This is a genomic window from Streptomyces sp. NPDC055955 (assembly GCF_042270245.1).
Taxonomy (GTDB): Bacteria; Actinomycetota; Actinomycetes; order Streptomycetales; family Streptomycetaceae; genus Streptomyces.
In genome coordinates, this window is the sequence record NZ_JBHJYS010000001.1 from 345736 (window position 1) to 402033 (window position 56298).

Annotated in this window: 52 protein-coding genes (2 of these 52 cut by a window edge); 28 read left to right on the forward strand and 24 right to left on the reverse strand. The window is 72.6% G+C overall.

Going from position 1 to position 56298, the window contains the following annotated elements; translation table 11 throughout:
- Together ACFC96_RS01380 and fdhD are read left to right on the forward strand one after the other, a co-directional pair.
- Window positions 1-196: the final stretch of a 2Fe-2S iron-sulfur cluster-binding protein gene (locus ACFC96_RS01380; protein ID WP_376251547.1), read on the forward strand. 665 nt of this gene lie to the left of the window's left edge; 196 of the gene's 861 nt are visible here — the last part of the coding sequence; its start codon lies off the left edge, out of view; its stop codon occupies window positions 194-196.
- A 7-nt stretch (window positions 197-203) separates the two neighbouring features.
- Entirely contained in the window at window positions 204-1082 is an 879-nt protein-coding gene (gene fdhD, locus ACFC96_RS01385; protein WP_376609496.1) for a formate dehydrogenase accessory sulfurtransferase FdhD, read from the forward strand.
- A 99-nt stretch (window positions 1083-1181) separates the two neighbouring features.
- Here the strand turns inward: fdhD and ACFC96_RS01390 are convergent, their stop codons facing one another.
- Window positions 1182-1628: a MarR family winged helix-turn-helix transcriptional regulator gene (locus tag ACFC96_RS01390; RefSeq protein ID WP_376251545.1), complete on the reverse strand. Its 447-nt coding sequence runs from the start codon at window positions 1626-1628 to the stop codon at window positions 1182-1184.
- Between the two features lie 94 nt (window positions 1629-1722).
- On the opposite strand from ACFC96_RS01390, the gene ACFC96_RS01395 reads away from it, so the two are divergent.
- The 3 genes from ACFC96_RS01395 to ACFC96_RS01405 all read left to right on the forward strand — a co-directional run bounded on the left by ACFC96_RS01395 (window position 1723) and on the right by ACFC96_RS01405 (window position 5947).
- Window positions 1723-2646, forward strand: a complete 924-nt coding sequence (locus ACFC96_RS01395; RefSeq protein ID WP_376609498.1) for a zinc-binding alcohol dehydrogenase family protein — start codon at window positions 1723-1725, stop codon at window positions 2644-2646.
- A gap of 135 nt (window positions 2647-2781) precedes the next feature.
- Window positions 2782-4683 carry an exo-alpha-sialidase gene (locus ACFC96_RS01400; protein WP_376609500.1) on the forward strand — a complete coding sequence of 634 codons (1902 nt, stop codon included), beginning with the start codon at window positions 2782-2784 and terminating at the stop codon, window positions 4681-4683.
- A gap of 10 nt (window positions 4684-4693) precedes the next feature.
- Window positions 4694-5947 (forward strand): hypothetical protein, encoded by a 1254-nt coding sequence (locus tag ACFC96_RS01405; protein WP_376609502.1) that lies wholly within the window; start codon window positions 4694-4696, stop codon window positions 5945-5947.
- Here the strand turns inward: ACFC96_RS01405 and ACFC96_RS01410 are convergent.
- Entirely contained in the window at window positions 5880-6923 is a 1044-nt protein-coding gene (locus ACFC96_RS01410; RefSeq protein WP_376251539.1) for a bile acid:sodium symporter family protein, read from the reverse strand. The genes ACFC96_RS01405 and ACFC96_RS01410 overlap by 68 nt on opposite strands.
- Before the next feature lie 132 nt (window positions 6924-7055).
- Between ACFC96_RS01410 and ACFC96_RS01415 the strand changes: the two genes are divergently transcribed.
- The 7 genes from ACFC96_RS01415 to ACFC96_RS01445 all read left to right on the forward strand — a co-directional run bounded on the left by ACFC96_RS01415 (window position 7056) and on the right by ACFC96_RS01445 (window position 16446).
- Window positions 7056-7928 (forward strand): LysR substrate-binding domain-containing protein, encoded by an 873-nt coding sequence (locus tag ACFC96_RS01415; RefSeq protein ID WP_376251537.1) that lies wholly within the window; start codon window positions 7056-7058, stop codon window positions 7926-7928.
- An 8-nt stretch (window positions 7929-7936) separates the two neighbouring features.
- Complete coding sequence (locus tag ACFC96_RS01420; protein ID WP_376609504.1) at window positions 7937-8545, forward strand: hypothetical protein; 609 nt, start codon at window positions 7937-7939, stop codon at window positions 8543-8545.
- Between the two features lie 203 nt (window positions 8546-8748).
- A complete protein-coding gene (locus tag ACFC96_RS01425) occupies window positions 8749-10575 on the forward strand; it encodes an AMP-dependent synthetase/ligase (RefSeq protein ID WP_376251534.1) in 1827 nt (608 codons plus the stop codon).
- Between the two features lie 155 nt (window positions 10576-10730).
- Complete coding sequence (locus ACFC96_RS01430; RefSeq protein WP_340459648.1) at window positions 10731-11987, forward strand: ABC transporter substrate-binding protein; 1257 nt, start codon at window positions 10731-10733, stop codon at window positions 11985-11987.
- 12 nt (window positions 11988-11999) lie between these two features.
- On the forward strand, window positions 12000-14723 hold the full coding sequence (locus ACFC96_RS01435) for an ATP-binding cassette domain-containing protein (protein WP_376609506.1): 2724 nt from the start codon (window positions 12000-12002) through the stop codon (window positions 14721-14723).
- The gene (locus tag ACFC96_RS01440) at window positions 14720-15505 is read left to right on the forward strand and encodes an ABC transporter ATP-binding protein (RefSeq protein WP_376609508.1); all 786 of its coding nucleotides are present in this window, start codon (window positions 14720-14722) and stop codon (window positions 15503-15505) included. The genes ACFC96_RS01435 and ACFC96_RS01440 overlap by 4 nt, the downstream gene beginning before the upstream one ends.
- Window positions 15506-15573: 68 nt before the next feature.
- Window positions 15574-16446 carry an aldo/keto reductase gene (locus ACFC96_RS01445; RefSeq protein WP_376609509.1) on the forward strand — a complete coding sequence of 291 codons (873 nt, stop codon included), beginning with the start codon at window positions 15574-15576 and terminating at the stop codon, window positions 16444-16446.
- 80 nt (window positions 16447-16526) lie between these two features.
- Here the strand turns inward: ACFC96_RS01445 and ACFC96_RS01450 are convergent, their stop codons facing one another.
- Window positions 16527-17495 (reverse strand): helix-turn-helix transcriptional regulator, encoded by a 969-nt coding sequence (locus ACFC96_RS01450; RefSeq protein WP_376609511.1) that lies wholly within the window; start codon window positions 17493-17495, stop codon window positions 16527-16529.
- Window positions 17496-17534: 39 nt separating this feature from the next.
- Between ACFC96_RS01450 and ACFC96_RS01455 the strand changes: the two genes are divergently transcribed.
- Together ACFC96_RS01455 and ACFC96_RS01460 are read left to right on the forward strand one after the other, a co-directional pair.
- A complete protein-coding gene (locus ACFC96_RS01455; RefSeq protein ID WP_376609513.1) occupies window positions 17535-18011 on the forward strand; it encodes a hypothetical protein in 477 nt (158 codons plus the stop codon).
- The gene (locus ACFC96_RS01460) at window positions 18011-18475 is read left to right on the forward strand and encodes a hypothetical protein (RefSeq protein ID WP_340460540.1); all 465 of its coding nucleotides are present in this window, start codon (window positions 18011-18013) and stop codon (window positions 18473-18475) included. Before ACFC96_RS01455 ends, ACFC96_RS01460 begins: the two co-directional genes overlap by 1 nt.
- A gap of 35 nt (window positions 18476-18510) precedes the next feature.
- Here ACFC96_RS01460 and ACFC96_RS01465 read toward each other — a convergent pair whose 3' ends face one another.
- Window positions 18511-19224, reverse strand: coding sequence for a class I SAM-dependent methyltransferase (locus ACFC96_RS01465; RefSeq protein WP_376609515.1), 714 nt, complete (start codon window positions 19222-19224; stop codon window positions 18511-18513).
- A gap of 6 nt (window positions 19225-19230) precedes the next feature.
- Window positions 19231-19536: a 4a-hydroxytetrahydrobiopterin dehydratase gene (locus ACFC96_RS01470; RefSeq protein ID WP_340460537.1), complete on the reverse strand. Its 306-nt coding sequence runs from the start codon at window positions 19534-19536 to the stop codon at window positions 19231-19233.
- A gap of 84 nt (window positions 19537-19620) precedes the next feature.
- Between ACFC96_RS01470 and ACFC96_RS01475 the strand changes: the two genes are divergently transcribed.
- A complete protein-coding gene (locus ACFC96_RS01475) occupies window positions 19621-20433 on the forward strand; it encodes a helix-turn-helix domain-containing protein (RefSeq protein ID WP_376609517.1) in 813 nt (270 codons plus the stop codon).
- A 160-nt stretch (window positions 20434-20593) separates the two neighbouring features.
- Entirely contained in the window at window positions 20594-21454 is an 861-nt protein-coding gene (locus ACFC96_RS01480) for a helix-turn-helix domain-containing protein (RefSeq protein ID WP_376609519.1), read from the forward strand.
- Window positions 21455-21564: 110 nt separating this feature from the next.
- Here the strand turns inward: ACFC96_RS01480 and ACFC96_RS01485 are convergent, their stop codons facing one another.
- The 4 genes from ACFC96_RS01485 to ACFC96_RS01500 form a co-directional block, all read right to left on the reverse strand.
- On the reverse strand, window positions 21565-21990 hold the full coding sequence (locus tag ACFC96_RS01485; RefSeq protein ID WP_376251516.1) for an OsmC family peroxiredoxin: 426 nt from the start codon (window positions 21988-21990) through the stop codon (window positions 21565-21567).
- A 93-nt stretch (window positions 21991-22083) separates the two neighbouring features.
- On the reverse strand, window positions 22084-23469 hold the full coding sequence (locus ACFC96_RS01490) for an amino acid permease (protein ID WP_376609521.1): 1386 nt from the start codon (window positions 23467-23469) through the stop codon (window positions 22084-22086).
- Window positions 23470-23554: 85 nt separating this feature from the next.
- Window positions 23555-25675, reverse strand: a complete 2121-nt coding sequence (locus ACFC96_RS01495) for a phage holin family protein (RefSeq protein WP_376609523.1) — start codon at window positions 25673-25675, stop codon at window positions 23555-23557.
- Window positions 25676-25832: 157 nt separating this feature from the next.
- Window positions 25833-26264: a hypothetical protein gene (locus ACFC96_RS01500; RefSeq protein WP_376251511.1), complete on the reverse strand. Its 432-nt coding sequence runs from the start codon at window positions 26262-26264 to the stop codon at window positions 25833-25835.
- 82 nt (window positions 26265-26346) lie between these two features.
- On the opposite strand from ACFC96_RS01500, the gene ACFC96_RS01505 reads away from it, so the two are divergent.
- A complete protein-coding gene (locus tag ACFC96_RS01505) occupies window positions 26347-27120 on the forward strand; it encodes an MBL fold metallo-hydrolase (RefSeq protein WP_376609525.1) in 774 nt (257 codons plus the stop codon).
- Window positions 27117-27779: a DedA family protein gene (locus ACFC96_RS01510; protein WP_376609527.1), complete on the forward strand. Its 663-nt coding sequence runs from the start codon at window positions 27117-27119 to the stop codon at window positions 27777-27779. The genes ACFC96_RS01505 and ACFC96_RS01510 overlap by 4 nt, the downstream gene beginning before the upstream one ends.
- Here ACFC96_RS01510 and ACFC96_RS01515 read toward each other — a convergent pair.
- The 3 genes from ACFC96_RS01515 to ACFC96_RS01525 all read right to left on the reverse strand — a co-directional run bounded on the left by ACFC96_RS01515 (window position 27759) and on the right by ACFC96_RS01525 (window position 31890).
- The gene (locus tag ACFC96_RS01515; RefSeq protein ID WP_376609529.1) at window positions 27759-28784 is read right to left on the reverse strand and encodes an MBL fold metallo-hydrolase; all 1026 of its coding nucleotides are present in this window, start codon (window positions 28782-28784) and stop codon (window positions 27759-27761) included. The two genes, ACFC96_RS01510 and ACFC96_RS01515, sit on opposite strands and share 21 nt — an antisense overlap.
- Window positions 28781-30040 (reverse strand): aminotransferase class I/II-fold pyridoxal phosphate-dependent enzyme, encoded by a 1260-nt coding sequence (locus tag ACFC96_RS01520; protein ID WP_340459856.1) that lies wholly within the window; start codon window positions 30038-30040, stop codon window positions 28781-28783. Before ACFC96_RS01520 ends, ACFC96_RS01515 begins: the two co-directional genes overlap by 4 nt.
- Window positions 30041-30258: 218 nt before the next feature.
- A complete protein-coding gene (locus ACFC96_RS01525) occupies window positions 30259-31890 on the reverse strand; it encodes an ABC-F family ATP-binding cassette domain-containing protein (protein ID WP_376609530.1) in 1632 nt (543 codons plus the stop codon).
- A 116-nt stretch (window positions 31891-32006) separates the two neighbouring features.
- Here ACFC96_RS01525 and ACFC96_RS01530 point away from each other — a divergent pair, with 116 nt between their 5' ends.
- The 6 genes from ACFC96_RS01530 to ACFC96_RS01555 all read left to right on the forward strand — a co-directional run bounded on the left by ACFC96_RS01530 (window position 32007) and on the right by ACFC96_RS01555 (window position 38397).
- Entirely contained in the window at window positions 32007-33488 is a 1482-nt protein-coding gene (locus ACFC96_RS01530; protein ID WP_376609532.1) for a bifunctional phosphatase PAP2/diacylglycerol kinase family protein, read from the forward strand.
- Between the two features lie 107 nt (window positions 33489-33595).
- A complete protein-coding gene (locus ACFC96_RS01535; protein ID WP_376251502.1) occupies window positions 33596-34435 on the forward strand; it encodes a class I SAM-dependent methyltransferase in 840 nt (279 codons plus the stop codon).
- A gap of 136 nt (window positions 34436-34571) precedes the next feature.
- Window positions 34572-34931: a VOC family protein gene (locus ACFC96_RS01540; RefSeq protein ID WP_227298209.1), complete on the forward strand. Its 360-nt coding sequence runs from the start codon at window positions 34572-34574 to the stop codon at window positions 34929-34931.
- 63 nt (window positions 34932-34994) lie between these two features.
- Complete coding sequence (locus tag ACFC96_RS01545; RefSeq protein ID WP_376609534.1) at window positions 34995-35777, forward strand: GntR family transcriptional regulator; 783 nt, start codon at window positions 34995-34997, stop codon at window positions 35775-35777.
- Between the two features lie 140 nt (window positions 35778-35917).
- A complete protein-coding gene (locus ACFC96_RS01550) occupies window positions 35918-37216 on the forward strand; it encodes an amidohydrolase family protein (protein ID WP_376609536.1) in 1299 nt (432 codons plus the stop codon).
- Window positions 37213-38397, forward strand: a complete 1185-nt coding sequence (locus ACFC96_RS01555) for an amidohydrolase (protein WP_376609538.1) — start codon at window positions 37213-37215, stop codon at window positions 38395-38397. Before ACFC96_RS01550 ends, ACFC96_RS01555 begins: the two co-directional genes overlap by 4 nt.
- 23 nt (window positions 38398-38420) lie before the next feature.
- On the opposite strand, the gene ACFC96_RS01560 is transcribed toward ACFC96_RS01555, so the two are convergent.
- Window positions 38421-40415, reverse strand: coding sequence for a DUF5107 domain-containing protein (locus ACFC96_RS01560; RefSeq protein ID WP_376609540.1), 1995 nt, complete (start codon window positions 40413-40415; stop codon window positions 38421-38423).
- Between the two features lie 146 nt (window positions 40416-40561).
- Between ACFC96_RS01560 and ACFC96_RS01565 the strand changes: the two genes are divergently transcribed.
- Window positions 40562-40915, forward strand: a complete 354-nt coding sequence (locus tag ACFC96_RS01565) for a DUF6204 family protein (RefSeq protein ID WP_376609542.1) — start codon at window positions 40562-40564, stop codon at window positions 40913-40915.
- Here ACFC96_RS01565 and ACFC96_RS01570 read toward each other — a convergent pair.
- The 8 genes from ACFC96_RS01570 to tatA all read right to left on the reverse strand — a co-directional run bounded on the left by ACFC96_RS01570 (window position 40884) and on the right by tatA (window position 49302).
- Window positions 40884-41438 carry a GNAT family N-acetyltransferase gene (locus ACFC96_RS01570; protein ID WP_376609544.1) on the reverse strand — a complete coding sequence of 185 codons (555 nt, stop codon included), beginning with the start codon at window positions 41436-41438 and terminating at the stop codon, window positions 40884-40886. The two genes, ACFC96_RS01565 and ACFC96_RS01570, sit on opposite strands and share 32 nt — an antisense overlap.
- A gap of 44 nt (window positions 41439-41482) precedes the next feature.
- Window positions 41483-41722, reverse strand: a complete 240-nt coding sequence (locus ACFC96_RS01575) for a DUF1049 domain-containing protein (protein WP_376609546.1) — start codon at window positions 41720-41722, stop codon at window positions 41483-41485.
- A gap of 144 nt (window positions 41723-41866) precedes the next feature.
- Window positions 41867-43609, reverse strand: a complete 1743-nt coding sequence (locus ACFC96_RS01580; RefSeq protein WP_376609902.1) for a CocE/NonD family hydrolase — start codon at window positions 43607-43609, stop codon at window positions 41867-41869.
- A gap of 201 nt (window positions 43610-43810) precedes the next feature.
- Window positions 43811-44749 (reverse strand): LD-carboxypeptidase, encoded by a 939-nt coding sequence (locus tag ACFC96_RS01585; RefSeq protein WP_376609548.1) that lies wholly within the window; start codon window positions 44747-44749, stop codon window positions 43811-43813.
- Window positions 44746-46752, reverse strand: a complete 2007-nt coding sequence (locus ACFC96_RS01590; RefSeq protein WP_376609904.1) for a prolyl oligopeptidase family serine peptidase — start codon at window positions 46750-46752, stop codon at window positions 44746-44748. Before ACFC96_RS01590 ends, ACFC96_RS01585 begins: the two co-directional genes overlap by 4 nt.
- 87 nt (window positions 46753-46839) lie before the next feature.
- A complete protein-coding gene (locus ACFC96_RS01595) occupies window positions 46840-48174 on the reverse strand; it encodes a M20/M25/M40 family metallo-hydrolase (protein WP_376251486.1) in 1335 nt (444 codons plus the stop codon).
- Window positions 48167-49000 carry a M55 family metallopeptidase gene (locus ACFC96_RS01600; protein WP_376251484.1) on the reverse strand — a complete coding sequence of 278 codons (834 nt, stop codon included), beginning with the start codon at window positions 48998-49000 and terminating at the stop codon, window positions 48167-48169. The genes ACFC96_RS01595 and ACFC96_RS01600 overlap by 8 nt, the downstream gene beginning before the upstream one ends.
- A gap of 113 nt (window positions 49001-49113) precedes the next feature.
- Window positions 49114-49302 (reverse strand): Sec-independent protein translocase subunit TatA, encoded by a 189-nt coding sequence (gene tatA / locus ACFC96_RS01605; protein ID WP_340460626.1) that lies wholly within the window; start codon window positions 49300-49302, stop codon window positions 49114-49116.
- A gap of 114 nt (window positions 49303-49416) precedes the next feature.
- Between tatA and ACFC96_RS01610 the strand changes: the two genes are divergently transcribed.
- From ACFC96_RS01610 to ACFC96_RS01620, 3 genes are all read left to right on the forward strand, one after another.
- On the forward strand, window positions 49417-50946 hold the full coding sequence (locus ACFC96_RS01610) for an LCP family protein (RefSeq protein WP_376609550.1): 1530 nt from the start codon (window positions 49417-49419) through the stop codon (window positions 50944-50946).
- Window positions 50947-51078: 132 nt separating this feature from the next.
- The gene (locus ACFC96_RS01615; RefSeq protein WP_376251480.1) at window positions 51079-51345 is read left to right on the forward strand and encodes a GlsB/YeaQ/YmgE family stress response membrane protein; all 267 of its coding nucleotides are present in this window, start codon (window positions 51079-51081) and stop codon (window positions 51343-51345) included.
- A gap of 54 nt (window positions 51346-51399) precedes the next feature.
- Window positions 51400-51801: a hypothetical protein gene (locus ACFC96_RS01620; protein ID WP_376609552.1), complete on the forward strand. Its 402-nt coding sequence runs from the start codon at window positions 51400-51402 to the stop codon at window positions 51799-51801.
- Here ACFC96_RS01620 and ACFC96_RS01625 read toward each other — a convergent pair.
- The 3 genes from ACFC96_RS01625 to ACFC96_RS01635 all read right to left on the reverse strand — a co-directional run.
- A complete protein-coding gene (locus ACFC96_RS01625; RefSeq protein WP_376609553.1) occupies window positions 51769-52491 on the reverse strand; it encodes a class I SAM-dependent methyltransferase in 723 nt (240 codons plus the stop codon). The genes ACFC96_RS01620 and ACFC96_RS01625 overlap by 33 nt on opposite strands.
- Window positions 52492-52619: 128 nt before the next feature.
- Window positions 52620-55061, reverse strand: a complete 2442-nt coding sequence (locus ACFC96_RS01630) for a SpoIIE family protein phosphatase (RefSeq protein ID WP_376609906.1) — start codon at window positions 55059-55061, stop codon at window positions 52620-52622.
- Between the two features lie 154 nt (window positions 55062-55215).
- On the reverse strand, window positions 55216-56298 hold the final stretch of the coding sequence (locus ACFC96_RS01635) for an MFS transporter (protein ID WP_376609555.1). Its footprint extends 1329 nt past the window's final position; 1083 of the gene's 2412 nt are visible here — the last part of the coding sequence; its start codon lies off the right edge, out of view; the stop codon is at window positions 55216-55218.

The following is a 56298-nucleotide window of genomic DNA, read 5'->3' on the forward strand; positions in this document are numbered from 1 at the left end:
GGGGACCTGGAACGAGGCGGAGCAGACGCGGACGACGACGGTGTGCGCGTACTGCGGAGTGGGCTGCAACCTCACTCTCCATGTGCAGGACAATGAGATCGTCAAGGTCACCTCGCCGCACGACAACCCGGTGACCCACGGCAACCTCTGCATCAAGGGCCGCTTCGGCTATCAGCACGTACAGAACCGGGACTGATCGACACATGGGACGCGTCACGGAACGACGCAAGGTGCTCCGCATCCGGGACGAGCAGGTCTCGAGCAGGCCCGACACGCTCGTCGCCGAGGAGCCGCTGGAGATCCGGCTGAACGGCAAGCCCCTCGCCATCACGATGCGCACCCCGGGCGACGACTTCGCGCTCGCGGCGGGGTTCCTGGTCAGCGAGGGCGTCCTCGGCGCGACGGAGGAACTGCAGAGCATCGTGTACTGCGCGGGGGCCACGCTGGGGGTCCCCCCAGGCCCTTCAGGCGCTGGGGAAGGGTCGAATACGTACAACGTCGTGGACGTGCGCACCGCTCCCGGTGTGGTGCTCCCCGACATCACGCTCGAACGCAACGTGTACACGACGTCGTCGTGCGGCCTGTGCGGGAAGGCGAGCCTGGACGCCGTCCGTACGACGACGCGGTTCGCCATCGACGACACTCCCCCGGTCCGGATCGGGCCCTCGCTCCTGGCGAGCCTCCCCCACCGGCTGCGCGAGGCCCAGCGGGTCTTCGACCGGACCGGGGGTCTGCACGCCGCGGCGCTGTTCTCGGAGGCCGGGCAACTGCTCGACATCCGCGAGGACGTGGGCCGGCACAACGCGGTGGACAAGCTCGTCGGGCGCGCCCTCCAGAGCGGCGCGCTTCCCCTGTCCCGCGCGATCCTGCTCGTCTCGGGCCGCGCTTCCTTCGAGCTCGCGCAGAAGGCGGTGATGGCGGGCATCCCGGTCCTCGCGGCCGTGTCCGCGCCGTCGTCGCTCGCGGTCGACCTGGCCGTCGAGACCGGCCTCACGCTGGTCGGCTTCCTGCGGGGGCCCAACATGAACGTGTACGCGGGAGAACACCGCATCGCCCTGCGGGCCGCGGCCGCCCAGGGCTGACCGGATTCCCCGCGGCACGGCGACGGGGCCCGGATCCGGCGGGGAGCGCCCCCTGCGCCGGCCGGGCCCCACGCGCCGACGCCCCGGCACCCCTCTTTCCTACCTCCCCGGCTCGCCGGACACCCGCTCCAGCATGTCCAGGAACGCGGCACGCTCCTTCGCCGAAAGCGGCGCCAGGAGCGCGGCGTTGGCGTCCTCGGCGGCCGCGGCGCACCGCCGTAGCGTCGCGGTGCCCCGGTCCGTGACCGTGACGGCGTTCTTCCGGCGGTCCTTCGGGTCGGGGGCGCGGACGACGAGTCCCGCGTCCTGGAGGTCGTTCAGGACGCCGACCATGTCCTTGGGGTCGAGCGAGACGCTGCGCACCAGGTCGGCCTGGGCCACGGGTTGCAGGTCCGTCACGGCGCACAGGACCACGTGGTGCCACATCTTCAGGCCCTCGCGGGCGAGCGCGTCGGCGACGAGGCCGCGCCCGCGCTCCGCGGCGCGGCCGAGGCGCCAGCTGGGGAGGGTGCGGATGGCGCCCAGGGCGGGCCGGTTCTCGGACATGGGGGCAGCTTAGCCAATAACCGTTGGACTTCCCAATGAATCTGCGTATCGTTGGCGCCCCCAACGACTCCACGCCCGGGAAGGCGGTGTGCCGATGCGGCGCATCCGGTACGAACACAGCGGCGGCCCCGACGTCCTGTTCCTGGAAGACACACCCGTCCCCGAGCCGGGTCCCGGTGAACTCCTCGTCCACACCGAGGCGATCGGTGTCACGCTGCCCGTCGTCCGCAAGGTCCGAGAGCCGCGGGAACCCATCGCGCTGGGCGGCGAGGTCGCCGGTGAAGTGGCGGCCGTGGGCCCCGGCGTGACGGAGTACGCCCCCGGCGACCGCGTCACCGGCCTCGTCTTCGGGCACGGATACGCCGACTACGCGCTCCTGCACGTCGCCATGGCGTCACCGGTGCCGGACGGCGCGCGCGCCACCGACGCGGTGGCCCTGGTCCGCAGCGGGCTCGTGGCGTACGGAGCGTTGCAGGCCGCACGCCCCGAGCCGGGCGAGGCGGCGCTCGTCACGGCGGCGGCGAGCGGTGTCGGCCATCTGGCCCTGCAGCTCGCGGCGTCGAGCGGGGCCTGCCGGGTCACGGGCGCGGTGTCGGGTCCCGGCAAGGCGGAGTTCGTACGCGGACTCGGCGCGGACGACGTGGTGATCTACGACGACGAGACCTGGGGCGATCCGGTCGACTACGTCCTGGACGCGGTGGGCGGCGAGCTGCTGACACCGGGCCTGAAGGCGCTGGCCCCGCACGGGCGCCTCGTCGCGTACAGCTCGGGCGGCGGCACCGTCGAGGCGTACGACCTGCTCGTGGGCGCCAAGTCCGTCATCGGTTTCCAGATGGCGCTCATCGCTCGGGGGAAGCCCGAGACCTACGAACGGTGGCGCAAAGAGCTGTGGCGGCTGTTCTTCGAGGGGGCTCTGCGGCCCGTGGTGCACGCGGAGTTCGCCCTGGAGGACGCGGCACGGGCCCACGAGGCCATCGAGGGGCGCGTCAATCTCGGCAAGGTCGTCCTGATCCCCTGATGCACGGTTCTTGTGGCGTGCCGAGCGTCCCAAGTAGCGTCTGTGACCCGGACATTGGACGTGGGATGTCTGGATGTCCAGACGCATGAGCCGTGACATCAGTCTTGACACGAGCCGTTGAAGGGTGGCCGCACCATGCCGTCAAGCCTCCGCGTACGTCTGAGATCCCTGGGCACATCCGTCGTCACGCTGCTCGCGGTGGCCGCGGGAGCCGCCCTGCCCGCGCAGGCCGCCCAACCGGCCGGCGCGGCGCCGGCGGCCCGGACGGCCGCGACGCAGCCGTCGTTCGAGCAACAGGTCCTCTTCAAGGCTTCCCAGGATCCCGGGTACGCCTGCTACCGCATTCCCGCCGTCGTGAAGACGAAGCAGGGGACGCTGCTCGCCTTCGCCGAGGGGCGGACGAACGACTGTTCCGACGCGGGCGACATAGACATCGTGGTCAAGCGGTCCGAGGACGGCGGCCGCACCTGGAGCCCGCTCCAGGTCGTCAACGAGGGCGCCGGTGACACCCACGGCAACCCCGCACCCGTGGTCGACCTCAGGACGGGCCGCATCCTGCTCGCGGAGACGTACAACACCGGCCGCACGGACGGCAAGAACTGCGACGTTCCGTGCGACCGCACTCCGCACCTCCAGTACAGCGACGACGACGGCCGCACCTGGTCGGCACCGCGCGACCTGAGCGACGAGATCCTGCCGAAGGACTGGAACTCCTGGTACGCGACGGGACCCGTGCACGGCATCCAGCTCACCCAGGGGCGCCACCGCGGCCGGCTCGTCTTCACCGTCAACGCCGAGACCTGGAACGGCAGCCGCGTCACCGCGAACCACGCCGCGCTCATGGTCAGCGACGACGGCGGCAGGCACTGGCGGGTCGGCGCGAAGGACTCCTGGCCGATCGCGGACGACGGCACCTTCCGGCAGAAGCCGTCCGAGATGACCGTCGCCGAACTGCCCGGCGGCACCCTGTACGTGTCGGGGCGCGAGCAGGACGGCACCGACCTCGGTCACCGCACGCACACCTGGAGCGGGGACGGCGGCGACTCGTTCACGCGGCGCTTCACGGCGATCCCCGACCTCTACACCCCGCAGGTGCAGGGTTCGGTCCTGCGCACCGGCAACCGGCTCCTGCTGGCCTGCCCCGGCGATCCCGACCGGCGCCGGACCATGACCGTCCGCTCCTCGTACGACGGCGGGCGCACCTGGGACAGCTTCGACCGCTCGACCGTGGTGACGACCGACTGGTCCGGCTACTCGGACCTCGTGCAGGCGACCCGTGACCGGGTGGGCCTCATGTACGAGGGCGGCGCGGTCGACGCCCGCGACGAGATCCGCTTCGCGCGCTTCACCGAGGACTGGCCGGCGCCGCGCCGCGGCGCCGACCCGACGACGCAGGACCGGGCCCACGACGCGCGGGACGCGGCCGTGCTCGGCGGCGCCTCCCCGACCGCCGGCCGCTTCGGCGGGGCGCTCTCCTTCGACGGCAGGGACGACGCCGTAAGGCTCCCTTACAGCGACCGGCTGCCGCTCGGCACGAAGGACTTCACCGCGTCGCTGTGGTTCCGCTACTCCGCCACGACCGGTGAGCAGCCCCTGCTGTGGATGGGCGGCATCGGCACCACGCAGCCGCAGGTGTGGCTGCGCGCCGAGCCCGCGAGCAACCGCGTCACGGGCCTGATCACCACGCGGGACGGAGCCGCGGCCCCGCGAACGGCCTCGGTGCGCACCGCCACCGCGTACAACGACGGCCAGTGGCACCACGCCGTACTGCGGCGCGGCGGAGGTCGGCTGACACTCACCGTCGACGGGACGTCGGTCGCCACGCCCGACGTGCCGGGCTCGGTCAGCCGCAACTCGCCGTTCGGCGTGCACGTGGGCGAACGGATGGACAGCCGGGCGCACTTCACCGGCGCGATCGACGAAGTCCGCGTCCAGGACCGGGCGTTGAGCGACGCGGAGCTCGGCACCCCGCTCACCACTGTGACCCCGGACACCGTCCTGTGGCTGCCCATGGACCGCGTGCGCGGCGGCCACTAGCGTCCGAAAGGTGCCCGCGGACACGGAGGCGGCGCGCCGCAGGAGCGCGGGAGCGGGTCTCGGCCTGCTGCTGGCCCTGGTGTGCGCCGCCGCCCTGCTGACCGCCCTCCCGGGCGAGGACCGGGAGGGCGGTCGCCCGTGCGCGGCGCGCAGCATCGCCTCGTGGTCCGCCGACCCCGGCCTCACGGACGCGTTCGCCCGCTACGGCGACGACGCGTCGCGGGGCGACGACTGGACGGGCGGCGACGGCACGCACTCCGTGCGGCTCCCGGACGGGCGGGTCCTGTGGCTGTTCTCCGACACCTATCTCGGGCAGGTGCACGCGCCGCCCGATCCGGCGGGCCGGCCCCATGCCTGGCGGGACCTCTCGGCGCCGTTCGTGCGCAACTCGGCCGTGCTGACGGACCGTTCGGGCACGCCGGAACGCACACTGCCCGCACCCCTGTTCCCCGACCCGGCGCCGCAGCAGTGGCGCTGGCCCGTCGCGGCCCGCGTCGAGCCCCGCTCCCCCGGCTCCGCCGAGCGGGTCGTCCGCGTCCTGCTGTGGACCCGCACGACGGGGACGGGCACCTGGATCTACGGCGTGCCCGCCGCCACCGAGGTCGCCACGCTGTCGCTGCCCGGCCTGCGCGTCGAGAGCGTCGCCACGGTCCTCGACCAGCGGGGCGTGCCGGACCCGGCGCGGCGCGTCCTGTTCGGCACGACGGCCGTCGAGCGGGGCGGCTGGACGTACGTGTTCGGCGGTGACGACGGTCAGGGGGCCACGCGCCACGCCTATGTCGTCCGGGTGCCGCTCGGCCGGCTCGCCGAGCCGGGGGCGTGGCGCTACTGGGACGGCTCGCGCTGGACAGGCGCTCCACGGCCACGGCCGGTCCTCGGCGACGGTGAACGGCGCGGGGTCGGCAGCGCGTTCACCGTCGTGCGCGACGGCGGTACGTACGTCCTGTTCACGATGGCCTCCGGCACCGCGGGCCTGACCCGCGTCACCTCCTACTGGGCCTGTACCCCGACCGGGCCCTGGCACGGCCCCGCGAAGGGCTTCGAGGCACCGCTGCCGCGGGACGGGGCGCTCCGGCAGGGCACGGCCGCGTACAACCCGCAGGCGCACCCCGCGCTCGGCGGTGGTGACGGGCGCGTGCTGCTCAGCTACGACGTCAACTGGCTGGACGCGACGCCCGCCACCGCGCAGGCGCAGGTCAGCGCGAACGTGTCGCTGTACCGGCCGCGGTTCGTGGCTGTGCGGCTCGCTCCTGCCTCGCGCTGACCTGTTCCAGGGGGTCGAGCGCCCGGCGCTTGGCGATCACGGCGCACACCATCAGCTGCATCTGGTGGAACAGCATCAGCGGCAGCACGGCGAGGGAGGCGTGCGCCCCGAACAGGACGCTCGCCATGGGCAGTCCGGCCGCCAGGGACTTCTTCGACCCGGCGAACTGGATCGCGATGCGGTCCTCACGCCCGAAGCCGAGCGCCTTGCCGCCGTACCAGGTGACAGCCAGCATGACGGCGAGCAGCACCGCCTCGACGACGAGGAGCCCGCCCAGGCGCACCGCGCTGACCTGGTGCCAGATGCCCTGGACCATGCCCTCGCTGAACGCGGTGTAGACGACGAGCAGGATCGAGCCGCGGTCGACATAGCCCAGGATCTTCTTGTGCCGCGCGATGAAGGAGCCGACCCAGCGGCGCAGGAACTGCCCGGCGAGGAACGGCACGAGCAGCTGCAGAACGATCTTGACGAGGGAGTCCGCGGAGAACCCGCCGCCGCTGTTGCCGAGCAGGCCCGCCGCGAGCAGCGGCGTGACGACGATGCCGGCCAGCGAGGAGAAGGAGCCCGCGCAGATCGCGGCGGGCACGTTGCCTCGGGCCATGGAGGTGAAGGCGATCGACGACTGGATCGTCGAGGGTACGAGGGTGAGGAAGAGCAGACCGTCGTAGAGGGACGGCGTGAGGACCACGGGGACGAGGCCGCGGGCCGCGAGGCCGAGGAGCGGGAAGACGACGAACGTGGCGGCGAGGACGGTCACATGGAGCCGCCAGTGCCTGAGCCCGTCGAGGGCCTCGCGGGTCGACAGGCGCGCCCCGTAGAGGAAGAAGAGGAACGCGACGGCGGTGGTCGAGGCACCGGACGCGACATCGGCCGCACCACCGCGCGCGGGAAGGAGCGCCGCGAGGCCCACCGTCCCTATGAGCGCCAGGATGTAGGGGTCGACCGGCATCCAGGACGGCCAAGTCAGGCGTTTCACGGGTTCCATGTTCCTTGCTGTCGGTTCAGGTCGTGCCCTCTCCATCGTCCTCCTGATCACCGCGATCGGGAATCCGGCATACCGCACTGACTGTCATCACGTTCCGCGATGGGCGCGGGTAGGGTCGGGGCCATGTACGACCCCTCGCAGCTGCGCACGTTCCTCGCCGTGGCCCAGACCCTGAGCTTCACACAGGCGGCCCGCCGCCTCGGCCTGCGCCAGTCCACGGTCAGCCAGCACGTGCGGCGCCTGGAGGACGCCACGGGGCGGACCCTGTTCACGCGGGACACGCACACCGTCGAGCTCACAGAGGACGGTGAGGCGATGCTCGGCTTCGCGCGCCGGATCCTGGAGGTGCACGAACAGGCGTCGGCGTTCTTCACCGGCACGCGGCTGCGGGGACGGCTGCGCTTCGGGGCCTCGGAGGACTTCGTCCTCACGCGGCTCACCGAGATCCTGGAGGCGTTCCGGCACGACCACCCCGAGGTGGACCTGGAGCTGACGGTCGAACTGTCCGGGACGCTGCACGAACAGCTCGACGCGGGCAAGCTCGACCTGGTCCTCGCCAAGCGGCGGCCCGAGGACCCGCGCGGCGAGTCCGTGTGGCACGACCGGCTGGTGTGGATCGGCGCGGAGCGGCTGCGCCTGGACCCGGACCGTCCGGTGCCCCTCATCGTGTATCCGCCGCCGGGCATCTCACGGGCCCTGGCCCTCGAAGCCCTGGAGCGGCACGGCCGCGCCTGGCGCGTGGCCTGTACCAGCGGCAGCCTCAACGGCCTGATCGCGGCGGCCAGGGCGGGCCTCGGCGTGATGGCGCACGCGCGCGGCCTGATCCCGCCCGGCCTGGTCCGCGTACCGGAGCGGGCCGGGCTGCCGGAGCTGGGCGAGGTGGACTTCGTCCTGCTGCACGGGCCGCGGCACGCCAGCGCTCAGGGCGACGCCGCTGCGCAGGCGCTGGCCCAGGCGATCCTCGACGGGGGCGACCGGCTGCACCGCAGCCGCTAGCGGGAGCGGTGCAGCCGGTCGACGGGCGGCTGGTACGTCAGCCGCTCGCCCCTCCGCAGGAACGGCGACGCCTCCACGCGCCGGCCGCCTTGGGACCGGCCGAGCTCGCCGCTGAGGTACGCGTGGGGGCCGGCGGCGTCCCGGGGCACGACGGTGGCGACCAGGCGCCGGGGATCGCGGGCGCCGCGGTGGAGCCGGAGCGCGGGGGCATGGCGGGCGGCGCGGTGAACACGTTCCCGCAGCCCGGCCACGCGCTCGCGGTGACCGCCCTCGGCACCGCACTGACGTCGACACCCACGTCGACGACGCAGCACCCACTGCCGCACGGCGCCGCGCGCACGCTCGCGGGCTGCGGGACGAGGGCCCTCAACGGAGTGGTCCCGGAGCACGCGCTGCGGGCGGCCTTCACGCCGGGGCTCGACGCGGCCTCCGTGGTCGCGGGCTGCGCGGCGCTCGCCGCGGAGGTGCTGCTCCTCGCGCTGGTGAGGGCGCCGCCGACCGCTCACCACCCACGGGGAGCGACCGCCGCCGCGGCCGCCCGGGAAGGTCGTGGACCGTCCGTGGAGAAATCGGAAGCGACCAGTCCGCCCAAAAACCCCGCAGCGGACCCCCGGTAAGCGCTCCGTACAGATTCCGTGGAGATTGCGCCACCGAAACTTACTGAACCGTAAGAATTCTGTCCCGCCCTTCCCCTTGTGGCCGTATTTCACCGGCTGACCAGTGCATATTCCGCGCGCTCCGGCCCATTTGGACCCCTCCCGCCGGGGCGCGGGGTGGGGTACCGTCACCGGCGCTGTGCGGAGCGCCACAAGGAGCAACATTGCGCGAGTTCACCAACCCCCCTCTGGCGTCGGCGCCGCCGGTGGGCGGCCTGGCCGACGCCGTGTTCGACCATGCCCTGGAGGATCCGCTGCGCGTCGCGCTGGGCCGCAAGGACGATGCGGGCCGCTGGTACGACGTGACTGCCGCCGAATTCCGTGACGAAGTGCTCGGGCTCGCCAAGGGACTGCTCGCGCAGGGCGTCCGCTTCGGCGACCGCGTCGCGATCATGTCGAGGACCCGCTACGAGTGGACCCTCTTCGACTTCGCGCTGTGGACGATCGGCGCGCAGGTCGTGCCGATCTACCCGACGGCGTCCGCGGAGCAGGTCTTCTGGACCCTGCACGACGCGCAGGTGTCGGCCGCGATGGTGGAGCACGAGGACCACGCGATGACGATCGCCACCGTCATCGACCGGCTGCCCACTCTCAGCCGGATGTGGCAGCTGGACGCCGATCCCGTGCCCCGTCTCATCGAGGCCGGTGCCCACATCGACGACGAGGTGGTGCACCGCCACCGGCGCGCCGTCACCCCCGACTCCATCGCCACGATCATCTACACCTCGGGCACCACGGGCCGCCCCAAGGGCTGCGTCATCAGCCACGCGAACTTCATGTTCGAGTCGGACACGATGGTCAGCCGCTGGGAGCCGGTGTTCCACTCCAAGCGCGGCGACGAGGCCTCGACCCTGCTGTTCCTGCCGCTCGCGCACGTCTTCGGGCGCATGGTGCAGATCGCCACGATCCGCGGCGGCGTGAAGCTCGGCCACCAGCCGCAGCTCAACGCGGCGGCTCTGCTGCCGGACCTGCAGTCGTTCCGCCCGACGTTCATCCTCGCCGTGCCGTACATCTTCGAGAAGGTCTTCAACGCGGCTCGCCGCAAGGCCGAGAAGGACGGCAAGTCGGGTCCGTTCGACAAGGCCGTCGAGTGCGCCGTGAAGTACGCGGACGCGCAGGAGGCCAAGGCGTTCGGCACCGGACCCGGACCGTCCGCTTCGCTGCGCATGCAGCACTCGATCTTCGACAAGCTCGTCTACTCCAAGGTCCGCGAGGCGATGGGCGGCCGCGTGCGGCACGCGATGTCGGGCGGCTCGGGCATGGACCGCCGCCTGGGCCTGTTCTTCGCGGGCGCCGGCGTCACGATCTACGAGGGGTACGGGCTCACCGAGTCCACGGCCGCGGCCACCGCGAACCCGCCGGAGCAGACCCGCTACGGCACGGTCGGCCAGGCCATCCCCGGCACCACGGTCCACATCGCCGACGACGGCGAGGTCTGGCTGTACGGCGCCAATGTGTTCCAGGGGTACCTCAACGACCCGAAGGCCACCGACTCCACCCTGCACGACGGCTGGCTGGCCACCGGCGACCTCGGCGCGCTCGACGACGACGGCTACCTGACGATCACCGGCCGCAAGAAGGAGATCCTCGTGACCTCCGGCGGCAAGAGCGTCTCGCCGCAGCAGCTGGAGGAGCGGGTGCGCGACCATCCGCTGGTCGCCCAGTGCATCGTCGTCGGCAACGACCGCCCGTACATCGCCGCGCTCGTGACGCTGGAGGCCGAGGCCGTCGAGCACTGGCTGAACATGCGGGGCAAGCCCTCGCTGAAGCCCGCCCAGCTGGTCCACGACCCGGACCTGGAGACCGAGGTGCGCAGGGCCGTCGTGGCGGCGAACACCCTGGTCTCGCAGGCCGAGTCGATCCGTACGTTCCGGATACTGGCCTACCAGTTCACCGAGGAGCACGGGCTGCTCACGCCGTCCCTGAAGCTGAAGCGGAAGGCGATCGAGACGGCGTACGCGGAGGAGGTCGAGGCGCTGTACCGGGGCTGATCGCGCGCCGGTACGTTCCCGACGGTAACCCCGACACGAGCCCCTGACCCGGCCGTGAACCGTTTCTGACGGTTCATCAATTACCGATGCGTCAGTTATTGACGGTTCATCAGGTCGCACACAGAATCACCCTCACCCGACGGAGGGGGCCCATCGTGTCGCGATCTGTCCGCGCCATCACCGCCACTGTGGCGGCACTGCTGCTCGCCACCGCATGCAACTCCGCGGCGACCGGCAACTCCCCGGACAGCAAGGGAAGTCCGGTACGCGGAGTGACGGACGACGCCATCAAGGTCGGCGGCATCGTCTCCATGACGACCGCCAGCGGCTACAGCAAGAAGGACACCGACCTCGGCGCGAGGGCCCGCTTCGCCCGCGCCAACGCCGAGGGCGGGATCAACGGCAGGAAGATCGACTACCTGGGCGCGGAGGACGACGGCCAGGACCCGGCCAAGAATCTCGCCGCGGCCCGCAAACTCGTCCAGCAGGACAAGGTGTTCGCGATCTCGCCGATGAGTTCGGTGACCTTCTCCGGGGCCGACTTCCTGCAGAAGCAGAAGGTCCCCACGTTCGGCTGGGGCACGATCCCGTCCTTCTGCGGACCCACCTACATCTACGGCTTCGGCGGCTGCATGGTCCCGATGCCCGGCGGCACCATCTCGCAGACCTGGCCCGAGGGCCTCAAGCAGGTCACGCACGGCGCCCAGGGGAAGACCGTCGCCATCCTCGCCAACGACAACGACGCGGGCACCTTCGCCATCCGCACCTACAGGCAGAGCTTCGCGTCCGCCGGATACAAGGTCACCTTCGCCAAGTCGTCCGTGCCCGCGACCTCGGTGCCGAGCGACTGGTCCGCGTACACGAAGGAGATCCTGCGCAGCGACGGCGGCAAGGCGCCCGACATCGTCGTCTCCGTCATGCAGACCCCGTACAACATCGGCCTGTTCACCGCCGTCAAGCGCTCCGGGTACCGCGGTGTCCTCACCGACCCGACCGACTACGACCCGGGGCTGCTCGCCAAGAGCGCGACGAAGGAGGCGCTCGACGGCGTGCACATCCTGCTGACCTTCGAGCCCTTCGAGACGCGCTCGGCGGCGATGAGGCAGTTCAAGGCGGACATCAAGAAGGCGTCGGGCGGGAAGGACGTGCCGCTCAACATGCACATGATGACCGGCTACATGTCCGCCGACCTGTTCCTCTCCATCGCGCAGAAGGCCGGCCGGGACCTCACCGTCGCCTCCTTCCAGAAGGCCGCGAACGGGTTCTCCGACACCGGCACGATGGTCGGCGACCGCGCCCTGCCCAAGGGGCAGAAGGAGTCGTTCGGCTGCGGCGCCCTCGTCCAGCTCAAGAACGGGGCGTACCACGTCTCGTCACCCTTCAAGTGCTACGAGCCCATCCCGTTCAAGTAGGGGGCGCCCCGCATGTCCGACCTGCTGGCCTTCGTGCTGAGCGGGCTCGTGTCCGGTGCGCTGTACGCGCTCCTCGCCACCGGCCTCGTCCTGTCCTACTCCGCCTCCGGCCTCTTCAACTTCGCCCACGGCGCCACCGCCTACCTGTGCGCGCTCGCCTTCTACGAACTGCACTCCGGTCTCGGCTGGCCCGCCGTACCGACCGCGCTCCTCCTCGTCTGTGTCGCATCTCCCCTGCTGGGATGGGGACTTGACCGGCTGATGTTCCGCAAGCTGGCACGCGTCGGCGAGACCGCGCAGATCGTCGCGACGATCGGTCTCCTCGTCGCGCTGCCCGCGCTCGGCCTGTGGGTGGTGGAACTGCTCGACGACGCGGGCGTGTCCGTCAAGCCCGCCGAGAACCAGTTCGGGCTGCCGGGCGTGGGCCCGAGCCCCGCGAAGAACTGGCAGCCGATGGACGGCGTCGGCATCGACTCCGACCAGCTGATCACCTGGGTGACGACCGCCGCGGTCGCGCTCGGCCTGTGGATCCTGATGCGGCACACCACGCTCGGCCTGCGCCTGCGGGCAGCCGTCGACAACCGCTCACTCGTCGAACTGCGCGGCATGAGCGCCGACCGGCTCTCCACCGTGGCGTGGATGCTGTCGTCCGGGCTCGCGGGCCTCGCCGGCGTCCTCGCGACCCCGCTGCTCGGCCTGTCCGCGCACGACTTCACGCTGTTCCTGTTCGTGTCGGCGACCGCCGCGGTCCTCGGGCGCTTCGCCTCCGTACCCCTCGCCTTCGCGGGCGGACTCGGCCTCGGCGTCCTGCAGAACCTCGTCGCCGGCTACTCGTCCTTCGCCGAACGCATCACGGGCTTCCGCACCGCCGTCCCGTTCCTGATCCTCTTCGCCGGACTGCTGCTGCTCACCCGGCGCCGGCGCACGGCGGGGACGGCCGCCGCCGACGCACCGCCCGTCGACTACCTCGCGGGCCGCTCCTGGGCACGGAAGTGGGGGCCGTGGGCGGTGGCCGCCGTGCTGCTCGCAGCCGCCTTCTACACGGTGACGACCCCGTTCTGGAGCGGCATCCTCGCCCAGGGCCTCGCCCTCTCGCTCGTCTTCGTCTCGTTCACCGTCGTGACGGGGCTCGGCGCGATGGTGTCCCTCGCGCAGGCCACCTTCGTCACCGGCGCGGCGCTCGTGGCCGGGCTCCTGATGAGCCACGGCTGGCCGTTCATCGCGGCGGCGCTCGTGGGCACCTGTGTCGCGGCCGTCCTCGGGGCGCTCGTCGCGCTGCCCGCGCTGCGCCTGGGCGGCCGCACCCTGGCCCTCGCCACACTCGCCCTGGCGTTCCTCGCCGACCAAGTCCTCTTCCAGATGGGCTGGCTGAGGAACGGCGACACCGGCTGGGAGATCCCGCGCCCCGTCTTCGGCCCCGTCGACCTGAGCGACGACCGGGCGATGGGGGTCGCGATGGTCGTCCTGTGCGCGGCCGCCGTGGCCGCCCTCGGCGCGCTGCGCAACTCCCCCTCGGGCCGCGCGATGCTCGCCGTGCGCTCGGCGCCCGCCGCGGCGATGGCCTCCGGCGTCTCCGTGATCCGTACCAAACTGCTCCTCTTCACCCTCTCGGCCGGCCTCGCGGGCTTCGGCGGCGTGATGTACGCGTCGTACAACACCCGCATCACCGCCACCGACTTCACCGCGATGACGGGCCTGATCTGGCTCGCGGTGGTCGTCGCGGCAGGGGTACGGCGCCCGCAGTTCGCGGTCGTCGCGGGCCTCGTCTACGCGATCGTGCCGCACCTCGTCGCGGACTACGTCACGGACTCCGTCCATCTTCCGGTCGTCCTGTTCGGCCTGGCGGGCCTCGCACTCGCCAACGACCCGGACGGGTACTGCGCGGCGATCTCCGTACGACGGCACCGGCGCAAGAGTACGAGGACGGCGACGGGAGTCTCCGTCTCCGAAGCGACGGGCCCGGCCCCGGCACCCGCCCCCGACAGCGGCACCCCGCCCGCCCTCGAACTGCGCGGCCTGCACGCCGGATACGACGGCGCCCCTGTCCTGCACGGGGTCGGCATCGCCGTCCACCCCGGCGAGATCGTCGCCCTCCTCGGCCCCAACGGCGCCGGGAAGTCCACGACGTGCCGTACCGCCGCCGGACTCCTCACACCCCTGCGGGGGCAGGTGTACGTCGCCGGGCGGGACGTCACACGCGAGGGCCCCGTCCGCCGGGCGCGGACCGGCGTACTCCTCGCCCCCGAAGGGCGCGGCATCTTCCCCGCCCTCACCATCGAGGAGAACCTCACCCTGCACCTCGCCGACAAGCACGCGCGCGATGCCGTGTACGAGCGCTTCGCCGGGCTCGCCGCCCGCCGCGACGTGACCGCGGGCGCGCTCTCCGGCGGTGAGCAGCAACTGCTCGCCCTCGCCCCGCTCCTCCAGGAGCCACCCCGGGTCCTCATCGCCGACGAGCCGTCCCTCGGTCTCGCGCCGCGCATCGTCGAGGACGTGTTCCGGCTGCTCACCGAACTCCGCGACGCCGGAACGGGGCTGCTCCTCGTCGAGGAGAAGGCCACCGAGATCCTCGGCGTCGCCGACACCGTCGCGTATCTCGACCGGGGGCGCGTCTCGTGGTGCGGCCCGCGCGCCGAGGTGCGGGCCGACCGGCTCACCGAGGCCTACCTGGGGCTCGCCGCGAGCGGACCGGGCACGGCGCAGGACACGGCGGAGGAAGGGGCGGTGCGGCCATGAGCGAACCCACTGGCGGACCCGTGCTCGAAGCGGCCGGAGTCGGCGTCCGGTTCGGCGGGATCCGCGCGCTCGACGGGGCCGGCGTGACGCTGCGCGCCGGCGAGGTGTGCGGCCTCATCGGCCCGAACGGCGCGGGCAAGACCACGTTCTTCGACGTCGTCTCCGGGATCCGGCGCCCCGACGAGGGCCGCGTCCTTCTGGACGGCGAGGACATCACGCGCCGCTCCCCCGTGTGGCGGGCCCGCCACGGGATACGCCGCACGTTCCAGCGCCAGCAGCTCTTCGGCCAGCTCACGGTCGCGGACAACCTGCTGGTGGCGCAGGAGTGGCGGGGCGGCGGGGGCGGACTCGCCGCCGACCTGCTGGCGGCGCCGACCAGACGGACGTACGAACGGCGCCGTCGCGAGCGGGCGTCGTCGATGCTGCGCGCGTGCGGCCTCGACGCGCTGGCCGGGGAGTACGCGGGGGCGTTGCCCGTGGGCCGGGCACGCATGGTCGAACTGGCCCGGGCGGGGGTGGAGGGGGCACGGGTGGTGCTGCTCGACGAGCCCGCGTCCGGAATGACAGATGATGAAATCTGTCAGCTGAAATCCGTCATCCGTCATCTGTCGGACCAACAGGGCTGCGCCGTGCTCCTCGTCGAGCACAACGTCGCCTTCGTCATGGAGCTCTGCTCCCGCGTGGTCGTGCTCGACCTCGGGACCGTGCTGGCCGAGGGGACCCCGGCGGCGGTTCGCGCCGACTCGGCCGTGCGGGACGCCTATCTCGGTTCGGCCGGGTGAGCGGGGTCCGGGGCGCCGCTGTGAACACGCCGTGAACGGGAATGCGTACCGGCCCGTGATCGTTGACGATGGGAGTACCAACCGACAACGCGAAGGATCGAGAGCTCGTGAGCAAGGTCCCCCCGATCATCCTGAACAACGGCGTCGAGATGCCCCAGCTCGGTTTCGGCGTCTGGCAGGTGCCGGACGCCGAGGCCGAGAAGGCTGTCGCGACGGCCCTGGAGGCCGGGTACCGCAGCATCGACACCGCCGCGATCTACGGCAACGAGGAGGGCACCGGCAAGGCCGTCGCCGCCTCCGGCATCGCCCGCGAGAAGCTCTTCGTCACCACGAAGCTGTGGAACGCCGACCAGGGCTACGACGCGACGCTGCGCGCCTTCGACGCCTCCCTCGACAAGCTGGGTCTCGACTATCTCGATCTGTACCTGATCCACTGGCCGCTGCCCTCGAAGGACAGCTACGTCGACACGTACAAGGCCCTCGAGAAGATCTACGCGGACGGCCGGGCCAAGGCCATCGGTGTCTCCAACTTCCTTCCGGAGCACCTGGAGCGCCTCCTCGGCGAGACGTCGATCATCCCGGCGGTCAACCAGATCGAGCTGCACCCGCACCTCCAGCAGCGCGCCGCGCGCGAGTTCCACGCGGAGCAGGGCATCGCCACGGAGGCCTGGTCGCCGCTGGGCCAGGGCAAGGGCCTTCTCGAGGTGCCTGCGATCGTCGCCATCGCCCAGAAGCACGGGCGCACGCCGGCTCAGGTCGTGCTGCGCTGGCACGTCCAGCTCGGCAACGTGGTGATCCCCAAGTCCGTGACGCCGTCGCGGATCGTGGAGAACATCGACGTGTTCGACTTCGAGCTGGACATCGAGGACATCGCGGCGATCAGCGCGCTCAACGAGGACCGTCGCCTGGGTCCCGACCCGGCGACGTTCGACGTGGCCTGACCGCTTCACGCCTACGGCTTCGTGTGCCCCGTCTCCGTCCGGAGGCGGGGCACACGTGTGTGTGTGGGGGGCGCGGGGCGTCAAGCCCGGCCGTAGAGGTCGGCGAGCGCTTCGGCCGTGACCCGGATGCGCCGGCGCAGCTCAGCGGGTTCCAGAACCTCGATACCGGCGCCGAGCCGCAGGAACGTGTCGTGGGCGTGGTCGACGGACTCGATGGGAACGACCGCTCGGGTCCAGCCGTCGGGTTCCGGGCGGGCGGTGGTGCGGGCCGCTTCGCGCAGCGCGGGGCCGGGCAACCGGTCGGCGGCGCCGGGCGCGAGTCGTACGACGGCTTCGCCGCTGTGCAGTCGGCCGTGGAAGTCGTCCTGGCAGGCGCGCCAGTACGCCGCGAGATCGAAGTCGGCAGGCCGCTCGAACTCCTCCTCACCGATGTCGAGTTGGAGGATCTGGTCGACGCGGTAGGTGCGGACGTCTCCGGTTCCGGCGGAGGCGATCACGTACCAGCGGCCCGCCTTGAGTACGAGTCCGTACGGTTCGAGGCGGCGTTCGACGTCGGTGGGGGCGCGCCAGCGGCGGTAGCGGACGTGCAGGACGCGGCTGTTCCAGACGGCGGTGGCGACGGCCGGGAGGTGGGGGACGTCGTCCTCGTCGGCGTACCAGCCGGGGGCGTCGAGGTGGAAGCGCGCGCTGATGCGTTCGGAGTGGGCCCGCAGCGCGGCGGGGAGCGAGGCCCGCACCTTGAGCTGGGCGGCGGCGAGCACGGGGCCGAGGCCGAGTTCGGCGGCGGGCCCCGGTGCTCCGGCGAGGAAGAGGGCCTCGGCCTCGTCGGTCGTGAGGCCGGTGAGGCGGGTGCGGTAGCCGTCGACGAGCTGGTAGCCGCCGGCGTGCCCGGCGTCGCCGTAGAGCGGTACGCCGGCCGCGTGCAGGGCGTCGATGTCGCGGTACACGGTGCGTACGGACACGTCGAGGGCGGCGGCGAGCTGGGCGGCGGTCATTCTGCCGCGCGTCTGGAGCAGCAGCAGGACGGACACCAGTCGGCTGGACTTCACTGACACAGGATGTCAGCGAAGCGGCCGTACCTTCCAGCCATGGCTTTCGAGGAGAAACTGTTGTGGGCGCTGCCGCCCGTCGAGGTGGCGGGCCGGCGCGTCAAGCGCTATCACGTGAGCGCGGATCCGGCGGGGATCGCGCCGGAGGTGGAGAAGGCGGCGTACGCGATGCTGCCGGAGCTGCTTCCGGAGCCGGACGGGACGCCTGCGGCCACGTTCGTCGTGCTGCACCGCGGCGGTGACGACGGGGCGTACATCAACGCGTACAGCTGGGTGTGGGACAACGTCCTGCACTTTCGGGGCGCGGTCGCGGGGCAGCCGGTGATCGGCTGTCCCGACAGTGATCCGACCCGGTTCGTGCTCCTCGACCCGCCGTGGATCGGCTGCGTGTGGGAGCTGCCGCCGGTGCTGCACGAACGCGACGCGTGGGTGCGGCACATGCTGGCCCCGGACACCCCCGACCTCGACGGATATCTGGCCGATTCACTCACCGACGGCACCACGGGAGACCGCTGATGAGCACCGCGCACGACTTCGACTTCTTCTTCGGCGACTGGGATGTCGCCCACCGCAGGCGCCTGGACTTCCTCGATGCGGACAGCGACTGGGAGGAGTTCGCCGCGACGAACCGCTGCTGGAGCCTGTTCGACGGGGCGGCGAACATCGACGAGATGGACTGCCCCACGGAAGGCTTCAAGGGGCTCACGCTGCGGCTCTTCGACCGTGCGGCCGGAACGTGGTCGCTGAACTGGTCGTCCAGCCGTACGGGCGTCCTGTTCCCGCCGGTCATCGGTCACTTCGACGAGGACGGGCGGGGCGTCTTCGAGGGCGACGACACGCATGACGGCAAGGACGTCCGGGTGCGGTTCGTGTGGTCGGGGATCTCGGCGACGACGGCGCACTGGGAGCAGTTCTTCTCGGTGGACGGCGGCGACACGTGGCTGTCGAACTGGACGATGACGTTCACCCGTCACCGCTGACCCGTCGCCGGTGGAGGCGGCGCACTGATCTCGCGTCAGGTGTGCCGTGTGAAGGCGTGCACGGTGAACTGCGGGTCGGGGCGCCTGACTTCGGGGTCGGGGAGCGCCGCGAGACGGTCGGCGAGCGCGGCGCCCCCGGCCGCGTAGACCCTGCCGCGCCGCACGTCGTCGGCGAGGCGTCCGGGGGCGCGGCCCTGGCCGTGTCCGGGGAAACGGGCCTCGCCGCTCGGCAGCAGTCCGTGGCCGGCGGCGTGGGCGGCGACCCGTGCGGCCGCGTCGGAGGCGAGGCGGCCGCGGTAGGGGGCCACGAGGGTGTCGATGTCGCTGCCCACGTCGTGGGCGGCGGCCTTGTCCACGGTGGTCACCAGGACGCCGCCGGGCCGCAGGACGCGGGCGGCCTCGGCGATGACCGGGCGGGCATCGGGCAGCAGATGCAGCAGCCAGATCACGGTCACGACGTCCACGGAGGCGCTGCGGAACGGGAGTTGCCGGCTGTCGCCGCGGACGGCGGCGCCGTCGAGGCGGGGCGCCGCGGCGCGCAGCATGCCCGGGGCGAGATCGACGCCGACGGCGCGCAGGCCCGGCCTGGTCAGCCGCATGGTGACGAGCCCGGTGCCGCAGGCCAGGTCGAGGAGGATGCGGGCGGTGGGCGGTACGAGGCGGAGCACCGCCTCGGCGGCGGACCGGGCACGGGGTATGCCGCCGCGGGTCTCGTCGTAGACCGCGGCTTCCTTGTCGTAGTCCAGCACCGGCGCTCAGCTCACGCCGTGGCCGGCCGCGATCTCCTGGACGCGCCGGGCGAGGCCGAAGTCGAGATGAGTGAGGACGCCGCCCACGCTGTGGGTGTTCACGGACAGGTCGACCGTGTTGTAGCCGAGGGTGAGGTCGGAGTGGTGGTCGAGCTCGTCCTGGATCTGCGCGATGTGCACGACGAGGGCCGTGGCCGCGAAGTGGTTGGCCAGGCGGAAGGTGCGGGTGAGACTGTCGCCGGCCACGCTCCAACCGGGCAGCTCGGCGAGACGGTCCTCGATCTCCTTCTGGGACAGCGGCTCCAAGGGCATGACCAGGTCCTTTCCCTGTGATGTGCGAGGAGTTCCAGCGTCCCACAGGGGTGGTGCCGCGCGCCCCTCGGCTACGGTCGTGGCATGTCGACTGCCCCGCGTGCTCGCCGGTCCGGAATCGGTCCTCTGCTGAGGGAGTGGCGGGAACGGCGGCGGGTGAGCCAGCTGGAGCTGGCCCTGCGCGCCGATTCGTCCGCCCGGCATCTCAGCTTCGTGGAGACGGGCAGGTCACGGCCGAGCGAGGAGCTGGTCCTGCGGCTCGCGGAGCATCTGGACGTGCCGGTGCGGGAGCGCAACGCGCTGCTGCTCGCGGCGGGTTACGCGCCGCGGTTCGCGGAGACCCCGCTCGACGACCCGTCGATGGGGGCGCTGCGGGAGGGCCTGGAGCGGCTCCTGCACGGCTACGAGCCGTATCCGGCGCTGGTCGTCGACGCGACATACACGGTGATCGCCGCCAATCGGGGCATCGCGATGCTGATGGAGGGGATTCCCGAGTCGCTGCTGACCCCGCCGCTCAACGCGATGCGGCTCACCCTGCACCCGGAGGGCCTCGCGCCGCGGATCCGGAACCTGCGCGAGTGGCGGGGGCATCTCCTGGCGCAGATGGAGCGCCAGATCGCGCTGGACCGTTCGGAGGCACTGCGCGCGGTCTACGACGAGGTCAAGGCGTATCCGGTGGCGGACAGGGCCGGGGACGACCACGGGGAGGGCGGCGAGGCGGTGCCGTACTTCGCGCTGCCGATGGTGATCGAGCACGGCGGGCAGGTCCTGTCGTTCGTGTCGTCGATCTCGACGTTCAACACCCCGATGGACGTGACGGTGGCCGAGCTGGCGATCGAGACGTTTCTGCCCGCCGACCCGGCGACGGTGAAGTATCTGCGGTCGCTCGCGCCGTAGTCGGGGACCTTGTACCGGCGTCCACGCGGCAGTGGGCAGGCCACTGGTCGCACTGGTACCGTTCACGCGGCTCGCGCACATGTTCAGTGCGCGCAGTGCCGCGGCTGGGAGCCACCGGCTCCCGAATCCGCTCGCCGCCCGGCACGTGGGGAGACGTGACGTGAGTGAACGGCGGCCCGCGCCGACTGTGGGTCAAGTGGTACTGGGCAGACGCCTGCGGGAGCTGCGGGAGTCGGCCGGACTCAACCGCGACGAGGCCGCCCGCGCGCTGCGCGTCACCGGCGCGACGATACGCCGTATGGAGACCGCGGAGGTCGCCCTCAAGATCCCGTACGTACAGATGCTCCTGGAGCTGTACGGGGTGCCGGAGCAGGAGGCCGAGGCGTTCGTCGGGCTGGCCGAGGAGGCGAATCTGCCGGGCTGGTGGCAGCGGTTCCACGACATCCTGCCCGACTGGTTCAGCCTGTACGTGAGCCTGGAGAGCGCGGCCGGGCTCATCAGGTCGTACGAGCCGCACTTCGTACCGGGGCTGCTGCAGACGGAGGAGTACGCGCGGGCCGTCCTGGACGCGGGCACCGTGGGCCGCACGCAGCCCGGTGATCTCGAACGCCATGTGACGCTGCGCATGGCCCGGCAGGCGCTGCTGACCCGTGAGGACGCGCCTCATCTGTGGGTCGTGATGGACGAGACGGTGCTGAGCCGGCCCCCGGGCGGCCCCAAGGTGCTGCGCAACCAGCTCGACCGGCTCATCGAGGCGGCCGAGCTGCCTCAAGTGACGCTCCAGATAGCCGAGTTCGCGGCGGGCCCGCACCCGGGGACGTTCGGCCCGTTCACGCTGTTCCGGTTCCCGGCTCGCGAGCTGCCGGACATGGTCTTCAGCGAGTACGTCACGGGCGCGCTCTATCTGGACGGCCGGGCCGAGGTGGGCACCCATCTGGAGGTGCTCGACCACATCGCGGCGCAGGCGGCGTCCGCGGAACGCACGGTGGAGCTGCTGCGCAAGAAGCGCGGCACGCTCTGACGTACGACGCGTGGTGACCGCCGGTGTGTGGCGACCCCGACGCGTGGTGACAGCAGTGCCGCGGGCCCGTGGCTGCGGGACCGCGGCACATGGAGGCTGCGCGTGCGCCCTCAGACGAGCTTCGCCGTGAGAGTGATCGTGGTGCCGGTGAGCGCCTGGCTCACCGGGCAGTTCTTCTTGGCGTCCTCGGCCGCCGCGGCGAACCCGGCCTCGTCGAGCCCGGGCACCGAGCCCTCCACCGTGAGGTGGATGCCGGTGATGCCCTCACCCGGCTGGAACGTGACGTCCGCGGACGTGACGAGCTTGGTGGGCGGGTTGCCGCCGGTCGTCAGGCCGTGGGACAGGGCCATCGAGAAGCAGCTGGAGTGCGCCGCGGCGATCAGCTCCTCCGGGCTGGTCTTGCCGTTGGCCTGCTCGGCGCGGGAGGGCCAGGACACGGCCTGCTGGCCGATGCCGGACGAGTCGAAGGTGACGAGGCCGCTCCCCTTGAGCAGATCGCCTTCCCACACGGTGTGCGCGGAGCGCGTGGTAGCCACGGTGATTCCCTTCAGTCGGGTGCCGGTTGGGGCGTTGGGCACCATCCGACCACACCCGGACCTCTTATGGCCGCAACGCCCACGGGCAACGGATCAGCCGGTGGCGTCCGCGGCGGTGCGCTTCTTGCGGGCCGCCATCCACGCGTAGACGAGGACTCCGGCGAACAGGAACAGGACGCCCTGGTAGACGGCCGCGTATCCGGCGCCGCCGACCAGCCACATCGAGAATCCGAACGCGGCGAGGGCGAGCACCATGTCGCGGGCCAGGCGCGGGCCGCTCACGCGGTGGCCCTGCCCGGACAGCAGGAAGTAGATCTGGGCCGCGGTCGCGAGGAGGTAGGGGACGGTCGCGGTGAACGTGGTGACGAGGACGAGGGTCTCGAAGACCCCGGCCGAGCCCGCCGTGTAGTTGTAGACCGTCAGGAGCGAGGCGAGGACGACGGCGACGAGGACGCCGACGGTCGGGGTGCCGCGCTTCTTCTTGGTGAACACCGCGGGGAACAGGCCGTCCTTGGCGGCGGCGTACGGGGTCTGGGCGCTCAGCAGCGTCCAGCCGTTCAGGGCGCCGAGCATGGAGACGATCGCCGCGATCGCCACGGCGGTGCCGCCCCAGGTGCCGCCGAACATGGCGTTGACGGCGTCGGACAGGGGCGCGCTGGAGTCGACGAGCCGGTCGTGGGCGACGGTCCCGAAGACGGCGACCGTGCACAGCAGGTAGAGGAGGGCGGCGAGGCCCGTGCCGAGGACGGTGGCGCGGCCCACGTTGCGCTCGGGGTCGCGGACCTCGCCGGCGCTGACCGAGGCGGACTCGACGCCGAGGTAGCTGAAGAGGAGGATCGCGGCGGACGCGGAGACGGCGCCGAGCGGGGAGTCGCCGCTCGCCCGGAACGGTCCGAGGTTGTCGGCGTGGAAGAAGAACAGCCCGCCGACGGCGACGAGGAGCAGCGGCGCGAACTTCAGGACCGTCGACACGAGCTGCACCGCGCCGACGTAGCGGGTGCCCGCGAGGTTGGCGAGGGCGGGCAGCCACTGGACGGTGAGCGCGGCGACGATGGTCCACCACCGGGAGCCGTGGAGGGGCAGGAGCACGTCGAGGTAGCCCACGGCGGCGACGGCGAGGGCCGCGTTCGACACCCAGGTGGTGATCCAGTACGACCAGGAGGCCAGGAACCCGGCGAAGTCGCCGAACGCCTCGCGCGCGTAGACGTACGGTCCGCCGGTCTGCGGATGGCGGCGGGCGAGGCGGCCGAAGACGAGCGCGAGCGCGATGGCTCCGACGGTGAGGACACCGAACGCGACGAGGCTGATGGTGCCGAAGGGGGCGACGGAGGCCGGGAGCAGGAAGATGCCGCCGCCGATGATGTTGCCCATCACCAGGGCGGTGGCGACGGGGAGTCCGAAGCGGCGGGCGTGCTTGCTGGGGAGCTCTTCGTGCTGCGGGGCCGGAGCCGGCTTCGTCACGGTTCCGGTGTGGGGCATGCGTGGTGCGCCTCTCTCGTGCGGGCGCCGACCGGGATCGCCGGGCGACGTCCCATGGTCGGCCCCCGGCACACATCGTGCAAAATCAGGCGGAATTGTCCTGCGGAGTGACCGTCGCGGCCGTAAATGATGCGTCGGGGGCGGGCTCGCGCCGGGATTCGTCCAGCGGGACCTGAGGACCGCTGCCCTCGCGCAGCCAGCGGCGCAGCACGTGGTGGACCTGCTGGGCGCCCACCAGCTCCGCGCCCTTCGCGACCGGCGGCGAGAAGACCTCCGGGGCCAGCAGGAACGGGTGGCCCTGGGCGCCGCCGAGCCCTCCGTGGGAGCCGATCTGCTCCTCGAAGGCGAGCACTTCGCCCTCGGCCGGGTCGTACCAGGAGTTCACCATGATGTCGGCGGTGTGCGGGAACGAGTCGGTGCGGCGGACCGCGTCGGCGGCGTGCGCGCCGAAGTCGGCCAGGGGGCCCGGGCGCTCGTCGAGGTCGGCCAGGGGGATCTCGGCGCCGCGCGCCCCGAGGACGACGGCGCCGTGCTCCTCGCTGCGCACCAGCAGGAAGCCGATGCCGGGGTGGTTGGCGAGGGTGGGCAGGAGCGCCGGGTGGCGGGCGTCGATCTCCTCCTTGCTCATGCGGTGCGCCACGTCCGGGAAGGAGACCAGGCCGAGGTTTCCGGAGGCGAGCACGATCGGCTCGGAGCGGCGCGACGCCGGGCGGTGCTTCTCGCCGCCCTCCTCGACGGGCCTGCGCAGCGCGGCCCGGACGGCGGAGCGGGCCTCGGCGCCGTTTGGGGTCTCCCCTGCTCGAGCGAAGCCGAGAGCTTGGGGAAGGGTGCGCCGGGCACGCCGCGGCACGGGCAGGCCACAGCCCGCCCGGACGAGGTCCTGGAGGCCCAGCCCGTAGCGGGCGCGGAACGTCTCGCCGGGACTCTGCCCGTGATCGGACAGGACGACGATCCGGTACGGGCGCGGGGCGTGCTCGGCGACCTTGGCGATCAGCGCGAGGGAGCGGTCGAGGCGCGCGAGGACCTTCTCGGCGTCGCGGCTGACGGGCCCGGAGTGGTGGGCGACCTCGTCGTACGCGACGAGGTCGGCGTAGACCGCGCTGCGGCCCGCGAGCATGTCGCCGATGACCGCGGCGACGACGACGTCCCGCTCCACGACGGTCGCGAAGGCGCGGATGAACGGGTAGAGCCCGCCGCGGCCGACGCGGGGGCGCTGCCGGGTCAGGCGGGCCCGGGTGGACTGGCCGATCTCGCGACCGACCTCGGCGACGAAGGACAGGGCGGTGCGCACGGCGTTCGCCGGGTCGCTGAAGTACGCGAAGTAGCCGGCCCGTGAGCGGTTCTCCTTGCCGCGGCGGGCCGCGACCGACAGCACGAGGGCGACCTGTTCGGCGCCCCCGCTGAAGAGGTTGCCGCGGCTGGCGCCGTCCAGGGTGAGGAGGCCGCCGTCGCCGGTGTGCTCGATGGCACGGCGCTGCAGTTCGGCGGCGCTGGAGGGCCGGTTGGAGACCTGGATCTCGCGGGTGTCCTTCTCGTACCAGCGGAAGGCGGGCACGTCGAAGTTGCTGCCGTGCAGGATGCCGAGCTGGCTGGCGCCCGTCTGGCTGGACCAGTCGGTGCGCCAAGGGGTGAGGCGGTGGGTGCCGGCGCCGAGCCAGGCGCCGACGGTGGGCATCACGCCTCGGTCCACGGCGTCGCGCAGGACGCCGTGGCCGACACCGTCGAGCTGGAGGAAGACCGTGCCGGGGGTGGACGGTCCCGCTCCGGCGCTCCCTCTGCGGCGGCGCCGGGCGGCGAGGCGGTACAGGCGGCGGCGGTAGGCGTCGTCGTCGCGTACGGCGAGGGCTCCCCCGGTGGCGGACGCGACCGCGGACATCACGGCGGCGACGACGACGGCGGTCTCGGGGTTGGCCTCGCCCCGGCCGTCGGGGACGAGGGCGAGGGCGAAGATCAGCAGGCCGCCGTTGAGGAAGAAGACGACGAGGCCGAGGACGAGCGCGGGCACCAGGAGCAGGGCACGCACGAGGAGCGGCCACACCAGCGCGGACAGGATGCCGAAGGCGCCCGCGCCGAGCGCGGCGGTGACGGCGATGCGGGTGGCGCTGTCGCCGTTGTCCGACTGGAGCTGGAAGTCCGGCAGGATCCCGGCGAGCACGAGCATCGTGACGGTGCTGACCGCCCACACGGCGATCGACCGCCACCCCATGCCGGCGAACCGTCGCCAACGCCCCTCGCCCACGCCTCGCTCACCCTCTCGCCGTCTCGTCGGCCCTGGGCCAAGCGTGTCATATGAGCGCGATACGTCCGGGTTTTCCCCTGACTGCGAACACGGGCGCCCGGCGCGGGACGCGCGGGACTCCGGCTCAGCAGCCGTCGTAACCGGCCGTCGGCATCGACATACGGCGGTGGACGCGCTTCTTCATCTCCGCGTCGTACGACGGCTCCGCGAGACCCGCCGTCTCCAGGCGGACGCCACGGCGCTCACACTCGGCCGTGAACTCCTCGACCGAGCGCAGCGCGGCCCGCAGGACCCGGTCGCTGGGGGCGACGAACAGGTCGACGAGGCCCGCGTCGACGTCCGACCACAGCACGTCGTGGTCGGAGCGCAGCGAGTGGACGAGGAGTTCTCTGGTCACGACGTAGCCCCGGTCGGCGGCCCAGCGGGCGCACATCGCGTGCTGGCTGCGCGAGTCCACGAGGAAGGGGTCGGCGTCCAGCTCCTCCAGCGGCGTCAGACTGGCGATCGCCGTGACGCGGACCGTGCCGGCCGTCGTCTCCTTTGCCGGTTCACCCATGGTGTCCCCCTCACCTCCGGTTCCCCGACGACCCTACTCCTGCCCGTAGGCTCGGGGGAGTCGCACGGAGGAGGTCCTGGAGGTGCCGGTGGAGATCACCTGGTGGGGTCACGCCACCTGCACGGTCGAGGACTCGGGGACACGGGTGCTGACCGACCCGCTCTTCGCGCGCCGCCTCGCCCATCTGCGGCGGCGCCGCGGGGCGCCCCCGCCGCCCGAGGCCGCCGTCGCCGACGTCGTCCTCGTCTCGCATCTGCACGCCGACCACCTGCACCTCCCGTCCCTGGCCCGGCTCGCCCCCGGCACTCTGGTCGTACTCCCGCGAGGAGCCCGGCGCTCGGTGCCCGGTCTGCGCAAGCTCACGCACCTGCGGCTCACGGAGGTCGAGCCCGGCATGCGCGTGGAGGCGGGCGGCCTCGTCGTACGGGCCGTGCCCGCGTCGCACGACGGGCGGCGCATCCCCGTGGGACCGCACCGCTCCCCCGCGCTCGGGTTCGTGGTGAGCGGCGAGGCGCGCACGTATTTCGCCGGTGACACCGGGCTTTTCGACTCCATGGCGGAGGCGGTGGGCCAGGTGGATGTGGCGCTGCTCCCGGTCGGCGGGTGGGGGCCCTTTCTCGGGCCGCACCATCTGGACGCGGGCCGGGCCGCCGAGGCGCTCGCCCGGATCGCGCCCCGCAGCGCCGTGCCGGTGCACTACGGGACGTACTGGCCGATCGGCCTCGACGCGGTGCGGCCGCACGAATTCCACACGCCGGGCGACGAGTTCGTGCGGCGCTCCGCCCAGCTGGCGCCCGAGGTGACGGTGCATCTGCTCGGCCACGGCGAGAGCGTGCGGCCGGAGGTCGCCAGGTGAACCCGGTCAGTCGCGCGGGCCACGAGCTGCTCGCCGCCGCGGTGACGCACACGCCGCCGGAGTCCACCCAACAGGCGGTCGGATACCCGTCGTTGTTCCTGCTGGTCGTGATCGGGGCGCTCGTGCCGGTCGTCCCCACGGGGGCGCTCGTCAGCTCGGCGGCCGTGGTCGCCTTCCATCAGACGGCGCCGTTCTCGCTGCTCCTGGTGTTCGGTGTCTCCGCGTTCGCGGCGTTCCTCGGCGATGTGGCGCTGTACTGGCTGGGGCAGCGCGGCATGCGTTCGAGGAACGGCTCCAGGTGGCTGGCCGCGATCCGCGAACGGGCGCCCGAGGAGCGGCTCGCGCAGGCGCAGGACAAGCTCGCCGACCACGGGGTGATGGTGCTCGTCCTGTCCCGGCTGGTGCCCGCCGGGCGCATCCCCGTGATGCTGGCGTGCCTGATGGCGAAGATGCCGCTGCGGCAGTTCGCCCGCGGGGACGTCCCGGCGTGCCTGGCCTGGGCCTTGACGTATCAGCTCATCGGCATCCTCGGCGGCTCGCTGTTCAGCGAGCCCTGGGAGGGCGTCGTGGCGGCGGTCTGTCTGACGCTGCTGATCAGCTCGGCGCCCGCCGTGTGGCGGCGGCTGCGCGGGGGCCGCTCAGACGGTCAGCACGCGTGAGGCGCCCACCGGGAGGTCCCACAGGTCCTTGCGCGCCAGGCCCGCCTTCTGCCAGGCGGCCCGTACGCGCGTGAGGGGTTCGAGGACCGGCTCGGCCGACAGCAGGAACGTCGCCCAGTGCATGGGCGCCATCCGGCGCGCGCCCACGTCCTGAGCCGCCTGCACCGCTTCCTCCGGGTCGCAGTGGACGTCCCGCAGCCACCAGCGCGGCTCGTACGCGCCGATGGGCAGGAGCGCCAGGTCGATGCCGGGGAAGCGGCTGCCGATCTCCGAGAACCAGTGCCCGTATCCGGTGTCCCCCGCGAAGTACACCCGCTGTCCTTCGAGGTCGGTGAGGACCCAACCGCCCCACAGGGTGCGGCAGGTGTCGACGAGGCTGCGCTTGGACCAGTGGTGGGCCGGGACGAAGTCGAAGCGCACGCCGTCCAGTTCGGCCGCCTCCCACCAGTCGAGCTCCGTGACGCGGGTGAAGCGGCGGCGCGTGAACCAGCGGCCGAGTCCGGCGGGCACGAACACGGGGGTGTCCCTCGGCAGCCTTTTGAGGGTGGGGGCGTCCAGGTGGTCGTAGTGGTTGTGGCTGATGACGACGGCGTCGACGCGCGGCAGGGCGCTCCAGGCGACGCCCGCGGGGGTGACGCGGGCCGGGGTGCCGAGGATCTTGCGGGACCAGACGGGGTCGGTGAGCACGGTCAGGCCGCCTATGCGCAGCACCCAACTGGCATGCCCCGCCCAGCTGACGGCGACGGTACGGGCGTCCACGGCCGGCAGCGGGCCGGGCTCGAACGGCAGGGCGGCGACCTCGGTCAGGGCCTCGGGCGGCGGCCGCAGCGCGCCCTCCCTGGCGAACCGGGCGAAGGCGCGCAGTCCGGGCAGCGGCGCCGTCAGGCGGTCGGCGAACGACTTGGGCCAGATGCGTCCCCCGCCGAGCGGCTTCGGCTCGGCGAGGGGTACGAAGGACGCGGGGGCATCAGCTCGCTGTGCCGTCGACTCGGACTGCTGCGTCATCGAGGACTCTCCCATCCCTTGACGTCGGCCCTGAGATCGTCGAGAGCCGACTCCAACATGCTCAACGCCCGCTGCACGTGCGGCAATTCCAGAGGTTCCGGTGCGGTGAGAGACGTCATGCGCTCCTGCGGGGTTGAGCCGACGAAGGGGCCGGTGGACAGGCGTACGCGCAGTGCGCCGAGGGCGTCGCCGAAGCGGTGGCCGCCGGGGGTGGGCATGCCGAGCCGCTCGGACAGGCGGTCCTCCAGGTCCTGGGCGTCGCCGACACCGCGGGCGGCGAGTGCGGGGCGCAGCCGGTCCAGGTCCGCGTACAGGTGGCGGCCGGCCTCGGGCGGCCGGGCGAGTCCGCCGGAGACGAGCAGCACGCGGTGCACGGCGGCGGCCACGCGCGCGTGGAGGGCGGTCGTGGCGTGCAGGCGCGCGATGATCCCGGCGGGCTCGCCCAGCGCGTGTGCGGCGGCCGCCGCGGCGGGGGCGGACAGGGCGGCGCCGAGTGCCGTGAGGACGTCCAGGACGCGGGCGCGCAGCGCGGTCCCGCGCGCCGTGGCGGGGAGGCGGGCGACGGCCGCGGGCAGTCCGGGCGGCAGGTAGGCGCCGGTGAGGTCGGTGACGACGGTGACGTGCTCGGGCAGCATCTCGGCGGGGTCGATCAGGACGGTGGCGCGGGCCGGGTCGTGGTGCAGGGTGTCGCGCCAGGTCTCGTCGCTGACGATGTGCAGGCCCTCGCCCGCGGCGGCCTCGACGGTCTCGTGCAGGATCTCGGGCGGCGGGACCGTGCCGGTCGGGTCGTCGGCGACGGACAGGACGAGGAGCCGGGGGTCGCCGCCCTCGGCGCGGACCCGGCGCACGGTTTCGAGGAGGGCGTACGGATCGGGGACGCCGCCGCACTCGGCGGGCGTCGGCACGTGGAAGACCGACCGGCCGAGCAGTCGCGCCTGGGGCTCCCACCAGGCCGGGCAGGGGCGGGGCAGCAGCACGTCGCCGCCGATCGCGGCGGTCAGCGCGAGGAGCAGGGGTGCGCCGCCCGGCGCGGCCGCGGTGCTGCCCGGCTCGGTGGGAAGGCCGCGGCGCAGCCAGTATCCGCAGGCGGCGTCGAGGAGGGCGGGGGCGCCGCCGGGCGGTTCCGGGACTGCCGGGTCCGCCGCGGCGGCCGTGGCGGCCAGCTCGGGCAGGACGGGAAGGCCGTCGTCCGGCAGCGGCGGCCCGTACCGGACGGGCCCGCGCCCCTCCAGGGTCCCGTGGTCGTTGCCCCGCATGTGCCACCTCCACGCGCTGCCCGTCCGCACTGCCGGGACCTCATGGGCACCTCATACCCTCCCCAGCCTCTCCCGAGCCGCACACTCCCGCGCGGCCTGCACGACGGGGCCGATGCCCGTCGCCCGGGAGCGTGAGCACGGGGGAACGAGGTGCGGAGAGGGTGCCGCGGGCCTGGGCCGAGTGAGTGACGGGGCGACAGGAGGGGGCGCCGCGGGGGTCACCCCCGCGCCCGCTCCACCCTGCGCTCGTCCCACACGGGTTCGTCGGACTCGCGCAGGCGGCCGTCGCTGCCGAAGACGAGGTAGCGGTCGAAGGAGCGGGCGAACCACCGGTCGTGCGTGACGGCCATGACGGTGCCGTCGAACGCCTCCAGGCCCTCCTGGAGCGCCTCGGCGGACTCCAGGTCGAGGTTGTCCGTCGGCTCGTCGAGCAGGAGTGCCGTCACTCCGGCCAGTTCGAGCAGCAGGATCTGGAAGCGGGCCTGCTGACCGCCCGAGAGACGCTCGAACTTCTGCTCGGCCTGGGCCGTCAGCTCGTAGCGCCGCAGTCGCCCCATCGCCGCGCCGCGGTCCTTGGCGTGGTCGAGCCAGAGGATGTCGAGCAAGGTGCGGCCCTGGAGCTCGGGGTGGGCGTGGGTCTGCGCGAAGTGGCCGGGCACGACGCGCGCGCCGAGCTTCCACTCGCCCGTGTGCGCGACCTCGTCGTCGGGGTTCCCGGCGAGCAGGCGCAGGAAGTGCGATTTGCCCGAGCCGTTCGAGCCGAGGACCGCGACCCGCTCGCCGTAGAAGACCTCCAGGTCGAAGGGCTGCATCAGGCCGGTCAGCTCCAGGCCCTTGCAGGTGATGGCCCGCACCCCGGTACGGCCGCCCTGCAGGCGCATGGTGATGTCCTGCTCGCGCGGCGGCTCGGGCGGGGGGCCCGCCTCCTCGAACTTGCGCAGTCGGGTCTGCGCCGCCGCGTACCGGGACGCCATCTCGTGGCTGACCGCGGCCGCCTGCCGCAGGGTGAGGACGAGCTTCTTCAGCTGGGCGTGCTTCTCGTCCCAGCGCCTGCGCAGCTCCTCGAAGCGCGCGAACCGCTCGCGCCGCGCCTCGTGGTACGTCGCGAAGCCGGCGCCGTGCACCCAGGCGTCGGCGCCGGCGGGTCCCGGCTCGACGCTGACGATCTTCTCGGCGGACCGGGCGAGCAGCTCCCGGTCGTGGGAGACGAACAGGACCGTCTTACGGGTCTCGCGCAGCTTCTCCTCCAGCCAGCGCTTGCCGGGCACGTCGAGATAGTTGTCCGGCTCGTCGAGGAGCAGGACCTCGTCGGTGCCGCGCAGCAGCGCTTCCAGGACGAGTCGTTTCTGCTCGCCGCCGGAGAGCGTGCGGACCTCGCGGAACTGCGCCGTGTCGTACGGGATGCCGAGGGCGGCCGTGGTGCACATGTCCCAGACCGTCTCGGCCTCGTAGCCGCGTGCCTCGGCCCAGTCGGACAGGGCCTGCGCGTACTGGAGCTGCGCCGCCTCGTCGTCGACGGTCATGATCAGGTGCTCGGCCCTGTCGACGGCCTTCGCCACCTCCCTGAGCCGCGGGGTCGCGACCGATACGAGCAGGTCGCGCACGGTCGTCTCGTCGCGCACCGAGCCGACGAACTGTGACATCACGCCGAGTCCGCCGCCGACGGTGACGCTGCCGCCGTGCGGCTTCAGCTCACCGGAGATCAGCTTGAGGAGCGTCGTCTTTCCCGCGCCGTTCGGCCCCACGAGGGCGACCACAGAGCCCTCCCCGACCCGGAAGGAGACATCACCGAGCAGCGCCCGCCCGTCCGGCAAGTAGTACTCGAGGTGCGCGGCTTCCAGATGTCCCATGGTCCGCATTGTGGGCGCCCGGCCGGGTGAGGAGCAAAACGATTTCGGCACGCCCCCGTGGTGTGCGGGCCCCGGGTGGGTAGACGTGCGCAATGTGCGCTGACCTCGACCCTGTGATGACCCGGCGGACCACGCCCCCTCCGGGGCCCGGCCTGCGGCGCCGGCTCGCCGCTCTTGACCTGCGCGTTTTCGAGTACGCGGCGCGTCGGCACTGGCCGGGCGGCGACCGCGTCCTGCCCCGGCTGAGCCGCAGCGCGAACCATGGGGTGCTGTGGTTCGCGGTGGCGGGCGCGCTGACGGTGGGCGGCTCGCCGAAGGCCCGCCGCGCGGCCGCGCGCGGTGTCGCCTCGCTCGCCGTGGCATCCCTGACGATCAACACGCTCGGCAAGCGTTCGGTGCGCAGGCCGCGGCCCGTGCTCGACCCGGTGCCGCTGGTGCGGCGCCTGAAGCGGCAGCCGGTCACGACCTCGTTCCCCTCCGGGCACGCGGCGTCGGCGGCCGCGTTCGCGACGGGCGTCGCGCTGGAGTCCCGTCCGCTGGGCGCGCTGGTGGCGCCCCTCGCGTTCTCCGTCGCCGCGTCCCGTGTCTACACGGGCGCTCACTTCCCGGGCGATGTCCTCGCGGGCGCCGCGCTCGGAGCGGGCGCGGCGTTCGCGGTACGGGGACTCGTGCCGACCCGCGACCAGATGCCCTCACCGGGCCGCCCGCTGGTGGACGACGTGCCGAAGCTGCCCGGCGGTGAGGGCCTGGTGATGGTGGTCAACACCGGCGCGGGCAGTCCGGACCAGGCGCGGACGCTGCGCGGGCTGCTGCCGCACGCAGAGATCGTCGAGGCCTCCGGGTCCGATCTGCCGACCGCGCTGGAGAAGGCGGCGACCCGGGCGCGGGCGCTCGGGGTGTGCGGCGGGGACGGCACGGTGAACACGGCGGCGGGCGTCGCCCTGCGCCACGGCCTGCCGCTCGCCGTGCTTCCCGGCGGCACGCTCAACCACTTCGCGTACGACCTGGGGATCGAGGACCCGGGCGACCTGTCCCGGGCCGTCGAGGCGGGCGAGGCCGTCGCAGTCGACGTAGGCCGTTTCCGGTCGTCGGCCACCTCCGGGATCTTCCTCAACACGTTCAGCCTGGGCGTGTACCCGGAGCTGGTGAAGGAGCGCGAGCGCTGGTCGCGGCGGATCGGCGGACGGCTCGCCGACGTCGTGGCCGCCACGCACGTGCTGCGCCGCGACCACCCGTTGCAGGCCGAACTGGACGGCAGGCGGCGGCCGTTGTGGATGGTGTTCGCCGGGAACTGCACGTACCGCCGGATGGGGCTCACGACGGGCCGGCGTGCGGATCTCGCGGACGGCCTGCTCGACGTGCGCGTGGTGCACGGCGGGCAGCTGCCGGGCGTACGACTGCTGGCGGCGGCGGTCGCGGGGCCGCTTTCGCGCTCCCCGTTCCACGCGGCGGTCCGGCGCACACGGCTGCGCATGGACCGCATCACCCCCGGCACACCACTGGCCTTCGACGGTGAAGTCGGCTCGTGCGGACCGGAGTTGACCGTCGACAAGCAGCACGAGGCGCTGCGGGTCTACCGGCCGCTGACCCCACTGTGACACCACACCCAGTCCGCATCATGAGATGTCCATCTCAATATTCGGAGGAGCGGCGTACGGTGATCTCACCTGGTTCACCGCTCACCGATCTTGCGAAGGGGTCCGCCATGCCGAAGGAGACCGCCGTCTACACGCACGGCCACCACGAGTCCGTGCTGCGCTCCCACACCTGGCGCACCGCCGCCAACTCGGCTGCGTATCTGCTCGGTTCGCTGAAGCCGCACATGAAGATCCTGGACATCGGATGCGGCCCGGGCACGATCACCGCCGACCTGGCGGCGCTGGTCCCCGAGGGGCACGTCACCGGCGTGGACCAGGCCGCCGGGATCCTCGACCAGGCCCGGGCGACGGCGGCCGAACGCGGCCTGACCAACGTCGACTTCGCGACCGCGGACGTCCACGCACTGGACTACCCGGACGACACGTTCTGCGTCGTGCACGCCCACCAGGTGCTCCAGCACGTCGGTGACCCGGTGCAGGCCCTGCGCGAGATGCGCCGGGTCACCAAGCCCACCGGGTTCATCGCCGTCCGCGATTCGGACTACGCCGCCATGACCTGGTACCCGAACACGCCGGCCATGGACGACTGGCTGGGCCTGTACCGGCGGGTCGCCCGCGCCAACGGCGGCGAGCCGGACGCGGGCCGGCGCCTCAAGTCCTGGGCGATGGAGGCCGGTTTCGACGCGGCCGACATCAACTCGTCCTCCTCCACCTGGTGTTACGCGGCACCGGACGAGGTCGAGTGGTGGAGCGGCCTGTGGGCCGACCGCACCCTCGCCTCCGCCTACGCCGACCGCGCGACGGAGAGCGGCCACGCCACGGCCGGTCAGCTGGAGGAGATCTCCGAGGCGTGGCGGACGTGGGGGAAGCGGCCGGACGCCTGGTTCTCGGTGCTGCACGGCGAGATCCTGTGCCGCAAGGCGGACCGCGAGGGCACGGCGAGCTGAGCCGCACCGGCCCGATCGGGCATCCGCGACGCGGGGCCGTGCCACCGGCCTCCCGGTGACACGGCCCCGCCGCCCGCCCGTGACCGATCCCCGGAAACGATCACGCGTCCGCGCGTGGCCAACTACGCTCACCGCTATGGAGATCCTGGGAACCACGCTGCGTATCTGCGTCGAGGACCTGGAGTCCTCGGTCGCGTTCTACGAACGGCTCGCGGGCAGCCGGGCCCTGCGCTTCGAGCGCGGCGGGGTCTCCGTCGCGGCGGTCGGCTGCTTCCTCCTGATGAGCGGGCCGAAGGAGGAGATCGACGTCCTGCGCAAGGTCGCGGCGACGATCGCCGTCCCGGACGTCGACGAGGCGCACGCCGTCCTCAGCGCGTCCGGCGCGCACGTCCTCGCGGGTCCGGTCCCGACACCCGCGGGCCGCAACCTCATCGCGATGCACCCGGACGGTTCCGTCTTCGAGTACGCCGACCGGCAGGGCCAGGCCCCGGCCTAGCGCGAGGTCGCGGACCCGTCCCCGTATCCTCGCCCGGAGTACGCGGGAGCGAGGACGGTGGACATGGCGGGCAGCGACGACGGCGCGACCCGGGAGGCCGGGGAATCCGCGAAGAGCGGTGGGACCCGGCCGTCGCTCGGCTCGCGCGCGCGGGACGCGATCCGGGAGCGCATCGTCGACCGGCGCTACCCGCAGGGCTCCCGGCTCGTGGAGCGCGAGGTCGCCGAAGAGCTCCGGATGTCGCGCGTCCCCGTGCGGGAGGCGCTGCGTTCGCTCGTCACCGAGGGCCTGCTCGAACTCCTGCCGCACAGCGGGGTGCGCGTACGGCGCCTGGCACGGGCCGACGTGGAGCATCTCTACGAGGTGTGGGAGCCGTTGGCCGTACAGGCGTCCCGGCTCGCGGCCCGGCGGGTCGCGCGGGCCGCGCCGCGGGAACCGGAAGGGCTCGCCGCGCTGCGCGGGACGCTGGACGTGGCGGAGCGGGCGGCCGCCGCCGGCGAGGGCGCGCGTGAGGTGGCCGCGCACACCGCGTTCCACGAGGGCATCGTGACCCTGTCCGGGAACCCTCTCCTCGCGCGCACCATGGAGCAGCTCGGCTGGCAGCTCCAGCTGCTGTTCGGCCTGCGCGAGGAGCCCGCCCACATGCGGGCACAGCATGCGGTGATCTTCCGGCACATCGTCGCGGGCGACGAGGAGACGGCCGCCGCGAGCACGCTGCTGCACGTACGCGACAGCCGGTCGGTGGCGCTGCGGTCGCTCTTCGGCGACGAGGGCGATGACGGCCGGGGCGACGGCGACGGAGGCAGTCACGGGGACGACGCCTCTTTGTATACCAACCTCTATTAGATCCGTTCCGGTTGACCAGAACCGGGCAGAACATGCAGGTCAGACCCGAGCGGAATCCTCCCCTCCTTGCCCGCTCCTCCATCTTGGTATACAAAATGTCGACCACCTGATCCCTCCCGCCACCTGCCGAGGAGCCCCGCATGTGCGTCGAGAACTGCCCCCCACCGTCGAACCGGCTGACCCGCCGAGGCGTACTCGCGGGTGCCGCCGCACTCGCGGGCACCACCGCCGCCCTCGCCGCCGCGCCAGGCGCGTCGGCCGCCGCCCCGGTGACCCGCACGAGCGCCGCCCGCTCCGGGAACGCCCCCCGCGGCGGTGACCTCGTCATCGACGGCGGCACGCTCCTCGACCCCGCGACCGGCGAGGTCACCGAGGACGCGGTCGTCGTCATCCGTGACGGCGTCGTCCGCGCGGCCGGCAAGCGCAAGAACGTCGACGTGCCCACCGGCGTCACCGTCCTCGACGCGCACGGCCAGTGGGTCCTGCCGGGGCTCGTCGACTCGCACATCCACCTGAACACCGCCGCCGAGGCCGCCAGGACCCTCGCGCTCGGCGCCACCACCGCGCGCAGCGGTTCGACGAACTTCTACCAGGACATCGCCGTCCGCGAGCTCGCCCGGCAGGCCCCGGGTCTGGCCCCCAGGCTGCGCGCGTCCGGCATCTTCGTCACGCCCGACCTCGGTGACACGATCCTCGCGGATCCCGACCTCACCCCGCTCGCCCGGCTCAAGGGCGGCGTCACATCGACCGAGGCGCTGCGCCGCGTCGTCGAGGTCAACCTGGCCCGTGGTGTCGACACCGTCAAGACGCGCGTGAACCCGCGCGCCGGCCTGGCCGAGCAGGACCCGCTGGAGCAGGTCTACAGCCGCGAGCAGCTCTCCACCATCGTCGCCACCGCCCGCCGCGGCGGCAAGGACGTGCTGTGCCACAGCTACAGCGAGCAGGGCTGCCACGACGCCGTCATGGCCGGCGTCAAGTCCGTCGAGCACGGCGCGTTCATCAGCGAACGGACCCTGCGCGAGATGCGCCGCCGTGGTACGTACTTCACGCCCACGATGGTCGCGATCGGCGGCATGATCGGCGACCCCGACCCGGTGCTCGACGAGCGCGGCCGCACCTACCTGCCGAAGCTCAAGGCCGCCGCGAAGCTCGCCCACGAGCTGGGCGTGGGCCTGGTGTCCGGCACGGACTCCTCGGGCGGCTCGGTCGAGCCGATCGGCGCCGAGATCGAGATGATGCACTCGGCGGGCCTGTCCGCGCTCGACGCGATCCGCACCGCGACCACCAACGCGGCCCGTCTTCTCGGCTTCGAGGACAAGGTGGGCCGTCTCGCGCGCGGTTACGCGGGCGACGCGATCCTCGTGTCCGGCGACCCGCTCGCCGACCTGTCGGTGCTGAAGAAGCCGGTGCGCGTGGTGCGTACGGGAGTCGCCGTATGACGGCCACCGTCTTCCGCAACGTACGCCCGCTCGGCGCGACGGAGGCCGTGGACCTCACGGTCGTCGACGGCTTGATCGCCGACGGTCCGGTGCCCGAGGGTGCCGAGGTCGTCGACTGCGGCGGGCGGATCGCGCTGCCGACCCTGGTGGACGCGCACATCCACCCGGACAAGACCGCGTGGGGCGAGCCCTGGGTGTCGCGCAAGCCCGCGTCGGGGATCGCCGAATTCGCCGCCGCGGACGCCGAGTTGTACCGCTCGCAGACCACGCCCCTCAAGGACCGCGCGCAGCGCCTGATGGCGCACGCGGTCACCCGCGGCACCCGGGCGATGCGGGCCCATGTCGATGTCGCGCCCGCCTTCGGCCTTGCCGGTGTCGAGGGTGTCGGCGCCGCGCGTGACGCGCTGCGGGACGCGCTCGACGTGCAGATCGTCGCGTTCCCGCAGCACGGCGTCCTGCGGGCGCCCGGCACCGCGGAGCTGCTTGAGGAGGCGGCCCGCACCGGTGGCATCGACATCGTGGGCGGCATCGACCCGATCGGCTTCGACGAGGCGCTCGACGCCCAGCTCGACCTGGTCTTCGGGATCGCCGACCGGCACGGCGTGGGCGTCGACATCCACCTCCACGACCGGTCCGTCCCCGGCCTGACCGCGGTGCACGCGATCGTCGACCGGACCAGGGCGCTGTCCCTCCAGGGCAAGGTCAGCATCAGTCACGCGTTCTGCGTGCCCGGCCTCGAAGGGGTCGAACTCGACCGCATGGGCGCCGAGTTGGCGGATGCGGGGATCTCCCTGACGACCGTGGCGCCCTCGCGGCCGCTGGTCCTTCCCACACGCCGGCTCCGCGAGCTCGGAGTGCGGGTCGGACTCGGTTCGGACGGGGTGCGCGACTCCTGGAGCCCGTTCGGCAACGCGGACATGCTGCACCGGGCGCACCTGCTCGCCCGGGCCCAAGGGGCCCGTACGGACGAGGAGCTGGCCGACGCCTTCCGAGTCGCCGCCGATGACGGCGCACGCGTCGTCGGCCTCCCCCACCTGGATCTGTCCGCCGGCTCACCGGCCGACTTCCTCCTGGTGCGCGGCGAGTGCCTGCCCCAGGTCGTGGTGGACCTGCCCGCGCGCGACCTGGTGGTCAGGGCGGGCCGGATCGTGGCCAGGGACGGCGAGCTGCTGCTGCCCTGACCACCCGCGCCGTGCGCGCCCGGTCAGGACTCGCCGGGCCGCATGCTGAAGTCGTACTGGGCGGGCAGCCGTTCGCCCGGTGCGGCCAGGTGCGCCCACAGCTCGGCGATGACCTCCGAGCCCTCGCGCAGGTCGGCGACCTCGAAGCCCTCGTCGAACACGGCCCGCGCCGCCTCCTTGTCGCCCTCGGCGATCAGGAGGCGGGCCTCGACGAGCCGGAAGCGGCCACGGGCGCGGGTCGCGGCGTGCAGCCGCTCCCACACGGCGCGGGCCGGGCCGGGGCGGCGGGCCGCGAGCAGCGCGTCGATGGCCTCGCGGCCGAGCGCCGCGGTGGCCGCCGTCCACGCCTCGCCGTCGTCACGCCGCTCCTGGCACAGGTCGTCGAAGGCTTCGGCGTACCGGTCGGCGGCGCGTTCATGATGACCGGCCTCCTGGTCGGCGACGGCCAGGCAGCGCAGCAACGGCCAGAGCGACGGGGCGAGCGCGAGGCCACGCTCCCAGCTGCGCACGGCCTGCGCCAGGTCGCCCGCGTGCCACTGGGCGACGCCGAGGTGGTACTCGGTTAGCGGCTGTGCGGGCGCCGTCTCCAGCATGTCCCGCCAGTGCGGCGCGACGAGGGTGGGCCCGGGCGGTCCGACGCGGCGCGGCTCGGGTATGGAGCCGGTGCGCAGGAGGTCGAGCCAGGGCGTCTGCGCCGGGCCGAGGGTGGACTCGTCGAAGGGGGTGCCGGGGAGCTTGAAGTCGCCGCGCAGCACTTCGAGGGCGCCCCAGCCGGAGCCGGCCGCGAGCGACTCCCCCGGTTCGGAGTCGGCGTGCGGGCGCCAGGCCGCGTAGGCGGCGTCGACGTCGGCCCTCGGCAGCGCGGCTTCGAGGCACTCCTCGACCTCGCCGCGCGCGGCCGCCCAGTCCTCGGCCGAGTGCACGGCGTCGGGCGCCGCCGACAGCGGTCCGTACGACTCCAGCCACGTGAACTCGCCCTCGGCGTCCAGGCGTACGTGCTCCAGCTGGGTGCGGGCGAGGCCCGCCTGTATCTCGGCGTAGCCGCCCGTGCCCGGCTCGGTCAGCCACTCCTGCCAGCGCCGGCCGCCCGCGCCGTGGCCCCAGAGGAACAGCTTGCGGCCGCGCAGCAGGTCGGTCGAGGTCTGTACGAGTCCGTGCCCGCCGTCGTCGAGGGCGGCGATCCAGCGGCGCTGCCCGTCGGGGACCTCGTAGAAGTAGTCGGCCGGGTGCTCGCCGCTGAGGGGATAGGTGCGGTCCACGCCGTCGAACTCCGGTACGGGGACGCGGCGCAGGCTGCGCTCGTAACCGAAGTGCCAGGCCTCGTCGGCGGGTGCGAGGACGCGGTGTTCCTCGGGGACCGCGATGTTCGACCACCAGTAGACGGGCGCGGGCCGCTCGTGCGGATTGCGTATCCGCACGCCCACGTGGAGGAAGTCGGATCCGGCGGGCAGCCACAGGTCCACCTGGAACGGCAGGTCGCGCAGCCGCTCCCACTCCCACAGGCGCAGCATGTCCCCGCCGTCGGGCGCGGTGACGCGGGCGGCGTGCAGGGGCGCGCAGGACAGGGTGGTGTGCCCGGTCGCGCCGATGTTCCACTCGATGCCGCCGGAGAACCAGGCGCCGTTGAGCGCGAAGTCGGCGGGCTGGAACACCGGGTTGCGGTAGAGGAGTTCGCGGCCGGTGGGCTTGTGGAACATCGAGTGGATGCGGCCGCCGAGGCCGGGCAGGACCGTGACGCGCAGCCGGTCGTTCTCGATCACGAGCGTGTCGAAGGTGAGGGGGGAGCGCTCGCGCCCGTAGCCGTTCTTGAGCCGCTCCGGCAGTACGCTGCGCAGCCTCTCGTAGCCGATCTGGCGGGCCATGTCGCGCGGCATGCCCTGTTTGGAGCGGTCGTCGAGTTCGTGGAGTTCGTCGAGGGGCCGCAGCGGCGGCAGCGGGTCGGGGGCGCCCACCACCACGCCGGGCAGGGTCAGTACGTCGCGTCGAAGGGTCGTCCGCTCGGCCTGCGAGTCCGTCAAGTCCGCCTCCCGGTTCGCGGGGCCCGCCGTCCGCACGCGGTGTGCCCCGACGACCATGGAACAGGCTCGACCATGACCTGACCAGGGGTTCTCCAGGTCAGAATTAAGCAAAGGCGCATTTCGGCCCGCCGGGTTACTCTCCGCGGATGGGAACGCAGCACACCTATCGGGTCATCGTCCGCGGCACATGGGACGGTCTGGCGGACGGCGCACGCGAGCGGCTGCTCGCCGAGGTCGACGAGCACGGGCTCGCGTCGATGAGGTTCACGCCGGAGGGATCGCTCACGTACGACCGGGTGCTGAAGCACTTCTCGTACCGGTTCGTCGTGGAGTCCGACGCCGAGGACGGCGAGGAGATGGCTCAGGCGCTCGCCGAGGAGCGGGCCGAGGCGTCGCTCAGGGCGCTCGGTGAGGGGTACGGCTTCGGGCCGCTCAAGTCGTCGGCGACGGACATGGACGCGATGAAGGTCAACCGGAAGCACCGGGCATCTCGGCCGTGAGCGCCCAGCGCTCGTGGTCGCGCCAGGCGCCGTCCACAAAGATGAAGTCGGGCGAGTAACCCTCGAGGCGGAACCCGGCGCGGCGGGCGAGCGCGATGGACGCCTCGTTGCCCGGCTGCACGTTGATCTCCAGGCGGTGCAGTGCGAGAGGGCCGAAGGCGTACCGGACGACGAGGCCGAGGCCCTCGCTCATGAGGCCGCGGCCCGCCGCGTGCGCGAACGCGCCGTAGCCGAGGGCGCCGCAGCGGAAGCCGCCGCGGACGATGTTGTTGATGTTGATGAAGCCGGCGATGCCGCCGCCGGCCCGCTCGTACACCAGGCAGCCGAACCGGCTCGGGTCGTCGATGAGGGCGCCCGCGTAGGCGGCGTAGGCGTCGGCGGCGGTCGGCGGGAAGAGCCAGGGACGGTGCAGGTCTTCGCTCTCCCGCGCCCGCGCCGTGAACTCGTCGGCGTCCGTGAGGGCGAAGGGGCGTATGCCCACGCGGGGGCCTTCAGCGAGGTGGCGGTGGCCGGTGGCAGACATCCGGCCAGCCTACGCGGCGGCCGTGGGGCCGGGGCGGGTCCGTCTCACCTGCGCCTGCGGATGAAGCAGCAGCCGCAGATGGCGCCGACGACGGCGACGGCGACGAGCGCCAGGAAGAGCGGTGTGGACATTTCGGGGATCGCCAGGCGGATCCCGGCTCGCCAGGTGTTCTCGAAGACGAAGACGACGACGAGGACGACCAGCACGATGATCGCGATCCGGCCCGGTGTGAAGGTGCCGGTGCCTGCGGTCCTGTCGGGGCTCGCCGTGTCCTTGGGGCTCATCGGTGGACCCTTCCGTCGGAGCGCCGTACGCCTTCCCCGCCCAGCATGTGCGGCCGGGCGGGGTTCGCGCACCACGGGGTGTCCGTCCGGGGTGGGGTGTGGCCCGTGCGGGTGACGGCGCCACCAGCCGGAACCGGGGCGGGCCTACTGTCCGACGACGGGCAGCTCCAGGACGCCGGTGTCCTCGGGCGCGCTCGTGACGGTGACGGGCTTGACGCCCTTGTTGCCGCCGTACGCGTCGTCGCTCGCCGCGATGACGAACTGGAGCCGGTGCCCCTTCTCGTAGCGGTGGACGATGCCGGGCAGCGACACCGTGAAGGAGCGGGTCACGTCGGGCACGCGGACCGGCGCGACCAGGCGGTGCACGAGTGTCTTGCTGCCGTCCGGCGCGATGTCGTACAGCTTCGCGAAGAGGACGAGCTTGTCGGCGGCGTCGCCGGAGTTCTGGACCCGCTCGGTCTTCGGTGAGACGACCTTGAGGGTGGCCTTCGGGGAGCCCACGACGTCGGTCGTGCGGGTCAGCGGCTCGCTGGTCCAGCCGAGGTAGGTGCCCGCGGTGTCGCGCGGCGCGGGGTCGGGGAGGCCGATCAGGCCCGCGAGGGAGGACTCGGAGTGGCTGGTGGGGATCAGCCAGTTCCGGTACTCACGGCTGCCGCGCGCGACCTTCGACCGGTTGTCGACGAGCTTGCCGTCGCCGGAGAGGTACAGCTTCCGGCTCGGCGCCGGGACGCTCGGCGCGGTGGCGTAGGTCTGCCCGGGGTCCGTGATCCAGTCGCGGTAGTAGGCGAATGCGGGTCCGGTGTCGACGTCCTTCTTGTGCTGGAGGTAGCGGTCGAACCAGGCGAGGATCCGCTTGCCGACGTACGAGGTCTCCAGGTTGCCCTGCTCGAGATTGAGTTCACCGCTCGCCGGATCGGTGAGGCCGCCGCTGTGGCCCCACGACTGCCAGATCATCTTCGTGGTGGTGCCCTGCGCCTTGAGGGTTCCGTACGTGGCCTGCGCCTCGTTGAGGTTGAAGAGGGTGTCGGACTGGCCCTGCACGAGCAGCGTCGGCGCCTTGACCTGCTTCAGATACGAGACCGGGGAGACGCTGCGCGCGTAGTCGAGCATCGGTCCCGCCTTGTCGGACGGATAGCGGCCGGAGTTCAGGGTGCTGATCGTCTCGCAGGCGTCGGTGACGAAGTGCAGGCAGGTGAGCTGGTTGATGCGGGACGGGTCGAGGGACGGTTCGAGGAGGGGCTGGCCCTCGCCGATCAGGTAGAAGCCGTTGGTCCACTGCCACTTGAAGGCGCCGGGGACGGAGCGGTCGGCGGCGTTGTTCGGGTCCAGGGAGTACGCCAGGTCGTTCCACGTGATCATCGGGACGAGCGCGTCGACGCGGTGGTCGACCGCCGCGGTGGCCAGCTGGATCGCCCCGCCGTAGGAGCCGCCGATCATGCCGACGCGGGGGTCGCCCTTGCCGTCCTTCGTGACGTAGTCGGCCTGCGTGCCGTCGTCCGCCGCGCGGGTACCGGCGAGGAAGTCGACCAGTCCGGAGGCCGCGGCGCCGTCGATGCGGGGGTCGTCGAGCGAGACGAGACACCCCGACTTGCCGAAGCCGAGGCCGGAGTAGACGAGTCCGACGTAGCCGCGCGCGGCGAAGGCCTTGCCGATGGCGTCGGTCGAGCCGTCGGACTTGCTGCCGCCGAAGCCGTTGGTGGCGAGGACGGCGGGCGCGGTGTGGGTGGCGTCGACGCCCTCGGGCCGGTAGAGGTCGGCGTCGACGACGCAGCTGCGTCCGCCGGCCTGGACCGTGAACTTCAGTGCGGTGACGCTGTATTCGCCCGTCTGCGTCGTCTGCGGCGCGGCGTTCGCGGGCGCGGCGAAGGCGAGCGGCGCGGCGACCATGGCGCCGAGGGCGAGGGCCGGCGCCAGTGGAGATCGCGGTCGGGATCGGGGCACGGCACGGGACACGGCTACCTCCACGCTGAGGAAGACCCACCGGCTACCGACCGGTAAGTCTGGGCGTGGTCATGTTGTGACACGTGTCATACACGGGTCAATCACCGCGACGTGTGTTTCTTGACGAGGATTCAGTAACCGAACGATTCAGGCCAGCGCGGGCACGTCCAGCGTCAACGTCCCCGCATCCGCGTCGAGTTCACCGGGAACACCGAACGGGACCGTCAGCGCCCCCTCGCAGTGCCCGAAGCCGAACTCCTCGACGACGGGCACCCCGAGCCCGCCGAGCCGGTCGACGAGCAGCGCGCGCAGCCCGTCGTACGCGTCGCACTCGGCCCAGGACCCGAGCAGGATCCCCGCGACCCCGTCCAGCCAGCCGGCGCGCAGGAGCTGGGTGAGATAGCGGTCGATGCGGTACGTCTCCTCGCCGGTGTCCTCCAGGCACAGCAGCCCGCCCGCGGCCGAGCGACGGGCGTGCGGGGCGCCGAGGTCGGCGGCGAGCAGGCACAGGCAGCCGCCGAGCGTGACGCCGCGCGCCGTACCGCCCACGAGCGGGCGCCCACCCTCCACGGCCTTGATCGTCCGTACGGTCTCCGGTTCGAAGAGCGTGGCCCTCAAGTGGTCCTGTGCGCGGGCGCTCTTGAGGAAGTCCGCCGCGGCGACCATCGGCCCGTGCAGGGTCGCGAGACCGAGCCGCGCGGCGAACGCCTCGTGCAGCGCCGTGATGTCGCTGTACCCGACGAACACCTTGGGCCCGGCGGCCCGCATCGCGTCCCAGTCGAGCAGGTCGGCCATGCGCTGCGCGCCGTATCCGCCCCGCGCGCACAGGACGGCGTCGACGGACGGGTCGCACCACGCCCGCTGGAGACCGGCGGCACGCTCGGCGTCGCTCCCGGCGAGGTAGTCGAACTTCCCGTGCACGGAACGGACCTGGGGCTCCACGACGGGCTCCAGGTCCCAGCCGCGCAGGAGGTCGAGCCCGGCCTCGAGCCGGTCCTCGGGCACAGGTCCGCTGGGCGCGACGACGGCGACGCGGGCCCCGGGGGCCAGGCGTTCGGGGCGGGTGAGCGGTGTCGGTGACGTCACTTGGACAGCTCCAGCGTGGGGATCCCGGTCGGATCGAGGCCGAACACCTGGGCGTAAAGGGAGAGTTCCGACTCCAGGACACGGATCATGGTGTCCGCGCGCCGGAACCCGTGGCTCTCGCCCTCGAAGGCGATGTAGGCGTGCGGGACGCGCCGGCCCTCCAGACGGGCGAGGAACCGCTCGCACTGCGCGGGCGGGCAGATCACGTCGTCGAGCCCCTGCAGCAGCAGGAAGGGCGCCGTCAGCCGCTCGGCGTGCTCGGAGGGCGAGCGCTCCACGTACCGCGCGGGCACCTCGGCGAGCGGCCCGACGAGCGACTCCAGGTACTGGGACTCGAAGTCGTGGGTCTCGCCGGAGCCCCAGGCCGTGAGGTCAAGGATGGGGTAGAGGATCGTGCCGCAGGCGTAAACGTCGGTGCCGGTCAGGGACGCGGCCGTGGTCCAGCCTCCGGCGCTGCCGCCGCGGATCGCGAGCCGCTCGCGGTCCGCGGTGCCCTCGGCGGCGAGCGCGAGCGCCACGGCGGCACAGTCCTCGACGTCGACGACGCCCCACTGTTCGCGCAGGCGGTTGCGGTACTCACGGCCGTAGCCGGTGGAGCCGCCGTAGTTGACCTCGGCGACGCCTATGCCGCGCGAGGTGAAGTAGGCGATCTCCAGATCGAGCACGAGGGGCGCGTGCCCGGTGGGGCCGCCGTGCGCCCACACGACGTAGGGCGGCAGTTCGTCGTCGGGCGCGGCGTGGGTGGGGCTGTGCGGCGGATAGATGTGGGCGTGGATGTCCCGGCCCTCGGGACCCGCGAAGGTGCGGATCTGCGGCTCCGGGTAGTACGCGGGGTCGACGGCGTCGGCGTGCGCGGCGCCGATGACGCGCGCCCGGCCCGTACAGGTGTCCAGCTCCACGACCTCGTGTCCGGTGCGCGGGCTGGCCGCGACGCCGACGACGCGGGTGCCGTGCACGGCGAGGGACGGGCTCCACTCGGTCCAGGGTCCGGCCGTGTCCACGACCTCGCCGGTCGCCGGGTCGAGCACGCCGAGCGCGGTGGCACCGGCGCCGTGGACGACGGCGATCAGGCCGCTCTCCAGTGGGGCGAACCAGCGGTGGCCGATCTTCCAGAGCGGTCCGCCGAACTCCTCCTCGCGCGGGCACAGGGGCTGCGGCGCGCCGTCCGGGCCGACGCGGTAGAGGTTCCACCAGCCGCTGCGGTCGCTGGAGTAGACGAGGGCGCCGTCCGGCGCCCACTCCACCTGCGCGACGGACTCGTCGGGCCCGCCGAACGCCGTCCTCGCCCCGGTGAACGTGCCGTCCCCGGCCACGTCGGCGACGACCAGCTCCGTCCCGTCCCACGGCATGCGCGGGTGGTCCCAGGCGAGCCAGGCGGCGCGGCGCCCGTCGGGCGAGAGGCGGGGTCCGGTGACGAACCGGTGGCGCTCCTCGGCGAGTTCGCGCACGGCGCCGCGGTCCTCGGCCGCGCTCCCGTCCAGCGGCACCGCGGCGGCGACGCGGCGCACGTCGGTCGGCCCGTCCCCGGTGAACTCCTCCAGGACGCACCACACTTCGCCCCGGTCGAGGTGGATCTGCGGATCGGCCCAGCGCAGCCCGTCCCCCACGTCGGAGACGGGCGTGAGGGGTCGGGGCACGGCGCCGGGGGCGTCGGGCTCGTGGGCGTAGAGCCGCTGGTCGGCGAAGTCGACAAACACGAGAAGCGGCCCACGCGGGTCCTCGGGGCGCCCGGCGCCGGCCCACGGCTGCCCGCCGTACTCGATGACGCGGCTGCGCACGTTCCACGGCGCGGGCAGCACGGTGTGCTCCGTGCCGTCGGCGCGCCGCCTGACCAGGGCCCGCCGGCCGCCCTCGGCCGGGCGGGGCTCGGTCCACCATGCCTCGTCGCCGACGAAGCCGACGTACTCCGGCTTCCCGTCGTGCGCCGCGGCGAGCGCGGCCGTGATCGGCGACGGCCACGATCCGTAACTCTGGATCAGCACCAACTTGTCCACGTCCCCCATGACTTCAGAGGCCCCCATGTTCTCCACGTGTGACGCCATTTCCTAGACCGTCTCCCCAACCGCTTGCCGAAACCCTCCCCGCGGCGCCTACGCGGACCGCAGGAAGCGGTCGAGCACGCGCACGCCGAAGTGCAGCGCCTCCACCGGGACCCGCTCGTCCACGCCGTGGAAGAGCGCCTGGTAGTCGAAGCCCTCGGGGAGCTTCAGCGGCGCGAAGCCGTAGCCCGTGATGCCGAGCCGCGAGAACTGCTTGGCGTCGGTGCCGCCCGACATGCAGTACGGCACGACGTGCCCCTCGGGCGCGAACTCCTCCACCGCCGAGCGCATCCTCGCGAACGTCGGCGAGTCGACCGGGGCCTGGAGCGCCACCTCACGGTGCTCGAACTCCCACTCGACATCGGGTCCGGTGAGCCGGTCGAGGGTCTCGCGGAACTCGTCCTCACCACCGGGCAGATACCGGCCGTCGATGTGCGCGGTCGCCTCGCCGGGAATCACGTTGATCTTGTATCCGGCGGACAGCATCGTCGGATTGGCACTGTTGCGGACGGTCGGCGCGACGAGCGCCGCGGCCGGGCCCAGCTTGGCGAGGAGTTCGTCGGCCGAGAAGTCCGGGGAGTCCACGCCGGCGTCGATGCCGTACAGGGCCGCCAGTTCGGTCAGCGCTGCGGCCACGGTCGGCGTGAGCCGCACCGGCCACTCGTGCTCGCCGATCCGCGCGACGGCGGCGGCGAGCCGGGTGACGGCGTTGGCGTGGTTCACCTTCGAGCCGTGGCCCGCCTTGCCGTGAGCGGTGAGCCGGAGCCAGCCCGTGCCGCGTTCACCCGCAGCGATCGGGTAGATCTGCTTGCCGGAGCCGTCGTGGAAGGTGAAAGCGCCCGATTCGCTGATGCCCTCGGTGCAGCCCTCGAAGAGTCCGGCGTGCTGGTCGGCGAGGAAGCCGGAACCGTCCTCGGCGCTCGCCTCCTCGTCGGCGGTGAAGGCGACGACGATGTCCCGGCGCGGGCGCACACCGGCGCGGGCCCACTGCCGGACGACGGCGAGGATCATCGCGTCCATGTTCTTCATGTCGACGGCGCCACGGCCCCATACGACCCCGTCGCGGACCTCTCCGGAGAACGGGTGCACGCTCCAGTCGGCGGCCTCCGCGGGGACGACGTCGAGGTGCCCGTGGACGAGCATCGCGTCGGCGGACGGGTCCGTGCCGGCGATGCGCGCGACGACGTTCGTGCGCCCCTCGGTGCGTTCGAGGAGGGTCGGCTCCAGGCCTGCCTCGGCGAGCTTCGCGGCCGCGTACTCGGCGGCCGGGCGCTCCTGGCAGTCGCCGCCGCCGCGGTTGGTGGTGTCGATGCGGATGAGCTCGGACGTGAAGGTCACGACCTCGTCGAGCGCCTGCTCGTCCACCTGAAAAGCCTGGTCAGCCATACTGTTCCTCCACCGCGGCCGAGACGATCGTGGTGACCGCCTTGAAGGTGCGGATGCTGTCGTACATGGTGTCGTGCGTGTAGGAGATCCTGCGCTCGCCGGTGCGCCGGACGCCGGGCACCACCGTCGCGGCCATGGCCAGATGCTCGGCGTCGAACTCGAGCTCGATGGTGAACGGGTCGCCCTGGACGGGCTCGTGGCGCACGGCGAGCGCCGTCGCCTCCTTCGCCGCGGCCCGGATGTCGGCGGCGGTCCGCTTCGGCGTACGGCAGACAGCCGCATACCGGGACACATAGTCCTTGACCGCGACCTTGCGGGCTTCGGGCGCATAGCCGAGCGCGTCGTCGCAGGTGAGGTCGTCGCCGGTGACGAGGACGACGGGGACGCCGTACTCGGCGACGACGTGCGCGTTGAGCAGGCCCTCGCTCGCCCGGACGCCGTTGACCCAGACGCCGGTGATCGAGTTGGCGAGGTACGTGTGGGCGAGGACGCCCTCCGTGCCGGCGCCCGTGTGATAGCCGATGAACGCGATGCCGTCGACGTCGCCGTGCTGGACGCCCTCGACCATGGAGAGCGTCTTGTGGCGGCCCGTGATCATCTCCGCGCGCTCGTCGAGTTGCTCCAGGAGCAGGTTGCGCATCGACCAGTGGGCCTCGTTGATGAGCACCTCGTCGGCGCCCCCGTCGAAGAAGCCGAGCACGGCGGCGTTGACGTCCGAGGTGAACAGGGACCGGCAGCGCTCCCACTGCGGGGTGCCGGGCAGCACGTCCCCCGGCCAGGTCACGCCGGTGGCGCCCTCCATGTCGGCGCTGATGAGGATCTTCATGGCGCATCACGGTACGCGTCAGGGAACGCGCAGGCCAGAGCCACCCTGAGAGCCAGAGGTCCAGTCCACCGAAAGGCGGCGGGCGCCCCCGCGCCCAGGGGGGACGACGGAGGTCAGGAGGCGGCCGTGTCCCGGCGCTCCTCGACCTCGTCGGCCTTCATCGCCCTCGTCTCGCTCTTGAGGATCCTCAGCGACTTTCCGAGCGAGCGCGCCGTGTCGGGGAGTTTCTTCGAACCGAACAGGACGATGACCACGATCGCCACAATGAGCAGGTGCCAGGGCTCCAGACCGTTGCGGAACATTTCCGCCCCACCCTTCGTCTTTTCGGATGAGGTGTGCGCCACGGACGGCACCCACCAAGAAGCTTGCTACATTGCGCAACTGTACAACCCCGGATCCGAGTGAGGGCGCACCCCATGGCAGGCACCCGTGAGCAGTTGTCACCCGCGCGCCGGGGAGGCCGCGCCGAGTCCGCCGCACGCGCGGCGCGACCACGGCGCAGCCGCGTGCGCCTCACGCTCGCGATATCCCTGTCCCTGCTCGTCCTCCTGACCGGCGGCGTGGGCTGGATGTACCTCAAACTCGGCGGCGACATCAACACGTTCAGCTCGGACGGCGTCTCCGGCGACCGCCCGGACGCCGACGCGTCGAAGGGCGAGAACGTCCTCGTCATCGGCTCCGACGCGCGCACCGGCGGCAACGAGGCGCTGGGCGGCGGCGACAAGGGCGACATCGGCCGCTCGGACACGGCGTTCCTGCTGCACGTCTACGCCGACCATCGCAACGCCGTCGCGGTGTCCGTCCCGCGCGACACCCTGGTCACGATCCCGCCCTGCAAACTGCCCGACGGCAGCTGGACCGGTACGCGGACCGACACGATGTTCAACGCCGCGTACTCGACCGGCGAGACCGCCCGCGGCAACCCCGCCTGCACGCAGAACACGGTGGAGAAGCTGACGGGCCTGCGCGTCGACCACACCGTCGTCGTGGACTTCAAGGGCTTCGCCGCCCTGACCGATGTCGTCGGCGGCGTGACGGTGTGCCTCCCTCAGCCCATCCACCAGCGCGACCTCAACCCCCATCGCACGACCCCGGGCAAGCTCCTGTTCCCGCGCGGCGAGCAGAAGGTCTCCGGGCAGAAGGCCCTCGACTACGTCCGCCTGCGGCACGGCATCGGCGACGGCTCCGACATCGGCCGCATCAAGCGGCAGCAGGCCTTCGTCGGCAGCCTCATCAAGAAGGTCAAGAGCGACGGCCTGACACCCACGAAGCTCCTGCCGCTCGCGAACGCGGCCACGCGGTCGATGACCGTCGACCCCGGCCTCGGCTCCGCCGACAAACTCCTCTCCTTCGCGATGTCCCTCAAGAACATCGACCTGCACAACACCAAGTTCGTCACCGTCCCCTGGCGCTACGAGGGAAGCCGCGTCGCGGTCGTCGAACCGGACGCCGACGCCCTGTGGGCCTCGCTCAGGGACGACCGGACCATCGACGGGAAGGACGCCAGCGGCAAGAAGGGCGCCGCCCGGTCGAGCGCCTCCCCCGCGCCCTCCGCCGCACCGAGTCCGGGGGACGGCATCCGCGTCACCGTCTACAACGGAACGACCGTCAGGGGACTGGCCGCCCAGGCCGCGCGCACCCTCGAGGGCGACGGGTTCACGATCCTGGGCACGGCGACGGCGTCCACCCAGGGCCAGGCCACCACGCTGATCCAGTACGGCCCCGGCGAGAAGGCGCGAGCGGGCACGCTCGCCCAGCGGTTCCCGGAGGCACGTCTGGAAGAGACTCCCACCGCGGGCATCAGGGCGATTCTCGGACAGGACTACGCGGCTCATCCGTCGGCCGCCGCCACGGCGTCGCCGGAACCCACCGCCGTACCGTCCGAGGTCTCCGACGACGCCCGCTCCGCCGACGACAACCTGTGCTCGAACCTGTCCTACGGCTGACCTGGTGCAACCGACCGGGACCGTATCGCGTCTTCACCTCTGTCTGTACAGTTGCGCAAATTCGCAACGCACGAGCTCAGCCAGAAACACAGGCACAAGGCACCACACATCACCGAGGGGAACGACGCACACGTGGGCATCATCAGCTGGATCATCCTCGGCCTCGTCGCCGGAGTCATCGCCAAGGTCCTGCTCCCCGGCCGCGACCCGGGCGGCCTGATAGGCACGACCCTCATCGGCGTCGCCGGCGCGTTCGTCGGCGGCTGGATCTCGTCGCGGTTCTTCGACCGCCCGATCGAGAACCAGTTCTTCGACGGGCCCACCTGGATCGCGGCCATCGGCGGCTCGCTCGTCCTGCTCATCGGCTACCGCCTCCTCTTCGGCAACTCACGCGATTGACGGGCGGGCCGACCCCTCATGCGCCCCGGCACGTCGGCGTCACCGTCCGGGCCGGTGCGCCTCACGAGCATCCCTCCCCGCACGCCGCGCGGCGCCGGTGAGGTGCTGCTCCACGACGAGAGCGGCACGCTCGTCGGGCAGGTCCGCTTCCGGCTGTGCGCGCGGTGCCGCGCGGGCCGGCTCCTCGGCATCTGGATCCTGGAGTCACGCCGTCAGGAGGGACTCGGCCGGCGCGCGGTGCGGGTCGCGCTGGCCCGGGGCCACGGCTACCGGTGGAACACCACGCTCCAGACCCGGCCCGGCCGCGGTTTCTTCCTCGCCCTCACCGCGCACGACGGCGTCCGGCTCCGCCACGGCCGGGCGCTCTGCCCGCATCTCCTCGGCCCCTTCGGCAACGCCCTGAGCCACCTGGGGCTGCGGCGGCTAGTGTGCCCGCCCCACCACGAGCCACCGTGACGGGAGCTCGATGCGGGTGCCGTCGGAGGTGTACTCCGTGGTGGTGAGCGGGAGTTCGCCGCTGGCGAGCACGTCGAGGCCCGCGGTGCGTACGTAGTCGGGGACCGCCGCGTCCAGCACCTCGCCGGGCGCGATGCCGTGCGCGAAGACCGGCGCCAGCTTCGCGGGCGGGCCCGTGGGGCTCTGCGCGAGTGACATCAGGACGGGCCGGGCGGCCTCGGCGAGCTCCACGACGAAGGCCCGGCCTCGCTCGCCGACGAGCGCCGCGATGCCGTCGACCAGCGGCTGGCGGTCTTCGGCCTCGCACTGGTGCAGCACACCCCGCATGTAGACGTTCGCGTCGCCGAGTTCGGCGTGCAGCCGGTGTGCCTCGGTCTGTTCGGTGGCGTCCATCTGCCGGAAGTCGGCGCGGCCCGCGGGGTCGGCGCGCCGGGCGTGGTCGAGCGCGGCGACGGAGAGGTCGGCGCCGACGACTCGCGGACAGCGGTCGGCGAGGAAGCGGGTCTGGGTGCCGTTCCCGCAGCCGAGGTCCACGACGGGCAAGCCTGTCGCCAGGTGCGGCTCGAACAGGGCGAGATGGACCCCCGCGGTGAGATCGGGCTCGGCGTCCCAGAAGACCCCGCCGGGTTCGCCGGGAGCCTCGCGCCAGAAGCTCTCCCAGGCGTCCTTGTACCGACTCGTCACGCTCATCTGCAACTCCCGGGGTGCGGTGGCACGGCACGATCGGTCTACCGCGCCCCGGGTCCGCCCACAAGCACCCCGCACACACCTTCACGTCGCATTCGACGCGTGTACGCCGGGGCGCCCCGCGCCGCCGACTACGCTCGCGGCAGAGCCAGTTCGAACCACACGGTCTTCCCGGCCCCCGTACGGCTCGTGCCCCACTCCCCGGCGAGGGCACTCACGACGCGCAGGCCGCGGCCGAACTGGTCGCCCGGGCCCGCGTTGAGCAGCGTGGGCAGTCTCTGGTCGTCGTCCTCGACCTCGCACACGAGGGTCCCCGAGCGCACCAGACGTACCTCGACGCTGCGGGTTCGGGCGTGCCGCACGGCGTTGGTGACGAGCTCCCCCACCATGAGTTCGGCGGGGGCGCTCAGCGCGCCGAGGCCCCAGGCCGTGAGCCGGTCGCGCACGAGCGCGCGCGTGCGGGACACCTGCGCGGGCTCGGGAGCGACGCTCCAGCGGGCGACGTCCTCGGGCGCGATGCCGTTGAGCCGGGCCATGAGGAGGGCGACGTCGTCCTTGCGGCCGCCGCGGGTGTTCAGGGATCTGATGATGGTGTCGCAGGCGGCGTCCATGGAGGCCGCCGGGTGGGCGGCCGACTCGCACAGTGTGGCGAGGCCGACGCCGATGTCCTCGCCGCGCACCTCGACGAGGCCGTCGGTGCACATGACGAGCCGGTCGCCGGGCGCCATCGGGACGCGGACCGCCTCGAAGGGGACGCCGCCGACGCCGATGGGCGCGCCGGTGGGCAGTTCGAGCAGTTCGCTGCGGCCGTCCTCGGCGCGGACGAGGACCGGCGGGATGTGTCCGGCGTTGGCGAGCTCCAGCTCGTTCGCGATGGGGTCGTAGACCGCGTACAGGCAGGTCGCGAGGTAGTGCTCGCCGAGGCGCTGGGCGAGGTCGTCGAGGTTGCGCAGAAGCTGGGCCGGTGGCAGGTCGAGGGCGGCCATGGTCTGGACGGCGGTGCGCAACTGGCCCATCATCGCGGCCGAGTTGAGGCCGTGGCCCATGACGTCGCCGACGACGAGAGCGGTCCGCGAGCCCGGGAGTTTGATCGAGTCGAACCAGTCGCCGCCGACGCGGCCGAGCAGGGTGCCGGGCAGATAGCGGGTGGCGATGTCACAGCCGGGCATGCGGGGCTCGATGTGCGGCAGCATGCTGTCCTGGAGGGTCTCGGCGACGCTCTCCTGGTACGTGTACATGCGGGCGTTGTCGAGGACGAGGCCCGCGCGGGCGGCGAGTTCGGCGCCGGTGACGCGGTCCATGTCGTTGAAGACCGGGCGTTCCCGGTGGCGCAGCAGGATCATGAACCCGAGGACGACGTTGCGCGCCTTCAGGGGCACCACCAGCATCGAGCGGTCGGTGATGAGGGGCCTGATGTCACGTTTCTCGAACTGTGACGCGATCGCGTTGCCCATCTCCTCGGTGATGCGGGGGACGAGGACGGGCTGCCCGGAGGTCATGCACTGGAAGAACGGCGTGTGCGCGGGGAACGGCATCGACTCGCCGACGGGTACGACGTCGTCCCAGCGGCCCGGCTCGTCCGTGTGCTCCAGGGCGACGCGATGCCACATCGTGGTCGCGTCGGGCGGGCCGTCGGGGAACCCCTCGCCCGCGACGACCTGTTCGCGCAGATAGGTGCCCGCGACGTCCGTGAAGCGCGGCACGACGGCCCGGCTGACCTCGGTGATCGTGCGGGACAGGTCGAGGGACGAACCGATGCGCCCGCTCACCTCGTTGAGGAACTCCAGGTGTTCGCGCACGGCCGCGTACTCGAGGTCGGCGGCGTCGTCGTCCGCCTCGTCGTCGGGCGCGCGGCGCGGCGCGGGCAGTCCGGCGGCGGCCGCGCGGGCGGCCTCCGCCCTGCGGGCCTTGCGCTCGGCGCGCAGGGACACGCCCCAGTCGGCGGTGACGGGGACGCGATCGTGGAGGCTGAACTCCAGTACGGGATAGCCCAGTTCGAGCACCTGGGAGACGATGCGGGCGCTCTCGCCGACGCTCATGCTGGGCAGGATGGCGGGAAGCCCGCGGGCCAGCTCGTCGGCTCCGGGGAAGTCGGTGTGCAGGGCGAAGCCGGGCGCGATGCGCTCCAGCGGATGCCCGTCGGGCACGTCGTCGGCGTGCAGCCGGCCGGCGTCGGCGGCGAGCACGAGGAGTTTCGCGGACCCGGGGCCGACGAGTGGGTAGGCCCACCACAGGACGTCGATGCGCTGCCGCCGCGGCGTCTCGAGGCGGGCGCGGCCCGCGGCGGGGTAGGCGGCCCGCCCGTCGAGCGAGGACTCCAGGTCCGGGCCGGGCCCGTCGTACGCGCTCTCGTCCCCGTACGCCGGGGAGTTGAACCCTTCGGGCAGTGCGCCGGAGACGGGCAGCAGGTCGGTGGCCGGACGGCCGACGGCGTCCTCGCGCGCGGGGCCGAAGAGACGGCGCGCGCCGGTGCTCCAGTGCGAGATGAGTTCTGACTTGTCGACCACGACGACCGCCAGGGGTACACGGCCGGGCACGGGGCTCTGCGGGGCCGTCCCGGTGCCACTGTGCATGGCCTGCGCTCCCTTCTCCGCGCGGCGACCGAGCGTCATGGGTTCGGCCCCTTCCCGTTCCACGGTACGCGGTACGGGGGTAGCGGGGGCTGCATCGGCCGAATTGAACGGGGGCGACGCGCCGGGGCCGGGCCTGGCACCCGGCCCCCAACGCTCAGTCCTCGTGGCCCAGTTGCAGGTCACGCTCCGTGCGGCCGCCGCCCGCCATGTGCAGCACCGTGGCGACCGGCGGGTAACCGGCGGCGATCACGGTGTACTCGCCCGACGACAGGTCGACGAAGCGGAACGTGCCGTCGAGACCGGTCGTGAGGGTGTCGACGACGTTGCCCGCCGCGTCGAGGAGGGTCACGCGCGCGTCCTCGACGGGGCGGCCGCCGCCGGCCCTGACCGTGCCGCGCAGCACGGCGCCGCCCGCGAGTTCGACGTCCTGGCGGGTCTCGCGCGCGGCCATCACGGTGACGGGGAGCGCGGCGGGGCGGAACGCCGGCGCGCTCCCGGCGAGCGTGTACTCGCCGGCCACCAACTCCGTGATGACGTAACTGCCTTCGCGCCCGCTGCGGGTCGTGGCGACGACCTCGCCGTGGACGTTGGTCAGGGTCACGGTGGCGTCGCGCACGGGCGCGCCGTCGGCGGTCAGTACGCTCCCGGCGAGCCGCCCGGCACCGCCGAGGACGACGTCGAGGTCGACGGGCCGCTCCCCCACGGTGACGGTCACGGCCTGGGGCTGGTGTCCGCCCGCGGCCGCGATCAGGACGTAACTTCCGGAGCCGGGCGTCGACAGGGCGTACCGGCCGTCGTCACCGCTCGCGCCGCGCCCGATCTGCTGGCCGCCGACGTCGATGAGGGTGAGGGCTGCACGGGGCACCGCGGTCCCGTCGGAGTGCTGGACGATGCCGCAGACCGGCACGCCGGCGCCGTACGGGGGCCGGGACTGGGACGGGACGGAGGTGCTCTCGCCGCTCGGGGCGCTGTGGGGGGCGGCACTGGACAACAGGGGTGTCTCCTTGAGGAAGAAGGCGATCACGAGGCCGAGGACGAGCACCGGGACGAGGTAGAGGAAGATCCGGGGCATCGCGTCGGCGTACGCCTGGATGTAGCCGTCGCGCAGCGCGGGCGGCAGGGCATGGACGAGCTGCGGGGTGATGGACTCCGGGTCGGGCAGGCCCGCCCCCTCGGGCAACCGGTCCGCGAGCGCGTCGGCGAGCCGGTTGGCGAAAAGGGTGCCGAAGATCGCGGC

What these genes read in the sequence shown, in the direction of transcription:
- fdhD (WP_376609496.1), top strand. Translation starts at nt 204, where the DNA reads ATGGGACGCGTCACGGAACGACGCAAGGTGCTCCGCATCCGGGACGAG.
- ACFC96_RS01390 (WP_376251545.1), bottom strand. Translation starts at nt 1,628, where the DNA reads ATGTCCGAGAACCGGCCCGCCCTGGGCGCCATCCGCACCCTCCCCAGC.
- ACFC96_RS01395 (WP_376609498.1), top strand. Translation starts at nt 1,723, where the DNA reads ATGCGGCGCATCCGGTACGAACACAGCGGCGGCCCCGACGTCCTGTTC.
- ACFC96_RS01400 (WP_376609500.1), top strand. Translation starts at nt 2,782, where the DNA reads ATGCCGTCAAGCCTCCGCGTACGTCTGAGATCCCTGGGCACATCCGTC.
- ACFC96_RS01415 (WP_376251537.1), top strand. Translation starts at nt 7,056, where the DNA reads ATGTACGACCCCTCGCAGCTGCGCACGTTCCTCGCCGTGGCCCAGACC.
- ACFC96_RS01435 (WP_376609506.1), top strand. Translation starts at nt 12,000, where the DNA reads ATGTCCGACCTGCTGGCCTTCGTGCTGAGCGGGCTCGTGTCCGGTGCG.
- ACFC96_RS01440 (WP_376609508.1), top strand. Translation starts at nt 14,720, where the DNA reads ATGAGCGAACCCACTGGCGGACCCGTGCTCGAAGCGGCCGGAGTCGGC.
- ACFC96_RS01445 (WP_376609509.1), top strand. Translation starts at nt 15,574, where the DNA reads ATGGGAGTACCAACCGACAACGCGAAGGATCGAGAGCTCGTGAGCAAG.
- ACFC96_RS01455 (WP_376609513.1), top strand. Translation starts at nt 17,535, where the DNA reads ATGGCTTTCGAGGAGAAACTGTTGTGGGCGCTGCCGCCCGTCGAGGTG.
- ACFC96_RS01460 (WP_340460540.1), top strand. Translation starts at nt 18,011, where the DNA reads ATGAGCACCGCGCACGACTTCGACTTCTTCTTCGGCGACTGGGATGTC.
- ACFC96_RS01470 (WP_340460537.1), bottom strand. Translation starts at nt 19,536, where the DNA reads ATGCCCTTGGAGCCGCTGTCCCAGAAGGAGATCGAGGACCGTCTCGCC.
- ACFC96_RS01475 (WP_376609517.1), top strand. Translation starts at nt 19,621, where the DNA reads ATGTCGACTGCCCCGCGTGCTCGCCGGTCCGGAATCGGTCCTCTGCTG.
- ACFC96_RS01490 (WP_376609521.1), bottom strand. Translation starts at nt 23,469, where the DNA reads ATGCCCCACACCGGAACCGTGACGAAGCCGGCTCCGGCCCCGCAGCAC.
- ACFC96_RS01495 (WP_376609523.1), bottom strand. Translation starts at nt 25,675, where the DNA reads ATGGGGTGGCGGTCGATCGCCGTGTGGGCGGTCAGCACCGTCACGATG.
- ACFC96_RS01500 (WP_376251511.1), bottom strand. Translation starts at nt 26,264, where the DNA reads ATGGGTGAACCGGCAAAGGAGACGACGGCCGGCACGGTCCGCGTCACG.
- ACFC96_RS01515 (WP_376609529.1), bottom strand. Translation starts at nt 28,784, where the DNA reads ATGACGCAGCAGTCCGAGTCGACGGCACAGCGAGCTGATGCCCCCGCG.
- ACFC96_RS01520 (WP_340459856.1), bottom strand. Translation starts at nt 30,040, where the DNA reads ATGCGGGGCAACGACCACGGGACCCTGGAGGGGCGCGGGCCCGTCCGG.
- ACFC96_RS01525 (WP_376609530.1), bottom strand. Translation starts at nt 31,890, where the DNA reads ATGGGACATCTGGAAGCCGCGCACCTCGAGTACTACTTGCCGGACGGG.
- ACFC96_RS01530 (WP_376609532.1), top strand. Translation starts at nt 32,007, where the DNA reads ATGACCCGGCGGACCACGCCCCCTCCGGGGCCCGGCCTGCGGCGCCGG.
- ACFC96_RS01535 (WP_376251502.1), top strand. Translation starts at nt 33,596, where the DNA reads ATGCCGAAGGAGACCGCCGTCTACACGCACGGCCACCACGAGTCCGTG.
- ACFC96_RS01540 (WP_227298209.1), top strand. Translation starts at nt 34,572, where the DNA reads ATGGAGATCCTGGGAACCACGCTGCGTATCTGCGTCGAGGACCTGGAG.
- ACFC96_RS01545 (WP_376609534.1), top strand. Translation starts at nt 34,995, where the DNA reads ATGGCGGGCAGCGACGACGGCGCGACCCGGGAGGCCGGGGAATCCGCG.
- ACFC96_RS01550 (WP_376609536.1), top strand. Translation starts at nt 35,918, where the DNA reads ATGTGCGTCGAGAACTGCCCCCCACCGTCGAACCGGCTGACCCGCCGA.
- ACFC96_RS01555 (WP_376609538.1), top strand. Translation starts at nt 37,213, where the DNA reads ATGACGGCCACCGTCTTCCGCAACGTACGCCCGCTCGGCGCGACGGAG.
- ACFC96_RS01565 (WP_376609542.1), top strand. Translation starts at nt 40,562, where the DNA reads ATGGGAACGCAGCACACCTATCGGGTCATCGTCCGCGGCACATGGGAC.
- ACFC96_RS01570 (WP_376609544.1), bottom strand. Translation starts at nt 41,438, where the DNA reads ATGTCTGCCACCGGCCACCGCCACCTCGCTGAAGGCCCCCGCGTGGGC.
- ACFC96_RS01575 (WP_376609546.1), bottom strand. Translation starts at nt 41,722, where the DNA reads ATGAGCCCCAAGGACACGGCGAGCCCCGACAGGACCGCAGGCACCGGC.
- ACFC96_RS01580 (WP_376609902.1), bottom strand. Translation starts at nt 43,609, where the DNA reads ATGGTCGCCGCGCCGCTCGCCTTCGCCGCGCCCGCGAACGCCGCGCCG.
- ACFC96_RS01590 (WP_376609904.1), bottom strand. Translation starts at nt 46,752, where the DNA reads ATGGGGGACGTGGACAAGTTGGTGCTGATCCAGAGTTACGGATCGTGG.
- ACFC96_RS01595 (WP_376251486.1), bottom strand. Translation starts at nt 48,174, where the DNA reads ATGGCTGACCAGGCTTTTCAGGTGGACGAGCAGGCGCTCGACGAGGTC.
- ACFC96_RS01600 (WP_376251484.1), bottom strand. Translation starts at nt 49,000, where the DNA reads ATGAAGATCCTCATCAGCGCCGACATGGAGGGCGCCACCGGCGTGACC.
- tatA (WP_340460626.1), bottom strand. Translation starts at nt 49,302, where the DNA reads ATGTTCCGCAACGGTCTGGAGCCCTGGCACCTGCTCATTGTGGCGATC.
- ACFC96_RS01610 (WP_376609550.1), top strand. Translation starts at nt 49,417, where the DNA reads ATGGCAGGCACCCGTGAGCAGTTGTCACCCGCGCGCCGGGGAGGCCGC.
- ACFC96_RS01625 (WP_376609553.1), bottom strand. Translation starts at nt 52,491, where the DNA reads ATGAGCGTGACGAGTCGGTACAAGGACGCCTGGGAGAGCTTCTGGCGC.
- ACFC96_RS01630 (WP_376609906.1), bottom strand. Translation starts at nt 55,061, where the DNA reads ATGCACAGTGGCACCGGGACGGCCCCGCAGAGCCCCGTGCCCGGCCGT.